Annotated in this window: 49 protein-coding genes (2 of these 49 only partly in view); 38 read left to right on the forward strand and 11 right to left on the reverse strand. The window is 37.1% G+C overall.

Annotated elements, in window-relative coordinates:
• Both LC091_RS10815 and LC091_RS10820 read left to right on the forward strand, forming a co-directional pair.
• On the forward strand, nt 1–466 hold the 3' portion of the coding sequence (locus tag LC091_RS10815; RefSeq protein WP_226682397.1) for a response regulator transcription factor. The gene continues 305 nt to the left of window position 1, outside the view; the window shows 466 of its 771 coding nt (coding positions 306–771); its start codon lies beyond the left edge, outside the window; it ends in the stop codon at nt 464–466.
• Between the two features lie 13 nt (nt 467–479).
• Nucleotides 480–1,517 (forward strand): Gfo/Idh/MocA family protein, encoded by a 1,038-nt coding sequence (locus LC091_RS10820; RefSeq protein WP_226682011.1) that lies wholly within the window; start codon nt 480–482, stop codon nt 1,515–1,517.
• A 138-nt stretch (nt 1,518–1,655) separates the two neighbouring features.
• Here the strand turns inward: LC091_RS10820 and LC091_RS10825 are convergent, their stop codons facing one another.
• Nucleotides 1,656–3,029, reverse strand: coding sequence for a general stress protein (locus LC091_RS10825; RefSeq protein ID WP_226682012.1), 1,374 nt, complete (start codon nt 3,027–3,029; stop codon nt 1,656–1,658).
• 228 nt (nt 3,030–3,257) lie between these two features.
• On the opposite strand from LC091_RS10825, the gene LC091_RS10830 reads away from it, so the two are divergent.
• Nucleotides 3,258–4,331, forward strand: coding sequence for a bifunctional glycosyltransferase family 2/GtrA family protein (locus LC091_RS10830; RefSeq protein ID WP_226682013.1), 1,074 nt, complete (start codon nt 3,258–3,260; stop codon nt 4,329–4,331).
• Between the two features lie 327 nt (nt 4,332–4,658).
• Here the strand turns inward: LC091_RS10830 and LC091_RS10835 are convergent, their stop codons facing one another.
• Together LC091_RS10835 and LC091_RS10840 are read right to left on the reverse strand one after the other, a co-directional pair.
• Nucleotides 4,659–5,189, reverse strand: coding sequence for a hypothetical protein (locus LC091_RS10835; protein WP_226682014.1), 531 nt, complete (start codon nt 5,187–5,189; stop codon nt 4,659–4,661).
• Between the two features lie 141 nt (nt 5,190–5,330).
• Nucleotides 5,331–5,756 (reverse strand): hypothetical protein, encoded by a 426-nt coding sequence (locus tag LC091_RS10840; RefSeq protein WP_226682015.1) that lies wholly within the window; start codon nt 5,754–5,756, stop codon nt 5,331–5,333.
• 221 nt (nt 5,757–5,977) lie between these two features.
• On the opposite strand from LC091_RS10840, the gene LC091_RS10845 reads away from it, so the two are divergent.
• The 4 genes from LC091_RS10845 (at nt 5,978) to LC091_RS10860 (ending at nt 9,103) form a co-directional block, all read left to right on the forward strand.
• Nucleotides 5,978–6,127, forward strand: coding sequence for a hypothetical protein (locus LC091_RS10845; RefSeq protein WP_226682016.1), 150 nt, complete (start codon nt 5,978–5,980; stop codon nt 6,125–6,127).
• Between the two features lie 195 nt (nt 6,128–6,322).
• On the forward strand, nt 6,323–7,378 hold the full coding sequence (locus tag LC091_RS10850; RefSeq protein WP_226682017.1) for a YecA family protein: 1,056 nt from the start codon (nt 6,323–6,325) through the stop codon (nt 7,376–7,378).
• 141 nt (nt 7,379–7,519) lie between these two features.
• Nucleotides 7,520–8,452: a processed acidic surface protein gene (locus LC091_RS10855; protein ID WP_226682018.1), complete on the forward strand. Its 933-nt coding sequence runs from the start codon at nt 7,520–7,522 to the stop codon at nt 8,450–8,452.
• A 3-nt stretch (nt 8,453–8,455) separates the two neighbouring features.
• Nucleotides 8,456–9,103 (forward strand): sortase, encoded by a 648-nt coding sequence (locus LC091_RS10860; protein WP_226682019.1) that lies wholly within the window; start codon nt 8,456–8,458, stop codon nt 9,101–9,103.
• Between the two features lie 46 nt (nt 9,104–9,149).
• Here the strand turns inward: LC091_RS10860 and LC091_RS10865 are convergent, their stop codons facing one another.
• Nucleotides 9,150–9,578: a YwpF-like family protein gene (locus tag LC091_RS10865; RefSeq protein ID WP_226682020.1), complete on the reverse strand. Its 429-nt coding sequence runs from the start codon at nt 9,576–9,578 to the stop codon at nt 9,150–9,152.
• 310 nt (nt 9,579–9,888) lie between these two features.
• On the opposite strand from LC091_RS10865, the gene LC091_RS10870 reads away from it, so the two are divergent.
• Complete coding sequence (locus LC091_RS10870) at nt 9,889–10,446, forward strand: single-stranded DNA-binding protein (protein ID WP_226682021.1); 558 nt, start codon at nt 9,889–9,891, stop codon at nt 10,444–10,446.
• A 274-nt stretch (nt 10,447–10,720) separates the two neighbouring features.
• On the opposite strand, the gene LC091_RS10875 is transcribed toward LC091_RS10870, so the two are convergent.
• Nucleotides 10,721–11,125 (reverse strand): helix-turn-helix domain-containing protein, encoded by a 405-nt coding sequence (locus tag LC091_RS10875; RefSeq protein WP_226682022.1) that lies wholly within the window; start codon nt 11,123–11,125, stop codon nt 10,721–10,723.
• A 231-nt stretch (nt 11,126–11,356) separates the two neighbouring features.
• Here LC091_RS10875 and LC091_RS10880 point away from each other — a divergent pair, with 231 nt between their 5' ends.
• Both LC091_RS10880 and LC091_RS10885 read left to right on the forward strand, forming a co-directional pair.
• Complete coding sequence (locus tag LC091_RS10880) at nt 11,357–11,845, forward strand: hypothetical protein (RefSeq protein WP_226682023.1); 489 nt, start codon at nt 11,357–11,359, stop codon at nt 11,843–11,845.
• 88 nt (nt 11,846–11,933) lie between these two features.
• Complete coding sequence (locus LC091_RS10885; RefSeq protein WP_226682024.1) at nt 11,934–12,464, forward strand: VanZ family protein; 531 nt, start codon at nt 11,934–11,936, stop codon at nt 12,462–12,464.
• A 297-nt stretch (nt 12,465–12,761) separates the two neighbouring features.
• Here the strand turns inward: LC091_RS10885 and LC091_RS10890 are convergent, their stop codons facing one another.
• The 3 genes from LC091_RS10890 to LC091_RS10900 all read right to left on the reverse strand — a co-directional run bounded on the left by LC091_RS10890 (nt 12,762) and on the right by LC091_RS10900 (nt 18,057).
• Nucleotides 12,762–15,581, reverse strand: a complete 2,820-nt coding sequence (locus LC091_RS10890) for a DEAD/DEAH box helicase (RefSeq protein WP_226682025.1) — start codon at nt 15,579–15,581, stop codon at nt 12,762–12,764.
• The gene (locus tag LC091_RS10895; protein WP_226682026.1) at nt 15,574–17,139 is read right to left on the reverse strand and encodes a hypothetical protein; all 1,566 of its coding nucleotides are present in this window, start codon (nt 17,137–17,139) and stop codon (nt 15,574–15,576) included. Before LC091_RS10895 ends, LC091_RS10890 begins: the two co-directional genes overlap by 8 nt.
• 351 nt (nt 17,140–17,490) lie before the next feature.
• Entirely contained in the window at nt 17,491–18,057 is a 567-nt protein-coding gene (locus LC091_RS10900) for a BsuPI-related putative proteinase inhibitor (RefSeq protein ID WP_226682027.1), read from the reverse strand.
• 223 nt (nt 18,058–18,280) lie between these two features.
• Between LC091_RS10900 and LC091_RS10905 the strand changes: the two genes are divergently transcribed.
• The 4 genes from LC091_RS10905 to LC091_RS10920 all read left to right on the forward strand — a co-directional run bounded on the left by LC091_RS10905 (nt 18,281) and on the right by LC091_RS10920 (nt 21,310).
• The gene (locus tag LC091_RS10905) at nt 18,281–19,069 is read left to right on the forward strand and encodes an N-acetylmuramoyl-L-alanine amidase (RefSeq protein WP_226682028.1); all 789 of its coding nucleotides are present in this window, start codon (nt 18,281–18,283) and stop codon (nt 19,067–19,069) included.
• Between the two features lie 136 nt (nt 19,070–19,205).
• Nucleotides 19,206–19,523 carry a hypothetical protein gene (locus LC091_RS10910; protein ID WP_226682029.1) on the forward strand — a complete coding sequence of 106 codons (318 nt, stop codon included), beginning with the start codon at nt 19,206–19,208 and terminating at the stop codon, nt 19,521–19,523.
• A 70-nt stretch (nt 19,524–19,593) separates the two neighbouring features.
• Nucleotides 19,594–20,223, forward strand: a complete 630-nt coding sequence (locus tag LC091_RS10915) for a class D sortase (protein WP_319003656.1) — start codon at nt 19,594–19,596, stop codon at nt 20,221–20,223.
• Between the two features lie 316 nt (nt 20,224–20,539).
• Complete coding sequence (locus tag LC091_RS10920) at nt 20,540–21,310, forward strand: tyrosine-protein phosphatase (protein ID WP_226682030.1); 771 nt, start codon at nt 20,540–20,542, stop codon at nt 21,308–21,310.
• A gap of 44 nt (nt 21,311–21,354) precedes the next feature.
• On the opposite strand, the gene tagU is transcribed toward LC091_RS10920, so the two are convergent.
• Nucleotides 21,355–22,281 (reverse strand): polyisoprenyl-teichoic acid--peptidoglycan teichoic acid transferase TagU, encoded by a 927-nt coding sequence (tagU, locus tag LC091_RS10925; protein ID WP_226682031.1) that lies wholly within the window; start codon nt 22,279–22,281, stop codon nt 21,355–21,357.
• A gap of 191 nt (nt 22,282–22,472) precedes the next feature.
• Here tagU and LC091_RS10930 point away from each other — a divergent pair, with 191 nt between their 5' ends.
• Nucleotides 22,473–23,264: an SGNH/GDSL hydrolase family protein gene (locus LC091_RS10930; RefSeq protein ID WP_226682032.1), complete on the forward strand. Its 792-nt coding sequence runs from the start codon at nt 22,473–22,475 to the stop codon at nt 23,262–23,264.
• 38 nt (nt 23,265–23,302) lie between these two features.
• Here the strand turns inward: LC091_RS10930 and LC091_RS10935 are convergent, their stop codons facing one another.
• Together LC091_RS10935 and LC091_RS10940 are read right to left on the reverse strand one after the other, a co-directional pair.
• Nucleotides 23,303–23,677, reverse strand: coding sequence for a hypothetical protein (locus LC091_RS10935; RefSeq protein WP_226682033.1), 375 nt, complete (start codon nt 23,675–23,677; stop codon nt 23,303–23,305).
• A gap of 186 nt (nt 23,678–23,863) precedes the next feature.
• Nucleotides 23,864–24,931 (reverse strand): acyltransferase, encoded by a 1,068-nt coding sequence (locus LC091_RS10940; RefSeq protein WP_226682034.1) that lies wholly within the window; start codon nt 24,929–24,931, stop codon nt 23,864–23,866.
• A gap of 304 nt (nt 24,932–25,235) precedes the next feature.
• On the opposite strand from LC091_RS10940, the gene tuaB reads away from it, so the two are divergent.
• The 23 genes from tuaB to tuaD (LC091_RS11055) all read left to right on the forward strand — a co-directional run.
• Nucleotides 25,236–26,708 carry a teichuronic acid biosynthesis protein TuaB gene (tuaB, locus tag LC091_RS10945; protein WP_226682035.1) on the forward strand — a complete coding sequence of 491 codons (1,473 nt, stop codon included), beginning with the start codon at nt 25,236–25,238 and terminating at the stop codon, nt 26,706–26,708.
• On the forward strand, nt 26,705–27,883 hold the full coding sequence (locus LC091_RS20505) for a glycosyltransferase (protein WP_226682036.1): 1,179 nt from the start codon (nt 26,705–26,707) through the stop codon (nt 27,881–27,883). The genes tuaB and LC091_RS20505 overlap by 4 nt, the downstream gene beginning before the upstream one ends.
• Before the next feature lie 23 nt (nt 27,884–27,906).
• A complete protein-coding gene (gene galU / locus LC091_RS10955) occupies nt 27,907–28,797 on the forward strand; it encodes a UTP--glucose-1-phosphate uridylyltransferase GalU (RefSeq protein ID WP_264179284.1) in 891 nt (296 codons plus the stop codon).
• A 5-nt stretch (nt 28,798–28,802) separates the two neighbouring features.
• Nucleotides 28,803–30,119: a UDP-glucose 6-dehydrogenase TuaD gene (gene tuaD / locus LC091_RS10960; protein ID WP_226682037.1), complete on the forward strand. Its 1,317-nt coding sequence runs from the start codon at nt 28,803–28,805 to the stop codon at nt 30,117–30,119.
• A gap of 105 nt (nt 30,120–30,224) precedes the next feature.
• Nucleotides 30,225–31,709, forward strand: a complete 1,485-nt coding sequence (tuaE, locus tag LC091_RS10965; protein WP_226682038.1) for a teichuronic acid biosynthesis protein TuaE — start codon at nt 30,225–30,227, stop codon at nt 31,707–31,709.
• 10 nt (nt 31,710–31,719) lie between these two features.
• A complete protein-coding gene (locus LC091_RS10970; RefSeq protein WP_226682039.1) occupies nt 31,720–32,403 on the forward strand; it encodes a GumC domain-containing protein in 684 nt (227 codons plus the stop codon).
• A gap of 15 nt (nt 32,404–32,418) precedes the next feature.
• Nucleotides 32,419–33,177: a teichuronic acid biosynthesis protein TuaG gene (gene tuaG, locus LC091_RS10975; RefSeq protein ID WP_226682040.1), complete on the forward strand. Its 759-nt coding sequence runs from the start codon at nt 32,419–32,421 to the stop codon at nt 33,175–33,177.
• A gap of 11 nt (nt 33,178–33,188) precedes the next feature.
• Nucleotides 33,189–34,349, forward strand: coding sequence for a glycosyltransferase (locus LC091_RS10980; RefSeq protein WP_226682041.1), 1,161 nt, complete (start codon nt 33,189–33,191; stop codon nt 34,347–34,349).
• Nucleotides 34,350–34,632: 283 nt separating this feature from the next.
• Nucleotides 34,633–35,694, forward strand: a complete 1,062-nt coding sequence (locus tag LC091_RS10985) for a glycosyltransferase family 4 protein (RefSeq protein WP_226682042.1) — start codon at nt 34,633–34,635, stop codon at nt 35,692–35,694.
• Nucleotides 35,695–35,849: 155 nt separating this feature from the next.
• The gene (locus tag LC091_RS10990) at nt 35,850–37,085 is read left to right on the forward strand and encodes a glycosyltransferase (protein ID WP_319003657.1); all 1,236 of its coding nucleotides are present in this window, start codon (nt 35,850–35,852) and stop codon (nt 37,083–37,085) included.
• 16 nt (nt 37,086–37,101) lie between these two features.
• On the forward strand, nt 37,102–37,980 hold the full coding sequence (gene rfbA / locus LC091_RS10995; RefSeq protein WP_226682043.1) for a glucose-1-phosphate thymidylyltransferase RfbA: 879 nt from the start codon (nt 37,102–37,104) through the stop codon (nt 37,978–37,980).
• Between the two features lie 17 nt (nt 37,981–37,997).
• On the forward strand, nt 37,998–38,564 hold the full coding sequence (gene rfbC, locus LC091_RS11000) for a dTDP-4-dehydrorhamnose 3,5-epimerase (protein WP_226682044.1): 567 nt from the start codon (nt 37,998–38,000) through the stop codon (nt 38,562–38,564).
• Entirely contained in the window at nt 38,561–39,427 is an 867-nt protein-coding gene (gene rfbD / locus LC091_RS11005; protein WP_226682045.1) for a dTDP-4-dehydrorhamnose reductase, read from the forward strand. The genes rfbC and rfbD overlap by 4 nt, the downstream gene beginning before the upstream one ends.
• The gene (gene rfbB / locus LC091_RS11010) at nt 39,420–40,445 is read left to right on the forward strand and encodes a dTDP-glucose 4,6-dehydratase (RefSeq protein ID WP_226682046.1); all 1,026 of its coding nucleotides are present in this window, start codon (nt 39,420–39,422) and stop codon (nt 40,443–40,445) included. The genes rfbD and rfbB overlap by 8 nt, the downstream gene beginning before the upstream one ends.
• Nucleotides 40,396–43,485 (forward strand): M14 family zinc carboxypeptidase, encoded by a 3,090-nt coding sequence (locus tag LC091_RS20510; RefSeq protein WP_226682047.1) that lies wholly within the window; start codon nt 40,396–40,398, stop codon nt 43,483–43,485. Before rfbB ends, LC091_RS20510 begins: the two co-directional genes overlap by 50 nt.
• Before the next feature lie 598 nt (nt 43,486–44,083).
• Nucleotides 44,084–47,509: an N-acetylglucosaminidase gene (locus tag LC091_RS11020; protein ID WP_226682048.1), complete on the forward strand. Its 3,426-nt coding sequence runs from the start codon at nt 44,084–44,086 to the stop codon at nt 47,507–47,509.
• 287 nt (nt 47,510–47,796) lie between these two features.
• A complete protein-coding gene (locus tag LC091_RS11025) occupies nt 47,797–48,573 on the forward strand; it encodes an ABC transporter permease (protein WP_226682049.1) in 777 nt (258 codons plus the stop codon).
• A gap of 15 nt (nt 48,574–48,588) precedes the next feature.
• Nucleotides 48,589–50,109: an ABC transporter ATP-binding protein gene (locus tag LC091_RS11030; protein WP_226682050.1), complete on the forward strand. Its 1,521-nt coding sequence runs from the start codon at nt 48,589–48,591 to the stop codon at nt 50,107–50,109.
• A 44-nt stretch (nt 50,110–50,153) separates the two neighbouring features.
• Nucleotides 50,154–53,609, forward strand: a complete 3,456-nt coding sequence (locus LC091_RS11035; RefSeq protein ID WP_226682051.1) for a glycosyltransferase — start codon at nt 50,154–50,156, stop codon at nt 53,607–53,609.
• Nucleotides 53,606–54,508: a CgeB family protein gene (locus LC091_RS11040; protein ID WP_226682052.1), complete on the forward strand. Its 903-nt coding sequence runs from the start codon at nt 53,606–53,608 to the stop codon at nt 54,506–54,508. Before LC091_RS11035 ends, LC091_RS11040 begins: the two co-directional genes overlap by 4 nt.
• Before the next feature lie 108 nt (nt 54,509–54,616).
• Nucleotides 54,617–56,587, forward strand: coding sequence for a glycosyltransferase family 2 protein (locus LC091_RS11045; RefSeq protein WP_226682053.1), 1,971 nt, complete (start codon nt 54,617–54,619; stop codon nt 56,585–56,587).
• Between the two features lie 107 nt (nt 56,588–56,694).
• Nucleotides 56,695–57,588 carry a UTP--glucose-1-phosphate uridylyltransferase GalU gene (gene galU / locus LC091_RS11050; protein WP_264179285.1) on the forward strand — a complete coding sequence of 298 codons (894 nt, stop codon included), beginning with the start codon at nt 56,695–56,697 and terminating at the stop codon, nt 57,586–57,588.
• 14 nt (nt 57,589–57,602) lie between these two features.
• Nucleotides 57,603–57,671 carry the 5' portion of a UDP-glucose 6-dehydrogenase TuaD gene (tuaD, locus tag LC091_RS11055; protein WP_226682054.1) on the forward strand. 1,242 nt of this gene lie beyond the right edge of the window, so 69 of the gene's 1,311 nt are visible here — the first part of the coding sequence; its start codon is at nt 57,603–57,605; its stop codon lies beyond the right edge, outside the window.

Consider the following 57,671-nt stretch of genomic DNA (forward strand, 5'->3'; position numbering starts at 1 on the left):
ATTGAAGCCCATTGATCCGGAACTGCTGAATGAGACGTTAGAGCGGGCAGTGAAAAAGTGGAAGGAAGAAGCCTTGGTAAAAAGGACGATGGGGTCTGTGAGCAATGTGGAAACGATTCCTGTTCGTTCCACCGAGCCGGTTTCCGTTTCTAGTATGGAAAAGATTGAGGAGTACCTTCGGGCCAACTACCAACAGGATATTACACTTCAGGAGATTGCCGACCGTTTTTACTTGAGCCGTGAGCATATTTCCCGTAAGTTCAAGCAAGAATATCATGAAACCATTACCGATTATGTGACGCGGATCCGGATGGAGAAGGCGAAGGAGCTTTTAGCAAATCCGACTTTAAAAATTTATGAGATAGCGTATCATATTGGTTATCAGAATGAGAAGTATTTTAGTAAGGTGTATAAGAAGTTTTTTGGTGTGACGCCAAATGAGTATAGAGGTAGTTTAATAAAATAAATGAGGTGCAGATATGAGTCAGTTAAGAATGGGGATTATCGGGGTTGGAGGGATTGCGCAGAATCGTCACATCCCGACTTTTTTTAAGATGCAAGAGAAAGTGACAATCACGGCGATCAGTGATGTTAATGAAGAGACAGCAAGGATGGTAGGGGAGAAATTTGGGATTGACCAGGTGTATGCTCATTATGCGGATATGTTTGAGCATGTGGATGCGGTGACGATTTGTACGCCAAACAAGTTCCATGCGGAGATTACAATTGCTGCGCTAGAAGCAGGCTTGCATGTGTTTTGTGAAAAGCCGATGGCAATGCGACCGGATGAATGTGAAGCAATGATTGCTGCGGCGGAAAAATCAGGCAAACAACTTGCGATTGCTTACCATTACCGATTTATGAAGGAATCGGTTGCAGCCAAGCGTTTGGTGGATGCGGATGAAATCGGTCGTCCTATTGTGGCAAGAGCTAAGGGGATGCGCCGCCGGAAGGTTCCTGGTTGGGGAGTATTTACGAACAAGGGGCTGCAGGGCGGAGGAAGCTTGATTGATTATGGCTGCCATCTGTTGGATTTATCGTTGTGGTTGCTTGGAAATCCAAAGCCTGTGGAAGTGATGGGAACTACTTATAATGAGCTAAGTAAAATCCCGGGGCAGGTGAACCAATGGGGTAGCTTTGATCATGAAACGTTTGAAGTGGATGACCATGTGACAGCTTATATCAAATTTGAAGGCGGAGCTTCGTTGCTGTTTGAGACTTCTTGGTCTGCCAATGTAAAAGGAGACGAGGAGAGTGTTAGTATCTCCGGAATTAGCGGCGGGGTGGACCTGTTTCCTTTCCACGTGAATCAGATGAAGCACGGCATGCTGTTGAATACAGAAGCGGACTGGGTACCAGGCGAAGACGACCCAAGTCTTCCGCAAGCTGAAAACTTCGTAAACAGCTGCCTCGGACACGAAGAACTTATCGTCAAACCACAACAAGCCATGCAAGTCTCCCTCATCATCGACGCCATCTACCGCAGCAGCGAGACAGGAAAAAGTGTGAGTTTATAGGTTTATACTTGGTGGAAAGAGGGTTTCGACGTCGAAGGCAAAAATCCTTTGGGGGTCTGACCCCTTTTCTATAAAAAAGCAGAGCAGGAATTCTACCGAATCCCCGCTCTGCTTTTTCTTGTTATTCTCATAAACATTTTATCTTCTAAAAAGGTCGTCGTCTTGGTCGTTGAATAGGTTGTTGCGTTTTTGGGTCATTCTTTCTTTTTTGCGGTCTGAGAAGGGGCCTTCTGAGTGGTCCTCTTCAAATAATGAGTCATCGCGCTCCTCTGTATGTCGGACATTTTCCTCTTGCATGTATGTTTCCTCGTCTATGTGCACGGACGTCTCCTCTTCTGGAGCATATATGTCACCAGGTTGCTCTGTTTCATAAGATGTAGGTTCATAGCTATCCACTAACGGCTCGTCTCTTTCAATTTCCTGTAATGTATCTTCAAAGAGAATGGGGCCTTTGTCTTCAGTTTCAGTTAATCGCTCGTCTCTATTTACTGCAGAGGGCGTATAGTCTACAGTTCTAGTTCTAGTAGAGGCGTCTCGTGTTTCGGTGGAGCTGAAAAGCGGTTTTTCTTCTTGACTGCGGCTCATATCCCCGGCTGTTTCCTCCAACTCCACACCTAGTGGGCCATCTGAAACCACACGCTGGTCATAAACATCTTCCTCATATGGTTTTTCCATCGGGAACGGTTGTCCATGCTCGTAAAGTAACGCTTTGTCCACATCTTCCTCCGAACTATTTTCTGCATAACGTTTTCCGTTATTAGTTGAAGTATGCTGCTCTCTCGCCAATTTCTCCTCTAATTCTAAATCAGGGTTTCTCGTGTGTCTCAACGTAGTAGCTTCAGTCGTCACACTTGCCTGGTCATGGAGAGCTGTAACCTCTTCACGAGCGTAATCTTTCTCTGTTTCCCCAGGGTCCCCGCTCAAAAGTTGTTCATCCAACGGAATGCTTCCATCTATATTCGTATCAGGCATTGGACGATTAATGGAGGTGCTGGATTCTGTAACTCGCTCGTCATTTGAAACTACAGGTTTCTCCGTATTTAAGGCCTCGGTACTATCCTCTAAATGTAATGCAGGCTCTTCCGTCGCATACCTTTCCATACGGGTCTCCGTCAAAGCTTCTTGACGCAATTTCACGTTTGAAATTGTCTCTGCCAGTACAAGCACTTTCCCAACTTTTACGTCGAACTCGTACCGGTATGCTTCCTCTTTTGCTATGCCCATCTCCATCAACGTAACAGCAACGCTTTTATTTTCAGGTGTGAAAAGGCTCTTTGGTGTAACGATGGAACTGCTTGGATTGATGCTTGAGTACTCATTCAGCTGGGCTTCCCTTTCATCATGAGCACGCGAAAATCCACCTCTGCCAAATTGCTCTACAATTCCTCTATTATCACGTATAATCCAGATTTCTTCTGGTTGATAGCCTTCCGATTGAAGCCAATCAATCTTAGCAAGTGCCTCTTCTTCCATTAAATAAGAACCAATAACCTCTTTACGTTGCTCGTTCATGCAACTTCCTCCTTAGAGTGCTGTAATAAGAATTACATACCCAGAAGTGTAAAAAGGGTAAACCAACCTAGAAAAGAATTCAAAAAACTCTCCCTTTTAAGTTAGAAAAACGTCTTAATAGGGAAAATAATTACAAATGATTTACTACTTTAGACATATAACACATATATTTGTACCTAGAGAAAAAGGAATTACATATTTAAAAATTGCGAGGAACTGGGGGATAATATGACAAATCCAAATGGAGTTACCGTCCTGATTCCAGCCTATAACCCTGATGAACAACTCATAAACCTGATTCGTGACATTGTAAAAGAAGGATTCAAACAGATCCTGGTCGTTAATGATGGAAGCAAACCAGAGTGTACGTCTATTTTCAAAAAGATAAAAGAATGGGAAGAATGTACCATACTCGAGCATCAGGTGAACAAAGGAAAGGGGCAGGCGTTAAAGACGGCTTTTTCCCATTTCTTAAGCACCAGTCCTCATTCTGTGGGACTTGTTACGTTGGATGCAGATGGCCAGCATGCGGTTGAAGACATGAAAAAGGTGGCCATCAGGCTTTGCGAGCGCCCCGAGAGCCTTGTGCTTGGAGTGCGTAACTTTTCAGCAGATAACATTCCCTTCCGGAGCAAGTTCGGAAACGTCTTGACGAAAAACATCGCCCGCCTTGCTTGTGGCATGAAAATTTCTGATACCCAAACAGGGCTCAGGGGAATACCAGCCCACTTTATCCGGAAACTGATTCATGTTACCGGCCAACGTTATGAATTCGAAATGAACATGCTAATGGAATGCAAACCGAATAATATTGAGATAGAAGAAGTGAATATCCAAACTATCTATCTAGAAGACAATAAATCTTCCCACTTTAAGCCGATAAGGGACTCCATAAAAATCTACGCGACCTTTCTGAAATTCGCCTTATCTTCTGTACTTTCATTTGGCTTGGATATCCTATTATTTGCCCTCTTTATCATGATGTTAAATGGTGTTTTCTTCGAATCTTACATTATTCTGGCAACTGTGCTATCAAGGGTTCTGTCTTCCTTATTCAATTTTACTGTAAACAGGAAGGTGGTATTCAAATCTACCAGCTCTTATGCTATTGTAAAATACTTTTCCCTCAGCATCGCACAAATGCTGGCATCTGCTGGTGGGGTGTATCTTATCTTTGAAGTGGTCGGTTTTGGAGAAGTTGGCATAAAAATAGTAGTCGATGGACTGCTCTTTTTGGCAAGTTACGTAATCCAGCGAGAATGGGTGTTTAAAAAGAAATATCAAATGCGGACAGGACAATAAACTGAGATAGACAAAAAGACCTGGGATTGTATCCTAGGTCTTTTATGTTTTCTGGAAATAGCTTTTTCAAAAGTTAATCCCAAATACAACCGCTGTACCCTTTGGGAATTCTGCATTTCATTACTGCTTAAACCAACGTTTGTTTAAAAAAAGCTATTCAAAATAAGTGCTTTCACAGTAAAACAACAAAAACATTCCCTTTTCGACACTGTTAATAAAATTCCTTTGATATAGCTTTTTCAAAAGTTAATCTCAAACACAACCGCTATACCCCTTGAGAATTCTACATTTCCATTTTTGGTTAAACCAACGTTTGTTTAAAAAATATTATTCTCTTTTTTCTGCTTTTTGTTTAGTAGAAGGAAACGCAATCGCTGTAAGTGAACGGTCCTGGACTTCCACGCTTGCAATATTTTGGTTCGGAAGGGTGATATGGTTCACTTCTAAGTAATACGTATAAGTGCCGGGAAGTGGAATAATATCCGTCCAAATAATCTTTGTCGTGTTAATTATTGTTTTTTCACAATCATTTTGTCCAAATTGATTTATCAGGGCAAAACTCTCACTTGTTAACGGAGTCGTCTCTCGTAGTAACGAAAACTCCACAATAAAGCTATAGGCAGGATTGTTTTCCGTCAGGATAAAGGCTTCGATCATCGCATCCAACTTTACTACTTCATTTGGAAAATGCGTCTTCACTTTCAATTCTATGGCTTGCGTTGGCGTATCCACTTCTATCCCCACCATCTCATCGCTCTGATTAAAATAATACCGCGGCTCCATGCCTCTAGGTTGCACGTCACAATTACACGGCACCCTGCAGCCGCAACTCTTTCTCCATTCAAAATATAAGGACATTGAATAATGCCTCCTTTAGACATACTATCCATTCCATAACATATGCTTGTCATCGGTGTTTGGCGAGGGTAGTAGCCTTGAAGAAGTAAAATAAAAAGACCATAAACCTTTTTTGTTATGGTTTCATGGCCTCATTTAGTATCATTCATACAATTCCCTATACACAATTGCCTTTAATGCCAGCAATTCCTCATCCGTCAACTTCGCTTCGAATTTTCCCATTAACTCTAACACTTCCTGTTCGGTCATTCCATTTGCTGCCTTTGACTGGATTTGCTGCATTTCCTGGAAACTGAGTTTTTGCATGACCATCCTAGTTGCTTCTTCACGTGTTTGAACTGGCAATTCCTCAAGGTTCGCTTCTGCCCCTTCAGAAATATAACTTTTCAAGGCAGGAGACCTGTCCACATAATCCCTGGCCATAGCCACATCGTTGTTTTCGACCAGATCTTTTTCCACATACTCGACAGCCTTATCTTCCATGAATTTATTGACAAAATAATACCCTGCATACCCAAGTAACACTAGGATAATTGCTGTAATAAATAATCCTTTGAGAAATTTCAATTAGGACACCTTCTTTCTCTCTTACTATATAAAATTGCTACATCATAAAGCAAATATTGAAAAAAAGAGTTTAGGAATTGGATGAAACGGCTAAAGAATAGAAACAAATAACGACGAAAATCTATCTGGAAATAGAAAATATTTCAAATTAGTATTGTAATATTAATGAAAAATAGTAGAATTGTAGTATATTTTGTAATTAATTAGGCGGTGAAATTTAGTTGACTAACGACTATAAAAGTATTAATAGTAAGGAAGAGATTATCAAAGTACTTCAATATGCCTATCAACAAGGGACAGAGAGAGAAAATATCTCCATGATGGAACTAATAGATGAAATGAAAGAAAAGCTGCAGTTGCTTATAAAATAAATATGATAGATTACTAGACAACACCTTCCCATACACTTTTGGAGGTGTTTTTTGTATTAAAAAGGTTGATTGGCTATGATATCCAGCCGGTGCTTTGCTCCATCAAAGAGAGAAATATGTTAGAATTAAACACGTTGTGTGTAAATCTCTCAAATGAGAACAGCTTAGAATAAACAAAAGGTTTAAGGTGATAGTATGATTGGAAGAAATGAACCATGTCCTTGTGGCAGTGGAAAGAAATATAAGAAGTGTTGTGAGAAGAAGCAAGATGGCTTAGATAAAGTGCTTGAATCAGAAGTGATGGGGCTTCAGGTTGAGATGATGCGCTTTGCATATGAAAAGTTTGCTGGTGAGCTTGAAACAGTCAGCTCCAAGTATCTACATAAATTTTCATTAGATGAGATGAAAGAAGAGGCATTTAACGAGCTACTTCATCTTTGGTATATGTTCACGGTTAAGCGAGATAATGGTTTAACGATCGTTCAAGAATTTGCATCAGTTCAAGAGGGCAAGTTCTCTCGTCCTCAAGTAAAAGAATGGGCGGAAAGCTGGCAAAAAGCATATCCATCTGTCTATAAGGTGGCGAATGTGCGCGGTGAGACTTACACGATGGAAGACTTTTTCACAAAAGAAAAAGAAAAAGTTACGTACATCGGCAGAGAAGACAGCTTAAGCAAAAATGAGCTGGTAATTGGAATGTTCGTTCCTTTCAAGCAGGCAAAGGTTGTGTTCATGTCCACTTTTGAACGCGGGGTACTGGAAGCTATCCGTTTGGAAGAAAAGCTAGCCGAAGAGTTTGCCAAAGTGGAAATTGATTCTGCCTATATTCGTGCACACTTCCCAGACCTTGCAGGTAAAATGGTTGAGTTTGAATTAAGCGAAGAAGATGTTCAGCAGCTACCAGTCCAAGATGAGGCGCAGGGGCGTGTATTGGGGTTGTTTACAGAAGGAGCTAAAAAGCGGGATTACCCTGAGAGGTTCTCTGAATTTGCTACGATGCTCTGGTCCATCTATTGCATGAAAGAGAGCCCAATTATCCGCAATGAACAGAATTACGCTGCGGCATTGATTTATTTTTTAGACACGCATTTTATGAAAGAACAGCAAGAAACACAAAAATCACTGGCGGAAGAGTTCGGCATATCAGCAGGAAGCGTATCATCAACGTTCCGAAAGCTGGATGAGGTTTTACAGCCTGTTATCCAAACGTTTGAAGATGATATTGAAGCAGCCTTAGAGGGCGCTTCTTAATGGAATAAGCATCCGATTTAACCTTTTTATGAAGGGGAGATCGGGTGTTTTTTTAGTTTGATAAGTACCCAAATTACTGCATAAATTTTCCGCTTATGCGCATGCTACTAAAAAAGTGTAACGAAATAGGAGGCATGAAAGATGCAGCGGTTTATGTTGGTTATTTGTGCGGTTTTAATAGGGTCGACACTATTCTTTTCTCCGCTTGATGCAACAGCAGCGCCAAAAGAGGAAGAGGTAGATTCTTATTTGAAGGAGATTGGTTGGACTAGGAAGGATCTTGATGAGTATTTGAAATTTTATGAGGTGAGTTTGGAGGATTTCAAAGATATTGATCATCTGCGGGATGAGCTGGGGACTCCAATCAATGAGGAAAATCTTCTTGTTATGTTAGAAACTTATGAACTGACGAAAGAAGAATTGGAAGTCCTTTTGTCTCGTTTTGGAGAAAAGGTACAAGATTATACGTTCATTGAAGACTTAGAAATCGCGGTTGATTTTTATATGACTCATGAGGAAGAAGTGGCACGTGCGGAGGATTTTCTTGTATCCATGGGATTTGAGGCGGAAGAAGCACGCCAGATTTTTCAACATATTTTGAGTCTCCCCAAGGATGTATTGGCCGAAGAGCTGGAAAGATTGCAAGGGATGTTACATGAAGAACCAAATTCTGTTGATAAAGTGTTTTCCCTTTGGACAGAGTTCATGGAAGTGTTTCAGGTGGAGGCTGATCTACATGTAGAGGATGGCAGCAAAGTAAAGGTGTCACAGGAATCACTGATGCAGCCTGGATGGTTGGAAGGGAAGGAAGTACATTTAGATATTTTTGATGAAGAGGGTTCTCTTCTTGCTTCGGCAGTGATGGATGAGCAAATTGTATCGCCAACTTACGTGCAGTCTACGGGAAAAGAGCTCATTCACTTGGGGCAGGTTGGTGTGAAGATGAGTGATGAGCTTTATAATAACAGGATGCCTAATACCGCCTCTGTTTACGGGTTGGGGATGCTGGCTGGACTGTGCTTGATTGGTTTTGCTGGTTTGATGATTGGTGCCAGAAGGGTCCGCAGGGGGTAGGGAATGCGGGAACGTTTTTGGACAATTGTTCTTTGGATTGTAATGGTGACGGGGGCTGCTTTGTTTCTTGGAAGCGGCCTTTTGTATTGGCAGGGAATTTCGGCGGTGGAAGATAGGTCGGAATTTGGGAGTAAGGTAGAGGAGAGAGGCGGGCAGGAGTCCGGTGGGGAGGATGAGTTGGCAGAGCCTATGGCGGTGAGTCTGGAGGCAGGAGAGGAAATCGGAGCAGTCTATTTTCCTGATTTAGAAATAAGTATTCCAGTTTTTGAGGGTGTGTCTGAGGAGGAGCTTGCACGAGGAGTAGGGCATGTCCCAGGTACACTTTTACCAGGGGACGGAGGAAATATAGTGCTTTCCGGGCATAGAGATACGGTATTTCGCCGGCTTGAAGAGCTTGAGGTGGGAGATAAGGTGATGGTTGGGCTTAGAGGAGGTGACGGGTTATCCGTTTATAAGATAAATAGGATAAGGATTGTTGATAAAAACGATACTTCTGTGGTCGTTCCGCGAGCACGGGAGGTATTGACGATTACAACGTGTTATCCTTTTACGTTTATTGGGAGAGCACCTGAGCGGTATGTGGTGGAGACGGAGTTTATTGGGATGGAAGATGAAAAGCAAAAAGGGTCAGACGACGCTTTAGTGCATTAACGCACAGCGGGTCAGACCCCTCTTTAGTACTTTATCAAACTAAACTCTATTTGCTCTTTTCAAGCACTGGTTTTTCTTTTACCTTATTTTTGAATGCCTCCACTAGTTCGTCGCCATTGTAGCCTTCGTTCACTAGGCGTTCTAGCAGTTTTTCGTGGTAGTTGGTGTTTTTTCGGAAGAGTTCACCTTCGAACAGGATGCTCATTTTGTCTTCCATCACTGCCACTTGGCGGACAACGGCCTCAAAGGATGCTGGAGCATTCGTCGGTTTAGATATAGTGGCTTGAACATGAAGCATTTCTTCGTTATCACGGAACTCTTCGTACATTTCCGGCTTGTCTTTAGGCAGCAATGCTTCAATGAGCCAATTCTCTTTTCCGTACTCTCTATTGATAATCAAACCGTCTTGTAAATCCAGCTGTTCAACTTCTTCACCATGTACGAGGGATATTGCAACAAGTCTGAACGTTTTCATGATTTGCCTCCAACGGGTATATTTTCGATTCTTTGCAAGAACATGTACCAATATTTTGTCTTATTATAACATAAGCACAACGAAAGATACCTTCCCCATTAAGAACGGTAAGAAAAAAATCCCCAATATCTCTAATTTCATTTTTCGCCAACTCCCCGCCACACTAAAACAGGATTTTCCCTTTAGCGCAAAATCCAATTTTACACCTATTAACCACTACAAAACCCGAAAACCCTCATTTTACCTACAATAAGCAAGCAGTTATGATAACAAAGCAACACGAATTTTGTAGAAAAAAGGAGGGAGAAACGTGATTAATGAAGTGGTGCTGATTGGTCGGATGGTGAAAGATCCGGATTTGCGATATACAGGTGAAGGGACTCCTGTCGCAAGCTTCAGACTTGCTGTTAATCGTAATTTTAAAAACCAGGAAGGTATCTATGAGGCGGACTTTGTCTCTTGCACGGCGTGGAGAGGGATGGCGGAAACGACGGCAAATTATTGTCGAAAAGGTGCACTTGTGGCCGTCACAGGTAGGATACAGACAAGTCGATATGAATCGAAGGATGGGACGACAGTCTTTGTTACCGATGTGGTGGTGGACAATGTGCGCTTTCTTGAAAAGAAGAAGGAGGAAAAACCTTCTTTACCGCCAGTTCCACCTCCACCGTATCCAGAAAAACAGGAGACAACAAACCAAGCCCGTCATGAGGTGCAGAATTGGGAGAGATCCCAACCTCCGCAGCAGGAATACAGGCAAACGGAACATCACCAAAGTCCGCCGCCTGCTACCCACACATCACAAAGAACTTCAGAATTCACAGACTTTCCAACACAACCGAAGACGCCTGAAAAGGTGGGAGTGTAGCTAAAAGCTAGAAGTCATGTCATGCAAGGTCATCCCTATTATCAAGTATCAAGTAACCTGATTTTACCGATAAAGCAAAGGGCTCCCCTCCCATATTTGCTTTCGCCTTTCATTAAAAAAGGCAACTTGCGGAAACAAGCTGCCTTTCTTTTTTTGCTTATCAGCATGATGCAGAGGATAAGCCCTCTTGGTTCCTCTAGAGAGATGATTTGCCTCTTTGATCTCCATTCCTTGGTGCCAGCCTTTAATGAGGGTTGGCTCTTTTTGAAAAGTCTCATTTATTCACATAGAGACTCATCATGTCTTCCATCAATTTTCGATCTGAAATGCTTTGGTTAATGTACTTATGTAGGATGTTTTTAAAGTTTGGATGTTGTTTTAGGTAGTCCACAATTTGCATTAGTTCCCCGTCAGCTTGCTTTATTTGATAAAGTTGGTTGAATTCTTTTACATAATGTTCTTCTTCGTAGTGGTTTCCGACCAGATAATCAATGGAAACTTGAAATAGTCTGCTCAGTTCAATGAGCGTTTCTATAGGTGGGACTTCCTTTTCTGTCTCCCATTTGCTGATGGTACCGTGAACCCTGTTCAGGCGATCAGCAAGATCTTGTTGTGACCAGTCTTTTTGAGTACGAAGGTATTTAATGTTTCTAGCTAAAAAGGACGTGTTGTTCATCATATCTCCTGCCTCTTTTCCGCATTTCTTTTAACGTAATGGAAAAGCGAGGGAGTGGTTGTTCTCATGCAGAACAACTTTGGTATATGTTCTTAAATGGAACAGTGTCGAATTTTGCAAAATATGGAGGATGAGAGAGTATAGGACAGAATACCCAGAAAAACTCAACGAAACATCTAATTACCTATATTTTCTATAAAAAGTAAATTTATCTATACTAAGGAGGAGTTAAGTATGAAAGAGGGAGTGATGGATGTGGCTGATTTTAAGTTAACTACGGTAAGCTTTCTTCCAGGTACGGAAGATTTGAATCAAGATGGACAAGATTATTTTATTTATGTAAAAGAACCAATGGATGACTATTCATCACCACCGAGATCCTCTTTCTTTGATGCATTGGAACTATCTAAGGAAGAATTAACGAAGAGTGGAAACTGGCGTTGTATTTCGACAAGATCTAATCAATCCGTTGAATTACATTTTCGCTCTTATGAAGATAAAAGGATTATTTCGGTAACCATCAACCTCCCAAGCTATCAACTTGATATCTCTTCCTATGCCTGGTACAGGCAACGTAAAGCATTTCTTAAGTTAGAATGCCCTGAACAAGTCTGTCAGAATTTAGTAGAAGGGTTATTACAAAGGATTTTTGTCAAATACAAAGGAAAAACGGCCTATCTCAGTTTAAGGCAATCAAAACAGGGAGTGACCAGTAAGAATTGAAGGGGAAAGGTATAAGGCATGCCTAGATAGGACACACCGTAATTAAGTGGATTTTTTTGCTTCTAACTTAATTACGGTGGTGGCTCATATGAGAAATAAGAGGATTCTATATTATCTGTTTCTGGCCTTTGGCTGGACCGTCATATTGTTCTATTTGTCTTCCATGTCCTATGCTGAACAGGATATAAGGCCATATTTGAAAATGTTTGTGGCAGAGGAACATATTGCTGCTGTGTTAGCGGGAGTGGAGATCCCGTATGGGAATAACAAAATGAGTGTGGATAATATGGGAGCGTATCAGTTCGTAGATTTCCTTTTTCGAAAAGGAGCACACCTATTCTTTTATAGTGTTCTTGGTTATTTGCTTGTCCGGTACTTTTCCAGTTCTTTAGGGGAAAAGTATTGGAGGGTGTTTATATTCAGCTTTTCCATCCTCCTTGTCATTGCGATGCTTGACGAATTTTTACAATTTCACCATCCGGACAGGAGCGGGCATTGGGCGGATGTGGGGTTGGATGCGATGGGCGGATTGAAGGGGATTATTACCGGGTTATTGTCCACTTATATTAAGAAGGATAAGAAAGAAGGAAAGCAAAAAAGCGCAGACTCATCTATATAGATGGTGGCTGCGCTTTTTATGTATGAGTAGTACTAAGTAGTACTAAGTTGTACTATTAGTAAAATGTGTCGCCTTAGCCTTGATGGGTTAGTGAGTAAATGTAAATGAAGACAATTTCATCGTCAGAATTCGGTTGAGATTGCCTTCATCAGGCTAATGAAGACAATTCCACTCCTAAAATCTCGTTGAAATTGTCTTCATCCCGCCAATGAAGACAATCCTAGGCCTAAAAATCCTGTGAGATTGTCTTCATCCTCAACTTGTATCACTACAAAGAAAATTTCACATTCTCACACCTTACCTCAAAGTCAACAAATCCCTCAATTCCTCATTATCAAGCTCGGTAATCCAACCCTCGCTCGTAATGATCTGATTGTTCAGTGCTTGCTTGGATTCGATCATTGCATCAATTTTCTCTTCCAGGGTGCCGGTAGCAATAAACTTATGAACATGGACAAAACGGCTCTGACCAATTCGATACGCCCTGTCGGTTGCCTGATTCTCAACGGCCGGGTTCCACCAACGGTCATAATGGATAACATGGTTGGCTGCTGTAAGATTCAATCCGGTGCCGCCGGCCTTCAAAGAAAGCACCAACACATGAAACTCGCCGTCCTGGAAATCTTGAATCAGCTTATCTCGGTCTTTTTTGACGACACTGCCGTTTAGAAATCTTCCTTTTTCTCCGAGTGAGGATTCCAACGCGTCAATAATCATATTCCCCATGGATATATACTGAGTGAAGATAAGGCAGCTTTCTCCGCGCAGACGAATCTGCTCCACCAGTTCCACCAGTTTTTCCATTTTACTCGAGCGCATCAAGAGATTTTCTGGAGCCTCTTCCTTCAAATAAAGGGCAGGGTGATCGCACACTTGCTTCAACTGCCCAAGCATTTTCAACACAAGACCGCGGCGTTGGATACCGCCTAACTCTTCCACCTTATCCAAGGTTTCTTTTACTAGCTGTTCATAAATAGAAGCTTGCTCAATGGTTAGAGGACAATATTCCTTCTGCTCTTGTTTCGCAGGGAGATTCAACGCAACCTGTTCGTCTTGCTTTGTGCGGCGCAATAGGAACGGTTGGATGAGCATTTGCAGTTGTTGAATCTTCTTTTTGTCCTGGTCCTTTTCAATCGCCAACACAAATTGCTTATGGAAGGAACCTAGTGAACCTAAGTATCCAGGATTGATAAAATCAAAGATCGCCCAAAGCTCTGACAAACGGTTTTCCATTGGGGTACCAGTCAGGGCGATGTGATGACCACCACTTAAATTCCGCACTGCTTGAGATTGCTTCGTGTCAGCATTCTTGATGTTTTGCGCTTCATCTAAGCAGATGGTGCGCCAGCCCACGCTTGCCAGTTCCTCTTCATCCAGATGTGAAATGGCGTAGGAGGTCAACACAACATCTGAATCCAATACTGCTTCTCTAAAAATAGAACCTTTTCCACGGTTAGGTCCGTAATGCAACATAACATCCAGGCTCGGGGCGAATTTCTCGAGTTCTTTTTGCCAATTTCCAAGTACAGAAGTCGGACAAATGATGAGAACTGGTGGACCTTCCGGCTCTTTTTCTTTGCATGAGAGAAAATAAGCAATCAGCTGAATGGTCTTTCCAAGTCCCATGTCATCGGCAAGACAAGCCCCGAAGCCATGCTCCCTTAAAAAGGTCAGCCAAGCTGCACCTTGTTCCTGGTAAGGTCGGAGCTCACCTTTAAATGTTTCAGGGACATCAAATGGTGGAATATCCTTACCTTGATAAAGCTGTTCAATCAAGCGCTCAGCAGATCCGGTCAACTCATAAGAGATATCCTGTATAGAATAGCTTGCCCCCGCATCCGCCGAGGCATCTTCAGGGATTTCCCCGCCCATGCCAGCTGCGTTGCTTTTCAACAGGTCTTCCATACGGATGCCGTTTTCTTCGGCATGCTTCATCATCCGCTTTATCTCTTCGATAAACCCTGGATCCAACACGACCCATTCGCCTTTTATTTGTACAAGGCGGCGGTTCTCTTCCACTAGTGCGAGGAACTCCTCTTCGGAAAGCTCCGTATTGCGGGTGGAAAAACGCCATTCAAAGTTAACTAGCGACTGCAGGCCTACAAAAGATTGAGCGTGGTTGCCGCCTTTTTTAGAGCCATTCACTCTTGCTTTTACTTTGATTCGGGAATCCTTGATGGCTTGCCACCATGGGGGAAGGAAGATGAAACTTCCAATTGCCAACAGTCTCTCGCTGCCTTCTACAAGGAACCGCCAAGCATCTTCTTCCGTCAAATAGGACCGAATCTGGCCATTTGAAAAGAGGGAAGGAGTGAGCTGTTGCCACTTTTTAAAGCCGCGGTTCACTTCTTTTTTGTATTTTTTATAAGAAGGTGGGAGGCTATCCTGTTCCCACACATATAGCTCTTCTGTTTTCTTATCTTTCAGCAACGTTTCGAGCTTCCAGTCTTGCTCCCCTTTTTCAGGTTCCAAAAGACGAAGCCCAAGCTTGAATGGAGTGGTATCTTTCGTCCAACCGATGTCTCGAAGCCAGTCTTCTTCATCTAAATATTCTACAAGTGAACCTTCCGCAGCTAATTGACGGGGATCCTTTGTGTAATCCATCCAATATGTCTGAAGATATCCATCCTCCTTGCGTTCCATCCAATCCTTCATGATGGCGTCCAACCATTCTTCCATTTTACCGGCGTAAGAAGGGAGGAGGGGGTTTTGTGCGATCATCTCCTGGCCTTCTTTTGTTAACGAAAAAGAAAGACGGCCTTCCTGCCATGCGGTAAAGCTTGGTTGAAAGGCTCTTTCGTTCAACAGGTCTGCCACAGTTGGGGCAATAAGACGATATTGTTCCGATTGATCACACCATTCCAGCTCAATAAAAGAATTCTCGGTATTGTTGGCATACAATTCAAGTGCGTCACTAGGATTTAAAAATATTCCGGAAATCCCATCATGAGTAGACTCCTCTAAGACAGAGCCGAAAAATGACCCCTCATGCCAGGTGAAAAGCAGTGGGGTAAATCGTGATGGCGGCAGAACGGAGGAGCGGATTTTCACATACAGAAAAAACTGATTCCGTTCCTCGATATAGTTTGACTTGGCAAATAACGCCTCATTAATCATAACTGAATCTTCCCTTTTTTAATTCTTCTTGGAAGGAGCGGAGTCGCTTTGTTCCTTCTTTTAGTTGCAGTAAATACTGAAGCCAGATGTCTTCCAGTTTTTCTTTTTTATAGAGACTATGTAATGTTTTCAACAGCGATATTGCTTCTTTATAAGCAGTTTTATTGCGTTGCTCCAATGCCTTGTTTATCGCCACATGGTAGAGTGGAAAAAGCGCATAAGCATCTGTTTTCTTTATTTCTTTTAGCTTATAAGTCTCCAACCCGCTTAGTTCAAACCCCATCCAAAGCTGCAATTCCACCCATTGACGGTATTTCTTCGTTTCAAACAGATACCATTCATATTCTCCGTAACTATATGGCATCAGCTGGCGCATTGCATCCTTATAAAGTTTGTCTTGCCTTGTTTCCATTGCATAATCTGTTAACAACTTGAGCAGATGTTTCGTCAGCTGCCTTTTGCGGTCATAGGTCGGTTCCGAATGAATATAGGACGTCACAATCGGCAGTGCTACAGCAAGCCAACTTTCCAAACGGTCCTTCGCTTTAGTGGAAACTAACGATTGTAACCAGTGGAAAAGATATGGCGCATACTGATAACCGTTTTTCTTGACCAGCTTCAATGCATCCTCGTCTTTTTTCTGCAAAAATAACAAATGGGTCTTAGCCAACTCAGCCTGCAGGGATGTCTCGCCTTCCAACTCTTTCAGCTCTGATGACATCCAATTACGACGTTGGAACACATCATTCCATGTAAATTGATACACATAAAACATTTCTCTTATAAAAGGTTCTTCTTGTTGCAATAGTTTTTCTCGGATCAGTTGTCTGCTTTCTTTAAGCAGAGAGTCGAGTTGAAAAGCGATGGCACTGTGAAACAGGCCTTTGGATTCCTCTTCCACCGTATCTACAAAACGATGCAGGATATCGGCAATGTATTGATAAGGCTGTGAGCTATCATAGCTGTCTATTACCTGCTCCATGCAATAGAGGGAGGCATGTAATAAAAACAATGGACGAATTTCCGCTTTCTTAGGTGCCTGGGTTCGTAATTTAGGGAAAAACGCATGTGTCAGTCCGGTCAGATAGGTTCTTTTACTAGGGATGGAGCTTTTATATTGCTGATGCTGATAGTCGACGAATTCGAGCCAGCTTGAAAGGGAGCTGTCCTCATAGGAGGTTGCTTTGTTTTTAATCGTTGCCGTTGCAAGGGTTGGAAGGATGTTGTCCGTACTTTGTTCCTTCCAGCCGTCAATAAGGGAAGCAATTGTTTTGGATTGTGACCATACGGATAGAAAGGTGGCTAGCTGATGGGGGCATAGTGTCGTTGCGCCGCAAGAGCATCTGCTTAGGTCACCGATTTCTTCGTCAAGCAGGACGTGTTTTTGGCCGTTGTCTTGTACTTTTCCGGTCATGCTGGATCCTTCTTGGTAGGCGTGAATGACGTTGCCTTGACGGAACAGCTTTAGGCCTTCTTTTAGGATGTTTCTGTTGTTGTCGTTAGTGAGTGGGTATGTATTTATCAGCCATGCTGCGAACTGCTCCATTTTTGTCACCATCCATTATTGTTTAAAAAAAGTGTTGCTTGTATAACTCCCTGCAACCTTCCGTTCCAGGTGTTCGCTTTCCTAGGGGCGGTGCTTGAGCCTCCTCGCAACGCTTGAGGGGTCTCAACCTACCGCTATCTCCCTCAGGAGTCTCACACCTTGCACTACAGGTAGCTGGGCAAACTGGTTTGTAAAAGTGTGGTTGTTATAACTCCCTGCGTTCTTCCTTTCCAGGCTTCAGGGGGGACTGGTTGCAAAAAACGAAAAGGTCTACTTCATCGCGTAGACCTTTGCCGGTAAAATCTTCTTATTCTATTATAGGTTTTTTGGAGGGCAGTTACAACCTCATGACATAGGTCCTTCTTATTCGACAGTGAAGGTTTCTTTTGCTGTGGCGTGATGGTTGGAGTCCGCAAAAATAAATTGGATGGTGTACTCTCCTGGAGATAAATCTGCTGTTACGTCCTTGTAGGTTGTTGGGTATTCAAGACTTTCACCAGGAGCCAAGACAAGCTCTTTTATTGCTTGGGTGTACATCATGCCGGTGGAGAGCCTTTTGACTGTTTTACCTGAGGCATCCTGTACGACATAGTCATACTCTTTACCGGAAGAAAAATGAATATCAACATCTTGGTTCTTCGTATTCGTCACAATAAAAAGGAAATCTTGGTTTTGGCGATCGATCTGGCCTGCAAGTTCCCCTTCTTTTGCTCCTTCCTGTTCCAAGTCCTTTTTCAATTTTTCTTTTGATTCTTCTGTATCTGTATCATCCGTATCATCAGGACGGTCGGAATCATCTTGTCCGCCATCCGTTACCTCACTTCCTGAAGAGGTATCATTTGTCTCTGGGCTTCCTTCATTAGAGTTCCCGCCTGTCCCACATGCAGTCAGCATCGTGAAAACTATTAGTAATAGCATCATTTTATACATAGTTCCGCCTCCGTTTTTATGGTATGAACTTACCGAATGACTTATTTCTCCCTTATCTACCACTATATATGACCCATACCCTTCTTTGTATAGATAGACGTTAAATTATATAAAAGGTTACAAGGAGGTGAATAGGTCATTTGCCTGTTTTTGTAAATCGTTTGCCAATAGGACATATGATAATAGTACAAATGGTCTAAATTTGTAGAAAGAGGTGGAATGTATGAGAATAGTATTAGACGCCGGCCATGGATACAGTACTCCTGGAAAGCGTACACCCGATGGGATGAGAGAATATGAGTTCAATAGGGTGGTTGCTGAATATACAAGAGAGGAATTGTTACGCCATCAAGATGTGGAGGTGCTGTTCACCCATTCCGATGATAGGGATGTTCCTTTAAAAGAACGAACAGATAATGCAAATGCCTGGGGTGCACAAGCGTTTGTCTCCATCCATGCAAATGCATTTGGTAATGGAGGATGGAACACAGCTCAAGGAATAGAAACATATACGCCAATTGTTCAGTCCCCAAATTCCGATCGCCTCGCAAATATGGTCCACCGCAGACTCATCCAATCAACCGGCAGAATAGATAGAGGCATCAAATCAGCAAATTTCCATGTGCTGCGCGAAACAACGATGGCATCTATTCTTTGTGAATGTGGCTTTATGACTTACTACCCAGAAGCACAGCTGTTGAAAACAGATAGCTATCGTAGAACCTGTGCCCTGGCAATCGCCGGTGGATTGGTAGAGTATTTCGATTTAAAACTTAACTCTACACCCCCCCCGTTATCAAGGGTATACAAGGTACAGGTAGGCGCATTCCATGCAAAGGAAAACGCAGACAGCCTGGCAACAGAACTTAATAGAAAAGGCTTTAACACATTCGTGTTCAGAGAAGATAACCTATACAAAGTACAGGCGGGAGCGTTCTCGCAAGAAGAAAACGCGCATCGCTTTTCTTCGACATTAAGATCCCAAGGCTATACTACCTTTATCAGCATCTAAAGAGGCCCTTTAAGGGGTCTTTTTTATATTCGACAATAATTTCATCAAAATTAGGAAAAAAACAGGGAAAATGTACTTATATATCGAAATAAAGACATAGACAAAAGAATGGTGTTTTATAGGGGGATATAGAACGATGAAAAATATCAATTGGAAATCAATTTTTAAGAGTACTGCTAATTTTATATGCTTCGCACTTTCACTAATTTTCTTAATCTACAATATTAGTATCGTGGGGTTCTTTTACTTACTTGTTACCTACGGAGAAACACAAGGTACCATGATCTATTCCCTAATTAGCGTAGCGGGAATTCTTCTGGTAATTATTCCGCTTGTATTTAGGCTGGCTAAGTTTAAGTTTTATTACTTTGCATTAATTGGGCTCCATTTTATTGCCGCATTCCTACCTATCTTTATGAAGAATATGTCTGGGGTGTTTGATAAAGTCCTATAATTTGTCGAAGAATTGGTGGTTGATGTCTTTCGTATAACAGGTAGAATAAATATTAACAGAGAAAAAATGTATGAGAAGGAGACAGGACAAGTTGAAAAAAGGAATGATTATTGCCATCCTGTTTATAGTTACCGGTATTTCCTTTATTGGCTACGGTCTATTTGAAAAAGTCAGTATGGATAGAAAAACAGAGGCGGCGCTAAAAGATGCTGTTTCTATAACCAAGGGTATGGTTGGCGAAAAGGACACCCCGGATAAAGAAGAACGCCCTAAAAAACCCGATGATTTTGCACCAGAAACAGGGGAAGTAGTCGGACTGCTGAAAATTCCTAGACTTGAAGCCGAGCTGCCGATAGTGGAAGGAACAGACCCTGCTGAGTTGGAAAAGGGAGTAGGGCACTTTAAAGGTGCATCTTTCCCCGGTGAAGAGGGGCAAATTGTTTTTTCAGGCCACAGGGATACTGTTTTCCTTCGCTTAGGTGAACTGGAAATCGGTGATAAATTCTATGTGAATATGCCATATGGGGAATATATGTATGAAATCTATGACTCTAAGATAGTGGATGAAGATGATAGAACAGTTATCACTCTTCAAAAGGAAAAGGAAGATCTGCTTCTTACCACATGTTATCCTTTTACTCTGACCGGTGCGGCGCCTGAGAGATATATTTTATATGCAAAACCTGTTGATTCAAGATAATGACACCTTTTGAGGTGTTTTTTATTTTTCCCTTTATCGACAAAGTTTATGAATTTTTAATAGTTAGAAAGTAGTTATTTATAAAAAGCTATTATTAAGCAAAATATGCGTAATATAGAATGAATTAAAGGTATTTTTTTATATCAATATAATTTTTATCACACTCTGTTGTTTGGGGAAAGACGAGAGTAGTGCTGTATTTACTTAATTCGACAAAATACACCCATTCTCAATGATTCTCTACTATGATAATATAAAGGAAGACTATATAAAGAACGATAGATAGTACAAAAGAACTATATTTGGAGGGGAAATAATGATAGATGTTCATTGCCATATACTTCCAGCTGCCGATGATGGAGCAAGACATATGACGGAGAGCTTGGAAATGGCCAAAGCTGCTGCGAAAGAGGGGATAACGAAAATTGTGGCTACTCCCCATCATAATAATGGTCAATATATGAATTCTAAAGAAGATATATTAGAAAAGGTCAAACAACTAAATAATCGCTTGGAAAAGGAAGGCATTGACATAACCATCCTGCCTGGCCAAGAGTGCCGTATTTCAGGAGAACTATTGGAGCAGTACGAGAGAAATGAACTACTTACTATAAATGATAATGATAGATACGTATTCATCGAGCTACCTTCTAGCCAAGTTCCTCTGTATACTGAAAAAATCATCTATGATGTTCAGCTAAAAGGTTTGACCCCTGTTATTGTTCATCCAGAGCGGAATGCAGAATTGATAGAGAACCCGGAAAAGCTATACCAACTAGTAAAAAAAGGTGCATGCACGCAAGTGACGGCATCAAGTATAGCCGGGAAGTTCGGTAAAAAAATTAAGAAATTTTCATTGGACCTTATTGAAGCAAATCTAACACATCTTGTTGCGTCTGATGCGCATAATCTTAAGAGTAGAAGCTTTCAGATGGCTGAGGCTTATAAAGTTATTGAAAGAGAATGTGGTACAGAAGCAATGTACCTTTTAATGGAAAATGCAGAGCTTTTAGTGGAAGGTTCCATGATGATGAAGGAAATTCCTGAGAGAATTAAAAAGAAGAAATTGTTTGGGCTTTTAGGATAATAGATAAAGAGGGGCTACCGATTATGGTGGCCCCTCTTTATCTATTAATTTGTTCTCGCGACCTCTTCATCAAGATCTAAATGCTCTCTTAAGAGATTGGATAAATTCAAGCGATCTTCTTCTGCAACGATTAGATAGTAGATATTATCAATTCTGGTGCCCGACCCCGTTAATTGATGTTGAGACAAATTGTGACGCGCTTCCTTATAGTTGCTTTGAATCTCCACCATTTCATCAAAGGTCAAGTTTGTTCTTACATTATTTCCAAGAATATCTAATATGTCATCAATTTTCGTTACAGAAGAAATATTTGCTCCCTGATTAATGACACCTTGTATAACATCTCGTTGCCTTTGCTGTCGTCCAAAATCACTATCTATAGAACGCATACGTGAAAAACTTAATGCTTCTTCCCCATTTAATTCAATTTCTCCTAAAGGGAAGTGATGTCCATTCTGACTGAATTCCAGTTTATTATCAACTGTCACTCCCCCGACAGCATCCACGATATCTTTAAAGCTCTCCATGTTCACTTGCACAAAGTAATCGATAGGAATATCTAAGAAATTTTCAACCGTTGCGATGGACATTTCGGGTCCCCCGAATGCATATGCATGATTGATTTTATCTTCAAAACCTTTTCCGATGATCTCTGTTCTAGTATCACGTGGAATACTGACCATCTGCATAGATTTGTCGTTTGGGTTGACAGTCAATACAATCATGGAATCTGAACGCCCTTTGTCACCAGGTCGCTCATCCACACCTAATATTAAAAACGATAAAGGATCCTGTTGATTAAAATCTACTTGTTTCGTTCTTTTGTCGGAATTAACGCGATCAATGGGAGTATGCATGGAACTCGCAGCATTTTCCAAAGATTTATATACACTAAAAGCAAAAATTCCAACACCGATTGTAGATAGGGCGAGTATACTAATTAACACTTTGAACCATTTCTTTTTAAACATGTAACCCTCTTCTTCCTTTTTGTTGTTATTCTTTAAATTATATGGTCTGCGGGCTAACAATACAATATATGAATAGACAAAAAACGTTAGATTATGTAAAAAAATGTTTGATGAGTCACCACTTGTTCATAAATTACATAACTATTGAAAATTATTTAAAAAATAGTATATTTGGTATGAGGTGGTAATAAATGAGAGCGTTAATGACATTGGTTTTATTATTATGTATAGGTACAATTGTTTATGGGAACTATCATTGGAATAGTAAATTAGGAGCGGCGGTAGAAGGAAAAGTAGAAGCTGTTCATAAAAATTCGACAGCAACCGCTACCGAGGTAGTAGATAAAGAGGAATCTAATCAAAGTGATTTTCGTAATCTTCCGATATCCTTGGTAGAAAAATTGCAGGAGAAGATCAAAAACGGGGAAGTCGTCAATTTGGCTATAATAGGATCAGAAGTGAACGCGTTAAATGATGATAGTTGGTCTACTATTTTCATAGAGGAAATGGAACGTACATATGATGGTTTATTTAATATAACTGTAACTGCAGTACAGGGTGAGGTAACGACAAGAGATGTGGTGCAAGGGAACCTTCATTTAGAGAATCTTAAAACTAAACCTGATGTTGTCATATTGGAGCCGTTCTTATTGGAAAGTAACGGGCTAATCTTAATCGAACATTCCTTGCAGAACATCTCAGCTATAATTGAAGATTTAAAAGCTCAAAATCCTGATGTATTCCTCTTCTTACAACCTGCCCAGCCTATCTACAATGCTATATATTATCCGGATGATGTTGAAGCACTGAAGAGTTGGACAGAAGAAAATGGTTATACCTACATTGATCATTGGACAAGCTGGCCAGGCTATCAAACTGATGAACTGAAAGAATATATAAAACCTGAAAGCATCACCCCAAATGAAAAGGGTCATGAGAAATGGGCTGAATTTATGGTCAATTACTTTACAGGAAAAGAATAATACAAAAATCGCACTGTTAATGTTGCGCTTTTTGTATTTTAGAACTTGATTATCGTAATCCAAAGTAAGAAGGTTAAAAAAATAACGCCTGAATAAACATATGAGGCTATTTTCCCGAATCGGGAGTGTGATGTGATGTGTTGGATAAATAATGTCGGAACAACAAGCCAAGGGACGAGCAGCAAGATGGCAAGAAGATAACCAATGACAGAAGATGTATCAAGAGCAAGTTTAAAAGCAAGGGCTGGGAGTATAGTGAGAAATGGACTTATGCAAGTTAGGATGATTAACTTAATTCCAAAAGCCGACATGACCTTATGTAATTCAGACCAGTTCCAATCAGGTCGCCAGTTTTTTACACCGGTGAAGGTGTTTTTCATAAATGGTACAAATTTGTTGGTGATTGCAGTCATATATGGACCCCCCTTGTGCTTCAAATGATCAACTTAGTTTATTCTATGAATTACATTTCACTTCTATGAATGATTTTACTAGATATGTAGGTCAATAGATTAATACCCAATTCGGAAATGGTATTAAACCTAATATTAATGAAAAAGCTGCTTCCAATTTTAAGAAGCAGCTTTTTCCTGTAGATTTTATGCAGATGGTTTAGAACCTCGTGATTTTGGTACAGTGATGATAAGATGGTTCCAAGGCAAAAGTTGTATGATTTTTATCATAGCGATGGATCCGATAAGAATAGCTAAGAATACAAATGGGAAATTCACGGTAGTCCATACGGTTTCTGGTGCAGTGCGAACAAACACATAGATGACGAACATATGAACCAGATAAATTCCCATCGAGAGCTGGCCTATCAGGTTTAGAGTCTTCAACAAGATTTTTGATTTGCTTACATAATCATATAGCCCAATAATAGCAAAAATGATAATTGGTATGTTTAAGAAGTTCCAAGCCCTGTTTGACGAAACAGACCCTTTTGTCTGATATTCGTACATCGTAAAAAATACAACCATAATTAAGGCAACTACTGACACAAGCTTTAACTTTTTTGCGTAGTAGAGGAATGTTCCCCAATTGTAAGCTAGAAACCCACCTAAAACAAAAAAGTATATCCAGTTCAAAAGAAACGCCCGTTGGTCCATAATATAGGCCACCGTGTCCATTTCTGCCGGTGAGGAGTAATATTGAACGGCATAAAAATTTAATCCTAGCGCTATGATTAAAAGGACCGACCAGCTTTTTTTCGAACGGAAAAACTGTAATAAGGGAAATAACAGATAAAACTGAAATACAATGGACATAAAATATAAATGAACGTATGAGTTGCCGAGTAAAAAGTTCACCGTGAACATTTTCTTTCCATCGTTCAAAGGGTTTTTCCCTTCGAAGATGAACATTAATAACAGGTAGAAAATACTCCAAAAAACGAAGGGTGCTCCAATCTTCACCGTTCTGGAAGTCAGGAATCTTTTAAAATCAAATCCTTTTTTTCTTACCTGATAAAAAAGTAAAAAACCACTAATTACTGCAAATAGAGGTGTACCGAATCTGCCTATTTGATTGAAGAAAAATGTCAGGTCGTTATAGCCATCCTGCATATAATAGTAGGTTGCTGAAACGTGTACTAAAAGGACAAGCAGACAGCCAATTGCTCTGATTGATTGTATTTCAAATAGATAATTATTATTGAGATTCTTCAATTTTTAATCACTCCTTTTCAAGGAACGTACACATTGTAACGGAATTATATTAGTATAACAATGGATATATATTGAAAAGATGGAAGGTTGTTATTAGCTTAATAGGATAGTGAAATCAAGTGTAAAATACACCATAGGTTTGTCATCAAAATTTAATTTTGGTAGTGATTTTTTAAAGAAATAACGATGTTTTTGTATGCTATAGTTAAAAAATATTTACTTAGGTGCTAAAAAAAGTTTTAGTTTGTGTGAAATAGTAAATAACTATATAGATGGCCAGTTTACATAAAAGTAGGGGAAATACATGTCAACTATAACAAAGCAGATTCTGACAGGTGCCAAATGGACAGGGATATCCACGGTAATTATTACAGTCATTCAAGTTGTCCAATTCGCCCTGCTTGGAAATCTACTATCTAAAGAGCAATTCGGGATAGTGGGGATGATTACCACGGTCGTCATATTCACACAGATCCTTTTAGATATGGGATTCAGTGCAGCTATCATACAGAAGGAAAAAGTGACAAATGAACAATTATCTACTCTGTATTGGCTCAATATAATAGTAGGTATTGTTTTATTTGTGCTTTTGTATTTTACAAGCCCATTTATTGCTGGTTTCTATAATCAGGATGAACTAATCCCACTTATTAAGGTGCTTGGAATTATGTTCTTAATTGCGCCTATTGGGCAGCAGTTTCAATATCTTCTTCAAAAAGATTTGAATTTTAATTTATTAAGCAAGATAGAAGTACTTGCCAATGTTGCATCATTCTTCAGTCTAGTAGCGCTTGTATTTTTTATACAGGAACTTTATGCATATGTCATATCGCAAGTTTTCTTGCATTCCTTAAAAGGGATATTATTCTTTGTAGTTTATTCAAAGAAATGGAAACCTTCTTTCATATTCAATTTCGCATCGATAAAAGAGTTGATGTCTTTTGGAATTTTTCAACTCATGTCTCGACTAGTCAACAGAATTGGGGCCAATATCGACTATATCTTGATAGGACGTTTTCTAGGAGCAGAGGCTTTGGGAATCTACTCACTTGCTTATCAGGTAGTAACCATACCTGTCCAGAAAATCAACCCAATCATAACGAGAGTAGCATTTCCCGTCTTTTCACGAAGTCAGTCTGATAATGCTCTGTTGTCAGAAGGATTCCTTAATGTCACAAAGATATTGGCGCTTGTCAGCTTGCCACTTCTTCTAGGTTTGATAGCGATCTCCGATGTATTTATCGAAGTGTTTTTCGGAGAGAGATGGTTAGTTGCCGCACCTATCTTAAGCATCCTGGCTATTGTCGGAATTCTTCGTGTCTTAATGAATCCTAACGGATCTGTCATACTTGCAAAAGGAAAAGCAAATATCGCCTTTTACTGGGATTTTGGGGTGATGCTACTCTATGGGTTTACGATGTATTACGCCACCAAATACGATATTTATGTTGTAGCCTGGACCTATGTAATTACAAGTTTTATTAATTTCTTCATCGGAAGATGGTTATTGAAGAGACTGATTGACCTCCACTTAGGAGAATATATAAAAACACTAATGAAGCCATTATTTGTTACTGGTCTAATGGCAGGAATTGTTTATTTCTTAAAAATATGGCTTTATGCTACGGATTGGCTAACCACACCATTCATTATGGTAATTACAGTGACAGTAGGTGGACTCATTTACTTTGCTGCAGTTTTTTTCGCCTATCCTGAAATAAAAAAATGGAATATAACACAAAAACTATTAAAGCGTAATAGGAGGGAATCGGTGTGAGAGTCTTATTTATAACAAGTATCTACCCTTCTGAACATAAACCGGCTGCGGGCGTCTTTCATCAAACACAAGCAGATTCATTGCAAGAATTAGGGGTGAAGGTTGATGTTGTATGTCCAGTTCCTTATACCCCGAAATTTCTCGGTGTCATTAATAAAAGGTACCAAGAATACCTAAATCAGCCATTACACTATAAACGGGCTGGAATCGATATCTATCGCCCCCGGTTCCTTGCCTATCCTGGACAACTAAAATGGTCTCAGCCTCATAAGCGATTTGCTGCAGCGGTCGATAGGGCAATTAAAGAGAACGACTTGGAATTTGATGTGATTCATGCTCATCTTGCCATGCCAGCTGGAGGTGCAGCAGCTATTATTGCCAAGAAGTACAACAAGCCATATGTACTTACATTGCACGGAAGTGATGTGAATGTGTATCCACATTACAGCAAGGGTGCAATGGAGGCTTTCCGATTTGCTGTAAGAAATGCGGAAGAAGTGATTGCTGTAAGTGGAGCTCTTGCAGGGGAGACCGAGCGGCTGACTGGAGTGAAACCCCGAGTCCTTGCGATTGGGATTGATATGGAGAGGTTTAAGGGGGAAGCTTTGGAGAAAGAGAACAAAAGGGAATTAAGACAGCAATTAAACTTACCACCAGATAAAAAGTTACTGTTATATATAGGAAGGTTAGTGGAAGAGAAAGGAATGAGAGAGTTATCTCAGACTATGGATGAGCTTGACGATCGCTTCCGATTGGTGTTAGTAGGAGATGGCCCGTTATCGGAAATGCTGACATCCAATAATAAAATTATCCAAGTTGGTGTTGTACCCAATGAACTGGTGAAAGAATATCTACAGGCTTCTGATATATTTGTCCTTCCTTCTTACAATGAAGGGATGCCTACTGTGATAATTGAAGCGATGGCATTACGAGTACCTGTGTTATCATCTAATGTAGGAGGTATTCCTGAGTTATTTGATGAGTTTAAAAATTTGCTAATAGAGCCTAAATCTGATAAACAAATAAGAGAAAGCGTGCTAGATTACATTGATAAGGGAAAATACTCTCCTTCTACGATTGAATTTTTTTATGAAAAAGTCACACGCTTGTATGACGTCACATTCAATTCGAGTAAATTGATTGATTTGTACAAAAGCCTGAACAATTTAAAGTAACTCTATATGATGAGGTGGATATTATGACGATAAAAAAAGTTATCATTCCTGCTGCAGGTTTGGGAACCCGCTTCCTTCCAGCAACAAAAGCGCAACCCAAAGAAATGTTGCCGATAGTCGATAAACCTACGATCCAGTATATTGTTGAAGAAGCAGTCCAATCAGGTATTGAAGACATCATTATTGTAAGTGGTAGAGGAAAGAGAGCAATTGAAGACCATTTTGATAAATCATACGAATTAGAAGAAACGTTAGTGAAAAAAGAGAAATTTAAAATGCTTGATGAGATTCAATCTATCGCAAATTTGGCAAACATTCACTATATACGTCAAAAAGAACCGCTAGGGTTAGGGCATGCTATCTGGTGTGCGAGAAAGTTCATTGGAAATGACCCATTTGGAGTAATGCTTGGTGACGATATTGTAAAAGGAGATACTCCTTGTTTACAGCAACTAATAGATGTGTATGATAAATATGAATCTTCTGTTGTTGGTGTTCAAAGTGTTCCGGATGAGGATGTTTCAAAATACGGAATTATTTCTCCTGCTAACGGTGAATTGGAAGGTAACGTTGTAAATGTAGCAGGATTTGTAGAAAAACCTTCTTTAGAAAATGCGCCTTCTAATTTTGCTATTATGGGTAGATATATTTTAACTCCAGAGATTTTTGAAATCTTAGAAAACACCCCAAAAGGATCCGGTGGTGAAATTCAATTAACAGATGCTATTAACACCTTAAACGAACAACGACGTGTATTAGCTTACCAATTTGGCGGTGTTCGTTATGATGTTGGAGATAAGTTTGGATTTATTAAAGCAACTGTTGATTTTGCTTTGGACCGCGAAGATTTAAAAGATGATGTGAAGGCATACTTAAACAAACTCTATCAGGCGAATTACATCACGAAAGGATAATTAATATGAAAAAAATAGCTGTTATTGGTACTGGATACGTAGGGTTAGTATCAGGTACTTGTTTCTCGGAAATAGGTAACAAAGTCACATGTTGTGATATTAATGAAGATAAAATTAATAGTCTCCAGAATGGTGTCATTCCAATTTATGAACCAGGATTGGAAGAGATGGTAAAGAGAAATGTCGAAGAAGGACGTTTATCTTTTACACATGAAATTCCTAAGGCTATGCAAGAAGCTGATGTTATTTATATCGCTGTAGGAACCCCTATGGCGGAAACAGGTGAAGCGGACCTTCGCTATGTTGATGCGGTTGCAAGTACCATTGGAGAAAATCTAAATGGCTATAAAGTAGTAGTTAATAAAAGTACTGTCCCAGTTGGTACAGGGAAAAGAGTCTACAATATTATTAAAGAAGTATCAGGAGGAAGTCAGGAATTTGATGTTGTATCCAACCCTGAATTTCTTCGTGAAGGTACAGCAATTGACGACACGATGAACATGGAGCGGGCAGTTATCGGTGCAACAAGTGACAAAGCTGCTAATATTATTGAGGAATTACATGCACCTTTTAATACAGTCATCATTAAATCTGATGTAGAAAGTGCAGAGATGATTAAATATGCTTCTAACTCTTTCCTAGCAACGAAAATCTCTTTCATAAATGATATTGCTAATATCTGTGAAAAAGTTGGAGCGGACGTTACGAAAGTTGCAGAAGGAATGGGTTTTGACAGTCGTATTGGGAGAAAATTTTTAAACGCCGGGATTGGTTATGGAGGCTCTTGCTTCCCAAAAGATACAAGTGCACTCCTGCATATAGCTCAATCAGTAGGGTATGATTTTAAACTTATTAGAGCAGTTATTGAAACGAATGAGCATCAAAAGAACCTCCTCACTAAAAAGGTAGAGGATGTAGTTGGAGATATAGCAGGGAAAACCATCGCTGTATTAGGTCTGGCTTTTAAACCCAATACCGATGATATGCGTGATGCACCATCCCTTGAAATTGTACCTGAATTAGTCAAGAAAAACGCTCGTGTCAAAGCGTTTGAACCAATAGCATATCATGAAGCGTATAAGCACTTTGGAGACTCTATCGAATATTATGAAGATGTTTACGAGACGTTAGAAGAAGCTGATTTATGTGTGATTGTTACAGATAACCCACAGGTAAAGCAACTGGATTTGAAGAAGGTAAGAGATATTCTTAAAACACCGGTTATTATTGATGGCCGAAACTGCTTCACACTTGAGGAAATGAAGAGGCATTCCTTTATCTACCACTCAATAGGAAGACCAGTATTAGAAGGTGAAGAATAAGAAAAACTAAATAGAACAGAATAGATTATGGGATTTCTTTAAATGAAAATTTGGAGAAATCCCTCTTACCTATGAAATCACTCTTGGTATATAAGGAGGGACAAGATGAACCCAGGCACAGTAAAAAATGCCCCCTTTTGGACAGGAGCTGTGTTGCTCTTTCTAGGAATAATAGTCACACTTGCTGCGATTAAGCTCGAAATGAGTAGCTACGTTCCTTTTGTCCTATTGAATTTTGGCGTTATCATGTTGCTTTTATTTAAAAAATATATTTTTAATATGGATTTTATCTTAGTGACAATTTATGTTTTGCTTGCATCTACCTTTTTAAATAATGCATTCTTTTCGGTGAATTTGGGTTTTTTCAGTTTGTTTCCCTATAGAATATTATTAATTATCGTAGGGGCTTTAATTGTCTTAAACCTTTACAGGAGTAATTTCAGAGAAAACCTCTGGTCAGACTGGAAGAATGTAAAAGTTAAAGGAAGCCTGCTATTTTTTGTGTTTTGGTTATATTATGCTTTGTTCACGTTACTTTGGGCAAAGTCTGTAAACGATGGAATTAAGTACATATCTATTTTGGTTATGGGGATATTCTTGCTCTTTGTTGTTACTCTTTTTATTAATAATGTTAATAGATTAACCGTATTCTTCTACATATGGGTGTCTATGTCGATTTTTCTAATGCTGATAGGGTACGTAAACAATTTGTTTGAGTTTCAATTGCCAAGTTCTACTCTTTACGATGGGCCAGAATACAAGGCTCATTACCCAACGGCTGTCTTTTTCAATCAAAATGATTTTGCGACCTTCTTATCTATTACTTTGTTTTTCTTCTTATCCTTAATTAGGAATGGCAAAAGCTTGTCTGTAAAAATTGTTGGGATTGTACTTTCATTAGGGGCGCTTCATCTCATTATGCTAACAGACTCTAGGGCAAGCCAGTTGGCTGCAGTAGCGGGAGTAGGATTATATCTATTTTTATTGAGTAGTACCTACATTAAAAAATGGTTACTGATTATGGGATCCGTTGGAACAGCTTTATTCATTGCAATTTTTTACAGTAAGTTGTGGGAGAAAATTAGCTCTTTGTTCTTCAGTCCAACAATCCGAGATTTTTCAGCTGCTCTACCATCTAATGAGGGAAGGGCAAATTTAATGAGAAATGCATTGTATTTTACATTTGATTCCTTTGGCTTGGGGATTGGTGCGGGAAATGCTGAGTATTATATGGAGAACTACTCCATATTCGACACAGATGAAGTAGTGAATATTCATTTTTGGTTCTTAGAGATTTTAACTAATTTTGGGATAATTGTGTTTCTTGGGTATATCACCTTATATGCATATTTAATGTACAAGCTATATCAATATTATCAAAGAGGTTTAACTAATAATTATAAGTTGTTTGTAGAAGCATTATTAGTTAGCCTAGGTGCCTTTGTATTCTCAAGTATAAGCCCTAGTTCTGTAGCGAACCTCTATTTCCATTGGGTATTGTTTGCATTTGCTTTAGCAACGTTAAATGTTCTAAGGAACCAATCAGCATCCAACAGTTTACCGAAAATATCCCAGCCGCCTGGTTACTAAGGAGGAAATTATGGAAAATTTAATTCATGCAATAGTGAAAAGAGTAAAAAGAAGTCTCCCCTTTATCATTATCATTCCCTTGCTACTAGCGGGGCTTGGGTACTTTTTTGAAACGAACTCAAAGAGTGTTATTACCTATCGTGGGGAGGCTGTCGTTTCCTTAGGTTATTATGATGATATGAATCTGAATGAGTCTGAAACAGCTAAACCAATTCTTTTGAATTATTCTTTTTTGAATGATTTATTCAAAAGCTATACTAGAGAAGAAATAGAGGAAATTAAATCAACTGTCAAAGTGGATACTCCCTCTTCCTCTCGCATGTCTATAAGTTATGAAGGAGAATCTGAGGAAAAGGTAAGAGAAGTTCTGACAACCCTTGTCGAAGGCTTTTTAGCGTATGATTCCGAAAACTTTGAAGAAAAACAATCTGTGTTAGAAACCAATTTCCGAGAATTGGAAAAAGAGACAGTCAGTCAAGCAGCAAAAGTAGAAAAGCAAAGATTTATATATGAGTTGCAGACAGACTTGCTAGCTATATATCCTGCAGAATTAGCTGAGCCCATTAAAGTAAATGAATTTAAAATGGAAGACTTTTCAGCGAAAAAACGAGCTGTTTTGGGCGGATTAATTGGCGTGAGCATTGCATTTGCTTATGTAGCAATTCCGATATTATTTAGAGAAGAAACTTTGTAAGGTGGTGTATAGTTTATGTCTTCGCCTTCAGTGTCCGTCATCACTCCATCTTATAATGCAGAGAAGTTTATACAGGAGACAATAAATTCTGTAAAAGGACAAACCATGACAGATTGGGAAATGATAATTGTTGATGATTGCTCCAGCGATCGTACAAGAGACATCCTTAAGGAAAATGCAGCTATTGACTCTAGAATAAAGGTAATTCTACTTGAAAAAAATAGTGGTGCTGCAGTAGCAAGAAATACAGCATTAAAAAATGCACGAGGAAATTTCATTGCTTTTTTAGATAGTGATGACCTATGGAAACCCGAAAAGCTTGAAAAACAAATCCAGTATATGAAGAAGAATGACTTTGCTTTTACTTTTTCTGCCTATGAATTAATGGATGAAGAAAGTCAGATGCTTCAAAAAGTAATAAAAGCACCAGAAAGCATTGATTATAAAGGGCTGTTGAAAAATACAATTATCGGTTGTCTTACTGTAATGCTTGATCGAAGCAAAGTTGGTGATGTACAGATGCCAGATATTAGAACACGACAGGATTTTGCCCTTTGGTTGTCAATTTTACGTAAAGGCCATATTGCACACGGTATACAGGAGCCTTTGTCCATCTACAGGCTTGTTGAAGGGTCGATATCAAGTAACAAACTTAAGACTGCAAAAAGAAACTGGTATGTATATAGGGAAATTGAAAAATTGAGTCTTCCTTATGCAAGTTGGTGCTTTGTCAACTATGCCTTCTATGCACTTAAAAAACGATTAGAAGCTTAAAGGGTGATTTTATGAATAATAAAAAAAATATACATGTCATTGTGGCCACAGGTGAATGGGATCAGGACAATCTAAGGTATAGGCGGCATAGGCTAGCTGAGTATCTTGAGTCTCATCCTGATACAGAGGAAGTAATCTGGGTATGTCCTTCCATAACAAAACATGCAGACTCTTTCAGGTTACTTGAGAATGGCATTAAACAGTATACTGCCAATGATATTCACTCTCACAAGCTCTCACGGTTCGGCCGATATTTTGACATTTTTTATAAAGGGAAGCTGCAACGTTTAAAAAGGTATTTGGATGGAAAAAGCACTCAATCGTCTTTATACCTCTGGTGCACATTTCCTGGTTTTCCGGGAATGGTGGACCTTTGTGCATGGAAAGAAACTATTTATGATTGCAGTGACTATTGGGCATCTTCTATAACAGGAAATAAAAATATAGTATTAATGATGAGAGAGAAAAGTATTTTGCAGGCGGAAAAAAGAATCGCGGAAAATGTTGACAAGATCTTCTGCACATCCGATTTTCTTTATGAGAATCTGAAACAGGAATATAACATCAAGGCTGATCAGTTCGTAATGGAAAATGGTGTAGAATATGATTTGTTTCAAACATCTGAAAAACCTACGGGAATGGAAAGGAAATCTGATTTGGTTTTAGGTTTTATTGGAGGAATTAAACCAAAGTTGGATTTTGACATGCTTTATCGCCTAATGAGTCTGAAGTCAAATTGGGAGCTATTGCTTGTTGGGCCTGATGGAACAGATGGTCATCCAGACTTCAAAAAGTTACAGTCCCTAAACAATGTAAAATGGGTAGGTAAAGTTCCGCCAATGGAAGTGCCACATTATATGAATGCTTTAGATATTGGTATCCTACCATATATAAAATCACCATATAATAATGCAGTATTTCCACTTAAGCTCTTTGAATTTCTTGGTGCTGGGAAGCCGGTAGTGGGAATGAACCTTCCTTCTACACAGAAATTTTCTGAGCAAAATGTGTATGAGTATCTTATAAACGATACAGCAGATAATGTCATTGCAACTTGCGAAACACTTACTTCCACAAGCAATGCCTCTATTGTGAAAAGGAGAAAAGAGTTGGCAGCATCAAAGGACTGGAAAAATATTTTTGAAAAGATGTATCAAATAGTAATGAAATAACAGAAAAACCCCTGACGAACTTTTCTTGTCAGGGGTTTTTCTATGTATGAGCTTTATCCTCCTAGCAGATGTAACTTTTTAACAGGTTTTTCGTCTATTGATATGGGTATTGTATAAAGTACAGCTTGTAAAATTTCTTAAAGTCTTTGTTACATTCTTAACTCAATTATAATGTGGAATTCCTTATGAGCTTTGCTAAAATTAGAACGTAATCAGGTGAAAACAAGTCCGATAATTGGATTCCGATATACTATATGAAAAATAATACTAGGTGGTTATCAAAATGGACATAAATTTACTTATCACATTTATTGCATCCTTTGTTACGGTTCTTTTTGTTACACCGTTAATAATAAAACTTGCCCATAAAATCGGGGCAACGGATAAGCCGAACAAACGTAAAGTTCATCAAAAGATAATGCCGAGACTTGGTGGACTTGCAATTTTTATTGGAGTCATTGTTGGTTATATGGTCTCAGGACTATATGATGAGAGAATATACGGTATTATTGTAGGTGCAATTATTATTGTCATAATTGGTGTCCTCGATGATATGTATGAATTGAAAGCAAGAACGAAACTATTGGGTCAGTTCCTTGTTGCAGGGGTAGTTGTATACACAGGACTAAAAATTGAGTTTCTAACCATTCCATTTGTAGTGGAGCGCTTTGATCTTGGTTGGATGGCAATTCCAATTACAATAATCTGGATTATAGGAATCACAAATGCAATAAACTTAATTGATGGCCTAGATGGCTTGGCAGCAGGGATATCTTCTATCGCAATCGCAACATTGGCTGTCATGGCTGGGATAGCTGGAAAAGAGCTAATTTTAACATTGTGTCTTGTCATTTTGGCAAGTACCATAGGGTTTCTGTTTTTCAACTTTCATCCGGCAAAAATCTTTATGGGCGATACCGGGGCGCTCTTTCTAGGATATTGTATAGCAGTACTTTCCTTATTAGGGTTATATAAAAGCGTTACCTTGTTCAGTTTTTTAATCCCCATAATTATTCTTGGGGTACCAGTGTTCGATACTGCATTCGCCATTATCAGGAGAATACTAAACAAGCAGCCAATTTCAGCCCCTGATAAAAGTCACTTACACCATAGGCTATTGGCGAAGGGGATTTCTCATCGAAATACAGTTTTGCTAATTTACGCATTCGGTATATTCTTTAGTATCTGTGCGGTGTTGCTAACCACAGCGACATTTTTTGGAGCAATTCTCATTTTTGCTGCACTAATTGTAATTACTCAATTCATTGCAGAGCTTGTTGGAATCATTAACGCAAAGTACAAACCGGTGATGGATTTTTATAAAAAGGTAACAGGGAAAAATTAAATTAACAATTAAGTCACTTGCAATCAGTAATTGTATTTATACAGGTTGCAAGTTTTTTTGTGTCTATTTTTAACACAAATTATATTAATAATACAAAGGATGGAAACTCTACCTGATAAAGAAAGGGTTTTATTATATTACTTTTTTTGCTATGATTGAAAGCGACAAATTTCCCTAAAACTTTAAAAAAATTGTTAATAAATATTTTTCAAGAAAGGTTTATATTAATGAAAAAAATTAAAGTCTTGTTTTTTATTTATCAGATGGGTGGAGGAGGAGCTGCACGCACTTTATTAAATATTATTAACAACTTAGACCGTGCAAAATTTCAACCTGTTTTAGTGACATTAGACTACAACGGTACTTACGAAGAACAACTAAAGAACGATGTTTTATTTATAAAATTAAAATCTAAAAGGCTAAGTAGGTCAGTCTTTGAATTAGCTAAGATAATAAGAATTAATAAAATTGATTTAATATTTAGTACTATTCCCCGAGTAAATACTATAGCTATATTAGCTAAATTAATCTCCTTTACTAATGTGAAATGTGTGATAAGGGAAGCGGACAATTTAGGCGGGGATTTTAAAACTGATATTTTATTAAGATTCTTCGGTTTTATGTATAAATTTTCAAATCAGGTTATTTCTCTTTCTAATGGGGTAAAACGGAACCTAATAGAACGTTACAAAGTTAAAGCAAAAGATATAGAAGTAATCTACAACCCTGTCGATATATCTGCGATTAAAAGAAGTCTTCACTACGGTGAAATTGATGAAGAAGACAAATCATTGTTCAATACTAACAAAAAGATTGTTCTAACTGCGGGTAGATTAGTTTCACAAAAAGACCATAGGACTCTATTGAAAGCTTTTGCTAAAATGAATGCTAAAATACCTAGTGAATTGTTGATACTTGGTACCGGCCCTCTTAAAAATCAATTGAAAGAGTTATGTGATGAGCTGGGAATAAGAAATGCAGTGCATTTTTTAGGTTTTAAGAAAAACCCATATGTTTATATAATGCATGCAGATCTATTTGTTCTTTCTTCTAAGCATGAAGGGTTTAGTCATGTTATTGCAGAGGCTTTAGCTTCTGAAACTCCTGTTGTATCAACTAATTGCAAATCTGGTCCAGAAGAGGTATTACAAAAAGGGGAATATGGAAAGCTCTGTGCAGTAGGTGACTACGAAGCATTAGCAGCCAGGATGTATGAAATTTTGACCTTGGAAAAATATGAATTGGAATCTATGATAGCTAAAGGTAAAAAGCGTGCAAATGATTTTGATGCATCAACAATTGTTAAACAATATGAAGAAGTATTTTTGAAAACTCTAAATAAGCATAATTATAATGGCACGCAGAAAAATACAAAGATGATTGAAGCATAAAAAGGAGACACGAGATATGAAAGGAATTATTCTGGCAGGGGGAAGTGGAACTCGTCTTTATCCCTTGACAATGGTTACAAGCAAACAGTTACTACCGGTTTATGATAAACCGATGATTTATTATCCTCTTTCCACTTTAATGTTAGCAGGGATAAAAGATATTCTAATTATTTCTACACCTGAAGACACACCAAGGTTTGAGGCTTTATTGAAAGATGGTTCCCAATTTGGAATCAACCTTCAATATAAGGTTCAAGAAAGTCCTGATGGATTGGCACAAGCTTTCATTATTGGTGAAGAGTTTATTGGTAATGACTCAGTAGCGATGATATTAGGGGATAATATTTATTATGGTAGTGGAATGAGGAAGATGCTTCAAAGGGCTGCTAATAAAGATGCAGGGGCTACTGTTTTTGGATATCATGTACAGGATCCAGAGCGCTTTGGAGTCGTAGAATTTGATGAGGCTGGAAAGGTTTTAAGTGTTGAAGAAAAACCAGAACAGCCAAAATCGAATTACGCAATAACAGGTCTTTATTTCTATGATAATCGGGTGTTAGACATTGCCAAAAATGTAAAGCCTTCTAAAAGAGGAGAACTTGAAATCACCTCTATCAACGAAGCATACTTGGAGTTGGGTGAGTTAACTGTAGAGCTTTTAGGCCGCGGTTTCACATGGCTTGATACTGGTACTCACCAAAGTTTGGTCGAAGCTACAAATTTTGTACGAACAGTAGAAGAGCATCAAGGAATAAAAATTGCAGCTCCTGAAGAAATTGCCTATATTAATGGCTGGATTCCCAAGGATGCCCTTTGGGAAGCAGGAGAAGGACTTAACAAAACAGGTTATGGTCAATACTTAATGAAAGTCGCTAATGGCGAGATTAAATATTAGATATAGGGAGATTAGCAATGAAATTCATTCAAACAGACTTAGAAGGTGTAATAGTGGTAGAACCGGCAGTCTTTGGAGATTACAGAGGTTGGTTCACAGAAACGTATAATGCAGAAAAAGCACGTGAAGCAGGAATAGATTCCATTTTTGTTCAAGATAACCACTCTTTTTCTTCTAAGAAGGGCACATTACGCGGACTGCACTATCAACTAAATCCTAATGCTCAGGCAAAGTTGGTAAGGTGTACAAAAGGATCCATCTTTGATGTGGCAGTAGATATACGCCAAGGTAGCCCTACTTTTGGAAAATGGTTTGGTATAGAACTGAACGAAGAAAACAAAAAACAGCTATTTGTCCCAAGAGGTTTTGCTCATGGTTTTGTGACTTTAACAGAAAATGTTGAAGTGAATTATAAAGTTGACGGGCTCTATGCGCCAGAGAGTGATAGAGGTGTTTTATGGAATGATCCTGAGATTGCAATCGATTGGCCGATCGATATCATGCCTACGCTTTCAGAAAAAGATGGAAAAGCGCCATTATTAAAAGATGCAGAAATTAACTTTGAATTTGGGTTAACAAAGTGAAGATATTAGTTACTGGATATACAGGTCAATTAGGCCATGATGTTGTTAAGCAAGGGGAAAATATCGGTTTAACAATGATCGGAGTTGGTTCCACTCACTTTGATATTGCACAAAAAGAACAAGTACTATCTTATGTTGAAAATTTACAACCGGATGCGATTATTCACTGTGCGGCTTATACGGCTGTGGATAATGCAGAAGATGAGATAGAAAAGTGTAACAAAGTCAACATCAACGGCACAGAATATTTAGCTCTTGCAGCAGCAAAATCCGATGCTAAATTTATATATATTAGTACAGACTATGTATTTGACGGAAAAGGACAAGAGCCTTTTAAAGAAAACCATATCCCGAACCCGATTGGAACTTATGGAAAATCGAAATTTGCAGGCGAACTACTTGTACAAAACATTTTACATAAGTGGTTTATTGTCCGCATTTCATGGGTGTTTGGACAAAATGGTAATAATTTCATTAAAACGATGCTTCGTTTATCTGAGACAAAACAACAATTAAACGTGGTAGGAGATCAGTTTGGTTCTCCAACTTATACGGAAGACTTGGCAAAGTTATTAATAAATATGGTTCAGACTGAAAAGTACGGCATTTATCATGCATCCAATGAGGGTTTTTGTAATTGGGCAGAGTTTGCAGAAGAAGTGTTTCGAATTACGGGAAAAGATGTTAAAGTCACTGCCATTGCAAGTGAAGAGTATCCTACAAGAGCAGTGCGCCCTAAGAACTCAAAAATGTCTAAGCAATCTCTAGACGATAACGGCTTTGAACGGTTACCTCATTGGAAAGATGCGGTAAAGCGCTATGTAACAGATTTAACTAAAAATGAGGTGCAATCAAATGAGTAACAAGAAAATATTAGTTACTGGTGGGGCAGGGTTTATTGGTGGAAACTTTGTTCAATATATGGTGAATAAATACCCCAATTATGACATCTATAACCTTGACCTATTAACGTATGCAGGGGATTTATCAAAACATAAATCAATTGAACAAGAAAAAAATTACCATTTTATCAAAGCTGACATAACAGATAGAAATGAAGTTTTCGCTATTTTTGAAAGAGAGAAATTTGATTATGTGGCTCATTTCGCAGCCGAAAGCCATGTGGATCGATCTATCACCGAACCGGAAATATTTATAAAAACAAATGTTTTAGGCACTCAAGTCTTATTGGACGCATCTAAAGAATTCAATATAAAGAAATTTGTACATGTTTCCACAGATGAAGTATACGGAGAATTAGACTTTGATCCAGAAACCTTCTTTACAGAAGAAACCCCTTTACAACCTAATAGTCCATATAGTGCTAGTAAGGCTTCATCTGACTTATTGGTTCGTGCTTATCATGAAACCTTTAACTTGCCAATGAATATTACAAGATGTTCTAATAACTATGGTCCTTTTCACTTTCCAGAAAAGTTAATTCCTTTGACCATTTCAAGAGTTTTAAACGACCAAAAAATCCCAGTTTATGGTGATGGGAAAAACATTCGTGACTGGTTACATGTAACTGACCACTGTGCGGCAATTGATTTAGTAATGCATGAAGGGGCGAACGGGGAGGTATATAATGTTGGAGGTCACAACGAACGAACAAACTTAGAAGTAGTTAAAACAATTATTAATACACTAGAAAAATCTGTCGACTTAATTGAGTTTGTAACAGACAGATTAGGTCATGATAAAAGATATGCAATTGATCCCACCAAGCTGGAGAAACTTGGTTGGGAACCTACCTATAATTTTGAAACAGGTATTGCCCAAACTATTCAATGGTATATGGATAATAAGGAATGGTGGGAACAGATACTTAGTGGAGATTATAAAAAATATTTTGAGAAGCAATATACTTTTGAGAAATAATGAAATAGCCCTCAATTTGATGAGGGCTATTTATCATATAAAATACCAGGGGAGAAGTACATTGAAAAAAACTATCATACTGTTAAGTGTTCTTGTTTTAATGTTTCCAAGTTTCTCGCAAGCTATATCTGGCAATAAATATAATGAAAGTATAGAAGAGAGTATTAAAGTGAACGAGGAACATTCAGAGAAGTTAAATGAAACAGATGTTTCTGAAGAATCTAATGAAGTAGACGTATCCATAGAAAATCAAGATTTAGGGAATGAAGAATTAAATCAAGAATTTAAAAAGACTAACGAAGATTCGACACCTGAAACTCAGGAAGAACACCAAGAAAAAGAAATGATAACGACACACGAGGTCAAACTTACATCTTTAACAGCTGACGAATATTATCAACTTGCTATTAACCAATCGTCCTATTCTGCTACTCTAGAAGCCTTCATTAAGGGATTCAAAATGTATCCAGATGATGAAAGGTTTACTCAAGGAATTAACGAAAGTGCTCGTTCCTTATTAGATTGGGCATCTGTCAAACAACAGGTTCAGTCTAGTGTGCAAACTGCACGTGTGAGATATGAGTTCATTTTAACCGCTCCAGTATTAAATGAGACTATTACAAAAGAAACAAAATATAAATTGAATTACGCTAGACTCGGGGAAACTATCTATTCCCCAAATAGGTTGTATGACATGGCAAAAAATGAAAAAAATGTATCCCCTCGTTTTTCTTATTTTGTAGAAGGATATAATCTATATCCTTTGGATCAAAGGTTTAGTGAGGGAATTGAATCGAGTTCAAAAGATTTGGTAGACTGGGCAACTATCCAGCACTCATTAGGAAATATAGATTCAGCTATAGTTAGATATGATTTATTACTATCCTCGCCGTTTCTTGATAAAAAACTTAAAGAGGAAGTTGAATTAAAATTCGAAATGGCAATGCAAGGGAAAAGAATGGATTCTTCAGATAAATATGTTCAGATTGCAGATAATGAGCAGAACTCTTCTGCTAAGCTCAATGCATATATTGAGGGATACAAGTTCTATCCCAGAGATCAACATATTATTAATGGAATTTATTTAAGTTCCGAGTCTTTATTTAATTGGGCAAGTAGCCAGCATGAATTGGGTAATATAGATACAGCCAGAGTAAGATATGAATTAATCCTGACAGCACCATTGCTCTCACAAGATGTGAGACAAGATTCTGAAAAAAATTTAAAACTAGCACGGGAAGGAATCATCATTGTAAATCCAGATACACTTTTTTTAAAAGCGAAAAATGAACAAAATTCTTCAGCAAAACTAAAAGCGTTTATTAAAGGGTATAACTCTTTTCCGGATGATCAACGTTTTATTGATGGGATTAATTCTAGTGCAAGAAGTTTATTGGACTGGGCTACTAAGAAACATGCTGAAGGAAATATCGATTCTGCTAGAGTAAGATACGAACTGATAATATCTGCGCCAATGTTAAAAAACGCTACCAAGAATGAAACAGAAATTAAATTGGAGTATGTAATGCAAAATAAAGCATTACCTTCCATTAATAAAATTATAAAAGATGCAGATTCGGAAGTTAATTCTTCAGCGAAACTAAATACTTACATAACCGGATTATTACTTTATCCAAATAATGAAAGCTTAAAAGTTGGCTTAAATTCAAGTGCCAGAGAACTGTTGAACTGGGCAACAATAAAACACTCAGAAGGAAATTTAATTACTGCGAAATTACGATATGAATTAATACTTACTTCAAAGGGTTTAAATAGCTTTATAGAGTCAGAAACAGAGACTAGACTTCAACTTGCTGATAAAGGAGTTTTATTACCGACTGCTAACAAGCTTTTTGAGATAGCCACTAATGAAACAACATCTTCTGGAAAATTAATGAAATTTGAGGAAGGGTTAAAGTTTTATCCTACTGATAAAAGATTAATAGATGGGATAAACGAGACAGCACTATCTTTATTTAATTGGACTGTTAAACAGCATCAAGTTGGTGATTTTGACACGGCTATTCATAGGTATAATTTGATAATTAGCAGACAGGGCATTAAAAGTAGCATTTTAAGAAGTGTAAAAAGTAATCTAGCATTGGCCAACAAAGGTTTGAAACCTATAACAATTGAGAGAATAGTGAATGCGAAGGTTCAGAATTATACCCATGCTCAAATGCAAAATGATATTAATAAGTTAGAATTAATGTACCCTGGATTAATTAGTCAAGAAGTAATAGGTAAATCGTTAGATGGTAAAAATATTATTGCCGTTAAATTAGGTAATGGAAAAACAGAAGTTCTTTTTAACGGGTCAGCTCATGCCAGAGAACATATGACAACAAATTTATTAATGAAAATGATAGATGAATACGCATATGCTTTTAGCAAAAATCTGTATTTTGATGGTTTTAATGTTAGAGAGGTTTTAAATCGGACAACAATATGGTTTATTCCTATGACGAATCCTGACGGAGTAACACTAGTGCAATTAGGTCCAGATTCACTCGGAAGTAATGTATCAAAAAAAGCTATTGAAATAAATGGTGGAAGTAAAAACTTTACTAGTTGGAAAGCGAATGCAAGAGGTGTAGATCTTAATCGAAACTACCCAACAATGTGGAGAACGGTTTCAAATAATCCAGGGCGACCGAGTGAAAGTCATTATAAAGGCCCTGTACCGTTAAGTGAACCAGAATCTCAAACTATATATAAATTCATCCTATCCAAAAACTTTAAAACCTTAGTAGACTATCATTCTTCAGGTGAAGTTTTGTATGCAAGATTGCCAGGTCACATAGAAAATCTTGTCTCGAGGAAAACAGGATATTCAATTATTGATGAAACAAACTTTACAAGTGGGGGGGATTTGCCAACATGGTTCACGCTTGAACTTGGAATGCCGGGACTCACCCCTGAAATATCTCACTATGTAGGCTCAAGACCTGTACCTTTATCAAATTGGGACTCAATTTGGAAGAAAAATAATTCAGTTGGTTTAATTGTTGCTGACGAAGCTTACAGAAATCGAAGATGAAATTAATTGATTAAAATAGTTTTACCACCTTTGTTCTAAAGCATCTCCTTATAAGATTAGACCTTTAGGGTGAAGAGAATCTATCTTCACCCTAATTAGGTTTATGTTATGAAAATTGAAAATATGAGCCAGCTATATCTTCTCCTTTCCAAGATAATACACATATTCCGATTATCCGTGAATTCCTCATTCATCAAATCCCCATTTAAATTGCAAAATATTAGTAACAAAAATCGAAATGATAATATATATCACTAAAATTTTTTTAGGTAATACATATTATCATGTCAAAAAATGAAAATTCATGATTTTTTTCGGCTTAAATGTGCTAATATGACTATTGAATTAAAAAGGAGGATATATAATGAAAAGAACAAAATATACAAAATATATCAGTGATTATTCATATGGACGGAATAATGTTTAAAGATGAAAAAAACCTTATATGGGGTATTTTTAACTATTTACTACACATGTAAGTTATTCTATTATTATAGATGATATTGTAATTTTATAGGTGAATCTAACGAAATTTGTTAAAAAATAAGATTGATATACATAGAGAAATCTTATTCAAAAATTTTAGGGGGAAAAATTCTTGAGAAAATTTTTAGCGTGTTTGTTAGTTTTTAGTGTCATGCCTTATCCTGTTCATATTTCTGCAAATGAGGAAATACAGGGATTAAGTGGTGATAGAATCACTAACCAACAGACGCAAGTAGATGATGCCAAACTATTGCATTTTCCCGGCGAAATGATAGAAAAAAAGGGGTCATATATATCAGAACAGTCATATATGAATAATTTGGGCTCTAAATACCCCGATAGTGCCGACGGATGGTTGTCATATGCAAACAGTCAAACTACATCATCTGCTATGCTTACTGCCTATATTGAAGGATATAATAAATTCCCTTCGGATAATAGATTTGTCGAAGGTATTAACACTAGTGCGAGATCCCTGCTAAATTGGGCAAGTGATAGACATCGGGAAGGGAAATTTGATACTGCAAGAGTTCGTTATGAATTTATTTTAACAGCACCAAACTTGAATTCTCATATAAGTGATGAAGCAGCAGTGAAACTGGAGTTCGCACGAAATGAAAAAATCCTCCTATTAGCAAATGACTTATATAAAATAGCTACTTCTACACTTTCTTTAACACCTCGACTTGAATACTTCATTGATGGATACCGATTATATTCACAAGATGCTAGATTCGAAGAGGGAATTAATCAAACTGCTAGAGAACTCTTAGAGTGGGCCAGTACACGTCATAAAGAAGGGAATCTAGGTTCTGCAAAAATCAGGTATGATTTAATTTTATCTTCTCCAAAACTTGATCCCTTAATATTTGAAGAAACAAGTACAAAACGCGAATTTGTTATTGAAGGTAAGGTGTTAAAATCTGCTGATGAATATTATAATCTAGCATTAAATGAAAGTAATTTATCTCCTAGGTTAGAGACATTTATAGATGGCCACAAACTTTATCCTGATGATAAAAGGTTCGAAAATGGAATTAATGAAACTTCGCGCTTATTATTAGACTGGGCTACAGTTAGGCATATTGATGGTAATTTTGGATCAGCGATACTAAGATACGATCTAATCTTATCCTCTCCAATACTTTCAACTATTATTAAGTCTGAAACTGAAAATAAAAGAGAATATGCAGTACTTGAAAAAAGGTTAAAAACAGCAGATGAAATGTATGAGGATGCAAACAAGGAAACGAATGTTTCTCCAAGATTTGAAGCATTTGTTGAAGGATATAAATTTTATCAAAACGACACCAGATTTGAACAGGGGATTAATTCAAGTGCACGGTTGTTGTTAGATTGGGCTTCTGGAAAACACCGAGAAGGTAACATAGGTACAGCAATCCAAAGGTATGAATTAATATTAAGTGGCCCGACTTTAAAAGACTCTATAAGAATAGAGACCGAAAATAAATTAGGATTGGCCCAAAAAGGAGAAATTCTAAAAACCGCAAATCAACTTTATAGCGATGCAAGTAAGCAACAAAATTTAACTCCCAAATTAGAGGGTTATATAGAAGGATCTAAATTATATCCTTCAGATAACCGCTTTGAAGAGGGGATTAACAATGCAGCAGCTGAATTATTGATTTGGGCAGAAAATAGACATAATGAAGAGGAATATGGTTCGGCAATTTTGCGATATAACTTGATCCTTTCAGCACCAAAGTTAAACGCCTCTGTAAAGAGCAAAACTTTGGAGTATATTGGATATGCTCAAAAGGGTAATCGAACTCCTAATTATTATTATATTGCTGCAATAAATGAAGAAAACCTAACACCTAAACTAGAAATCTACATAGAAGGTGTTACTATCTATCCAAATGAAAATAGCTTGGTAGAAGGTATTAACTCAACTGCTTCATCTTTACTAAGCTGGGCAGAAATGCGTCATAACGCTGAAAATTTTGGTTCAGCTATCATTAGATATGAGTTGATTTTATCGTCTCCAAAATTAAATTTGTCACTATTGAATAAAACACAAACTAATTTAGATTATGCTAGAAATAACAACTTATTACCGAATCATTTTTATGAAATAGCGGTTTCCACTCAAGGAGTTACACCTCGTTTTGAGAAATTTACAGAAGGATTTGCTTTATATCCTGGAGATAAGAAAATTGGTGAGGGACTAATAAAAAGTAGTCAAGAGCTCTTTGAATGGGCAAAAAACGAACATAAAAAAGGAAATTTTGCAACATCAATACACAGATATTCCTTAATAATTAATGCAAATGGAGTGCAAACAAGTTTAAAAGATGAAGTAGTTATTTTATTAACTTTAGCACAGAAAAATTTAATTCCAGGTAGTGAACTAATAGAAAGAACGGAATATAACGTTACTATTAATGATGCCATTAATACACAAATGGGGTTAAGTACTCCTCCACAAACAGATAAGTATCGTAATGATCCTGGGTATGTGCATAGCTCTTTAGTTACAATAACAGAGCAGGGAGTAATTACAGGTAGTGTTGCTAACCTGCGAACTTCGCCGAACTTAGAGAACAGCTCAATTGCTATGGAAGTAAAGAATGGCACTGTTTTTAATATTATCAAGGAAGTAACAGGTGCAACATTTGACGGAAGTAATAAATGGTTCGAAATAAAATATGATAATAAAACGTTGTATGTTCATACTAAATTATCTAAAAAAGAAAAGTTAGCTACATTGAATAATAATTCAAATATTCGACAACATGCAGATGAAAAAAGTCATAGTTTTGGAATTGAAAAAAGCAATTCAGGTTTAACGATTATTGAGGAAGTAAATGGGACAACTGTTAGTGGAAGTAATAAATGGTACAAGATAAGTTATAATGCATGGCGTAATGCAACTATAAATGACGTGCTTTCTTATATTGACCCAGAAAAGAATGATAAATTTCAGCATCTGGTATTATCTAGTAGTGTTGGTGTGAATGAAAAACAAATTAACCATATATTAGCTAATAAAGGTATTTTAAATGGACATGGACAATCCTTTATTGATGCAAGCAAAGAAAATGCAGTAAATGAAATATATTTAATTGCTCATGCATTACTTGAAACGGGACATGGTACCTCTCCGTTGGCAACTGGGGTAAGGGTTGGGGTCAATAGTAGCGGGAACCTTGAATTAGTAAATAGTAATAATGAAAGAAATTTAACAAATATTAAAACCACTTACAACATGTTTGGAATCTATGCTTATGATCATGATGCATTAAGACAAGGTGCTTTTGGTGCTTATAGAGAAAAATGGTTCACGCCAGAAGCGGCGATAGTTGGTGGTGCTAAATTTATTGGTGAAGATTTTATTCATAATAGGTATCAGCAAAACACTCTTTATAAAATGAGATGGAACCCTGAGAGTCCAGGTAATAAACAATACGCAACAGATATAGGTTGGGCTGTTAAACAGATATCGACAATAAAGAACCTTTATAACCAACTAGAAAACCCGCAATTACATTTTGACATACCTAATTACAAAAAATAAATAGAAGAGGCTGTTTTATACTGTTATTGGTTTATCTATCATTAAGCACTTTGATAGATAAACCAATTACAATTTAGCAGCCTCTATTCCTTTTTAGTTTACATTTTTTTCTTGTTTGGAAATTGTATAAAAAGCTTGCTAGTTAATGCAATGAGTTATATTGTAATTAAGGTTGGATTTATTATATTATAAAAGGTATGTTGATTATTTTAACTATCTGAGAACAACGATATTAATAGTAAATTATGCTAAATTTAATTTTTGAGTAGGCGGTGTAGGAAAGTCTTATGATGAAGTACTTGAAAGAAATACTTAAAAGAAAAGATTTGATAACATATCTTATTCGCTCAGGTCTGAAGGCTGAGCATAGAAATAGTTTCCTAGGTTATTTTTGGTGGTTACTAGACCCATTATTAAATGTGATGGTTTACTATTTTGTAGTAGCAATTGTTTTGGGGCAAGGTGGAGAGAATTACGGTGTTTATCTAGTTATAGGTTTAGTTACATGGAGATGGATGAGTTCTAACATAAATGGTTCTTCTAAGGCCATTACGAGATACTCCTCAATTATTAACCAAGTGTATTTACCGAAGTCTATTTTTCCTTTGACTGTCTCAGGAACACAGCTTATTAATTTTTCGTTTGGGTTAATAGTAATAGCTTTATTCCTTCTATTTTTTGGGGTTGTACCTGGATGGCAAATTGTATTCCTACCAATAATAATCTTGATTCAATTTATGTTCCTTTTGGCGTTAAGCTTACTTATTTCATTCGTATGTGTTTTTGTAAGGGATATAGATAATATTATCACACATATCGTGCGAATAATGTTCTATGCTTCCCCAATTATCTGGGAAGGAAGCAGGATTCCTGAAAAATATGAATGGGCGGTTACTTTAAATCCAGTAGCACATATTGTGAATGCATACCGAGATATACTTATGTATCAAACCGTTCCTAACTTTTTTGCATTATTTGTAATTGCATTAGTATCGATTGTTTCCATCATCATGTTGCTTAGTTACTATAGTAGGAATGAACATAAGATTATAAAGGCTTTATAAAAATGAGGTAATTTTATGCTAAAACAAATAATAAAAGATGAATCAGCTATTTCAAAGGAAGTTGTATTAAGTATTAAAAAATTAGGTGTTACCTATAATTCTGGCTATAAAAAGGATGATTTTAAATCTCATCTATTCGGAATTGGACGTAAAAAGAAAAAGAATACTAATAAAATTATTTGGCCATTGAAAGAAATTAGTTTTGAGGGATATAAAGGAGAAATTCTTGGAATAATTGGATCAAATGGTGCTGGGAAAACAACTCTTTGTAAAATAATATCTGGAATACTAAAACCAGATAAAGGTGAATTGTATGTAGATGGTACTGTATCGGCACTATTTTCCTTAGGTATGGGATTTAACAAAGAACTAACTGGTCGTGAAAACGTTTATTTAAATGGTATGATGCTTGGAATATCAAAAGAGAAAATTCATGGCTTTATAGATGAAATACATGAATTCTCTGGAATTGGAGATTTTATAGACCAACCAATAAAAAAATACTCAAGTGGTATGAAAGCAAGATTAGGTTTCAGTGTTGCTGCGTTTTTAGAGCCGGAGATCTTAATATTAGATGAAGCACTTAATACAGGTGACCTGGCATTTAGTGAAAGAGCCTCAGTAAAAATGAAGGAATTAGTTAGTAAGGCGAAAATGGTGATTCTAGTAACTCATAGTTTGAATTTTGCTAAAGAGAACTGTGATAGATTAATTTGGCTGGAACAAGGCGGAATAAGGGATATAGGTGAACCGGAATCAATAATAGCTGATTATGAAGCTACTGTTCCAAAACCGAAAAGGAAAGTAAAAAAGGGCTTAAATTTACAAAAAACAGAGGCTAATATCAAGGAAAAAACGGTTGTGAAAGCCGATAATATAAATGTTACTTATAACATGAATGGGAAGACTTTTTCTGCTTTAAATGATGTGAGCTTCACTATAAATGAGGGAGAGATTGTTGGCATTATTGGCCATAATGGTGCGGGAAAAAGCACTTTATGTAAAGTATTGACCAATATTCTTACTCCAGAGCAAGGGGATCTTAAGCTTAATGGAAGTACTACAGCCCTTTTAGGATATGGAACAGGATTTAATGCTCAATTAACTGGAAAAGACAACATCTATTTAAATGGGATGCTGTTGGGGATTCCAAAGAAAAAGGTAGAAAGGGAATATCAAAACATAGTTAACTTTTCTGAGTTAGGGAAAAATATCCATAGACCGGTTAAGCAATATTCAAGCGGAATGAGAGCAAGATTAGGGTTTAGTATTGCTGCTATTTTGCAACCGGATATCTTTATTATAGATGAAGCACTCTCTACGGGAGATATGGAGTTTAACCAAAAAGCGAGTGAAAAGATTCAAGAAATGATAGAACAGGCAAAAGCAGTTATAATCGTTTCTCATAGCATGAGCTTTGTGGAAAAAGTATGTACCAGAGCCATATGGGTAGAAAAAGGAAAGATTATACTTGATGGTGATTCAAAAGAGGTAGTTAATCAATATAAAGAAACAGTAAGTAAAAAGAAGAAATAAAATAACTTAAAGAGATTATCATCAGGATATTGGAGGTAATAAGAGTGAATCGCTTTTGGGATAATGTTATCATGCCTGTTTTAAAATTAACCAATGCTAAAAACATAGTCGAAATTGGTGCACAACAAGGAAAGAACACGGTAAAGATTTTGCCCTATGTTAAAGAAAATGAGGGGAAACTATTTTGTATTGACCCATTTCCTGCATTTGATGAAGTTAACCTTAAAGAAAACTTTAAAGAACACTTTGAATTGTTTAAGGAACTAAGTCTCAGTGCACTACCAAAAATAAATAATTACGATGCCATTTTTATCGATGGGGACCATAACTGGTATACTGTAATAAACGAACTTAAAATTGTGCAGAAAACATTTAAAGGTTCGGAAAAATTCCCAATCGTTTTTGCCCATGATATTAGTTGGCCTTATGGTAGAAGAGATTTGTATTATAATCCAGAAAATATTCCTGCATATTTCCTTCAACCTTATAAACAAATGGGAATTTTACCAGAATCTACTCAATTAGTTAAAAACGGTGGTCTAAACGCACATTTGTATAATTCTATTTATGAAAACAATCCTTCAAACGGTGTTCTAACTGCCATTGAGGACTTTATAGAAGAGTCCAACCGTGATCTAATTTTTGAACCTATATTAGGGTTTCATGGCTTAGGCATTATCTACGAAAATACTGAAGAAAATAAAAAAATCAAAGAATTTATTTCTTCTTTACACCAAAATCAAGTAATTCAAAAATTGCTTGAGGAGGATAGAATACAGTCACTATTAAGAATAAACAAACTAAGAGAAGATCTGCATGAAAAGAAAGAACAAATCGAAAAGCTAGAAAAAGAAGAAGAACTACTAAAGAAAGAACTAGTAAAAGAAGATCAAACTCAATCTTATAATGAAACTAGAGAAAAAGAATTGAGGGACCTAATTGAAAAAATAAATGAATTAAGCGCTGTTACAGATATATTAAATAAAGAAAAACAACAATTATTTGAACAAGTTACTCACATGGAGAACTTGAACATGCAAATGCAGCAAGAAATAGAAGGCTATAATAATGTTGAAGTTGAATATAAGAGAAATCGGCAACTGACTAGTAAACAAATAAGAGATATCAAGTATAAATTAGAAAAAGAAAGCAAGAAAAAACAAGAAGTATATAATTCTATTAAGTATCGTTTGGGTGATATTGTCATTTCGGCGTTTAAGTCACCTAAAAAGTTTATTTTAATGCCTTATAGATTAGTAAAGTTACTTAGATACGCATTGAAAAAGAAGGCAAAAAAAAAGAAAAGTCCAATTAAAATTAGCGAGAAGAAAAAATCAAGTAAGAAGTTTATTATTACTGATTATAAAAATGATTTATTTTATCAATCTGTAAAAGATATTGTAAAACAGGGGAAAAACGCCAACTTTGAGCACCAATTTCAAAAAAGTGAAGATGAAGTTCAAACAAAATCAAGAAATTTTAACAATAATAAAAAAACACCTTTAGTTAGCATTATTATGCCAACTTATAATCGGGCTAAAATCATGGGTCAAGCTATCCAAAGTATATTTGAACAAGAATACAAAAACTGGGAATTGATTATTTGCGATGATGGAAGCACTGATAATACAGAAAAGTTAATCAAACAATATAAAGACAGTCGTATAAAATATTTTAAACTTAAAAAGGGTGGAGCTGCTAAAGCACGAAATAATGGCTTAGAGCAAGCTAAGGGAGAATATGTTGCTTATCTAGATACAGATAATTTATGGCATCCACAGTATCTTGCTATGAGCATTGGAACACTACAGAATAAACCAGGTTATTATTCCGTATTCTCCAGATATATAGATGTAGTTATCCAAAATGATATATATAAATTGAAAACTTCTCGTTCTCTTTCTTTTGATTATGAAGCATTGACTCAAAAGAATTTTATTGATTTAAATTCATTTGTTCATAGACGTGAGTTATATGACAATCTAGGTGGATTTAGCGAAGAGTTAGTTAGACAACAAGATTGGGATCTAGTTCTTAAGTATACGTTTTTAAGAGACCCGCTTTATCTAAATCAGTTTCTAGTTGTTTACAGAAGAAATAAAGATTGGGATCAAATCACCCATCTTCACAATAAAAACACTTTAACCGTGGATATTGTTCAAAAAAATGTACAGTCTTACTATAAAAATGGCTTGCCATTTGTAAAGTCAAAGGAAAATTTACCTAAAATTACAATAATATCATGGGATGTTTGTAGGAATCATTTCTCAAAAGCTTATAATATCGCAGAATCACTTTCTTCAACATATTCTGTTCAACTATTAGGATTTAGATTTTTTGAAGAGGAAATTTTCCCTCCATATAAAGACGAGGTTCCCAATTTTGAAATGACAATTATTGAAGGTAAAAACTTTCCTGATCTATTTCCATTACTTTCAGAAGCAATCACAAAAATAAAAGGAGATATTATCTACGCAGTGAAGCCAAGAACAACAAGTTTAGGCGTTGCATTGTTAGCTAACTACCATTTAGGAAAACCGATTGTTTTGGAACATAACGATTTGGAGTCTGTTGTTTCCAACCCTAGTAAGGAACAGTTAAATAAAAATTTTGATTTGAGTAAAGTGGACTTAACAGCAGAAGAGCTGAATACGCCTTATAGTTCTATATGGTCAAATATTATGGAAGAATTTGCTCATAAGATACCAATCTCTACAACCCACAATATAAATTTAGATAATTACTTTGGTGGAAATAGTTTCTATATTCGCAACCTGAAGGATGAAACCTACTATAATCCTGATAATTACGACCGAGATGCAATCCGAAGAGAATTAGGTTTTGCTAAGGATGATCGAATAATACTTTTCGGTGGTTTATTAAGAAAACATAAAGGAATTTTCGATTTAGTAAATCTGCTAGAAAAATTAAACGACGACCGTTATAAATTGTTATTTGTTGGTTCTAGAGAAACACCGGATCAGAAGAAACTAATTCAAAAATATGGGGATAAAATTAAAGTACTTCCACCTCAAGGTCGCAATGATATGTCTAAAATTAACTATGCTTCTGATCTCGTTATTTTATGGTTAAATCCTGATGTGCCGGCAAGCCATTATCAAATGCCATATAAATTTACTGATGCTATTGCAATGAAAGTGCCAGTTATTGCTAGTGATATTTCAGATTTAGAAGTACTAGCTAAAGATAATTACTTGAGATTGTCCCGATATGGTGACTTTGATGGACTTCTGAATGAAATTAAATCTGTGTTTGAAAATAAAGAAGAGACGTCTGTCATGGTAGAAAGGGCACGTAACCTATATATTAGACAGTTTTCTTACAAGGCTGTAAAAAGTAACCTAGACATTATTTTTGATGTTGCAAAAAAACATGAAGATACTTTGGATGCATCCAAAAGCTTTTCTGAGTTTTTTAGTGATTTTTATCAACAGTCAACTAAGAAGGAGAACATAAGTAGAATGGAGATAAATAAATGAAATGGATAATAAAGAATCCCGCACCCACTGATTGGAGGCAAGACAAGTGGGGGGATTTTCACTTTGGACGCTCCTTAACAAAATATCTTGAAAGACTTGGACAAAAAGTAGAAACAGATTACCATACAGAATGGAACAACGAAAAAAAACCGGATGTAGTTCTTGTTTTGAGAGGGAAGTATCCTTACGAAACGAAAAATAATGATTTTAACATCATGTGGAATATTAGTCATCCCCAATCCGTCTCTCTAGAAGAGTATGAAATGTATGATATTGTTTTTGTAGCATCAAAGACATATGCAGATTTTTTATCGAGAGAAATTTCTACTCCTGTTTATCCATTATTGCAATGTACAGATACGGAAGAATTCTTTGAACAAAAAACTGCAAGCTATCATGACAGGAAAGATTTTATTTTTGTAGGAAATACACGTGAAGTAGAACGCCCTTGTGTTATATGGTCTGCTGAACTTGGATTGCCCCTCAAAGTTTGGGGCAGAGGTTGGTCTAAGTGGATTGATAAAGAATTAGTTGTCGATAATTACATTGAAAATCAAAAATTAGGGGAACTATATTCGAAATCTAAATTGGTTTTAAATGACCACTGGGAAGACATGAAAGAGTATGGTTATATAAACAACCGTATTTTTGATGCTTTAGCATGTGGGCTTCCAATTATCACTGACTATCATAAAGAGCTGTATGACTTGTTTGGAGATAAACTTTTATATTACAAGAACAAAAGTGAGTTTGAAAAGTGTATAGAAGAGGTTATTTTATCTTACCCTAGTGTTAAGGCCAAAACTGATTCTTTAAAAAATATAGTGATAGACCACTTCTCTTTTGAAAACAGAGCACAAGAACTCATTGATACTGTGAAAAAGCACAAAGACAAATAGTATAAAGAATATTGATAATCAATTTTTAAAAGGCCTGATTGAATTGACTTAGAATGTTTTGGTCAAATTGTCAATCAGCCTTTTTTAAATAAGTTTGGGTGTGAATAAATGAAAAAAGGCATAATAAAATTACTAAGCAATATATTGGATTTTAGCATATATAAATTACTTAATCAGAACCAAAGAGAATATTTTTCGAAGTTTGTATCAGACCAAAATAAGAAAAACATTAAAAAATATCTCAGGTTAGGTAAAAGTCGACTTCAAATAAATGAAGTAGAGACTATTAAATACTATATGAATAATTTAGGTTTTACTGAACGAGGTTTACAAAGCCTAAAAAAGATATTAGTTTCCGAAAAGAAAAGCATGAAAACAATATATGCAGCTAAAGAACTCTCTTTATGGTATGCCAATCAATATGATAAAGATTCTGCTTCTATGTCTCTTTCTATAATAGAAAAACATTTATCAGAAGTAAAAGCTACTATCTTGGAACGTCAGATTACAATTATGAAATCTGAGGCATATCTTACCATTGGCGACTCAGAACAAGCAAAAAAAATAATTAATAGTTTATTAAGCTTAAATCAAAAACCTCACCCAGATGTATTATTAGCTGCAGCCAACCTTGAAAATAGCTTACCTAAAAAAATTAAAATTATTAATCAAATGCTAGATTCATATGGATTATCAAACATCACTTTAAATTCGTTAGAGGTTGAAAACGTATATGATAGACTCCTAGGAATAGTTAAGGGGAAGGCGGACCTCCAAACCATGCCTAAAGTGTCTATAATTGTTCCAATGTATAACTCGGAAAACGTAATAGAAACAGCACTACAGGCATTAATGTCTCAGACGTGGACAAACATAGAAATTATTGCAGTAGACGACTGCAGTACAGACGGTACTGTAGATAAAGTATTAGAGCTATCGAGGCTTGATTCAAGGATAAAATTAATTCAAACAAAAGAAAATGGAGGAGCCTATATTGCAAGGAACACTGCTCTTCAAGAAGCTACAGGTGAATTTATTACAATCAATGATGCAGATGATTGGTCTCACCCGGAAAAAATAGAAAAGCAAGTAACACATCTGATTAAAACCCCAAGGATAATTGGTAATATTTCACAACAAGCAAGAGCAACAAATGAATTACAGTTTTATAGAAGAGGGAAATTTGGGATATACATTTTTGGCAATATGTCATCTTTCATGTTTAGGCGAGAACGTGTAATACAAGAAATTGGATATTGGGATAGTGTGAGATTTGGTGCGGATTCAGAGTACATCAAAAGAATAAAAAAAGTGTTCGGCGAAAACTCCATAGTCCAATTGAATACAGGACCGCTTTCTTTCCAACGTCAGACCGAAACTTCATTAACAGGAAATTCCGCATTTGGGTTTCCAGGCTTTTTTATGGGTGCTAGAAGGGAATACGTGGAAAGTCACGAGTTCTTTCATTCAAATCATAGTAATCTCTATTTTCCTTTCCGACAAAAAGTACGTTCATTCCCTGTACCAGAGCCAATGTTACCAAATAGGAAAGTTAACGGTACTAAGCGAGAACTAGATTCAATTATAGTTTCTGACTTTCGCCAACAAAGCTCTACCTTAAAACATGATTTAGAGATAATAAAACTGCTCATTAAAAATAATAAACGAATAGGTTTAATTCAAATGTATAAGTTTGATTTAAATACTCATAACATTATTAGTTCCCAAGTCAGATCACTTATTAATGGTGAAAATATTCAGATGCTGGTTTATGGAGAAGAAGTTACATGTAAAGAATTGTTAATATTAAACCCTTCTGTTTTCACTGACTTCCAGAAATATGTTCCAAATGTTATACCAGATAATATTAAGGTGCTCATTAATGAAATCCCCCAAAAAGGGTCAAAAACCTTAGACGAATTTGAAATTTTCAAGGAGAATATAAACAAAAATTTTGGTGATATGGGGGTATGGTATCCTAAATCAACTGAAATAAGAAAGAAACTTGAGATATATTCTATCAATCAATTAGATATAACACTTTCAGAACAGAATGGAATTTTTCAAAGCAAAAGATGAGTTAGATGTTTAGTAGCAATAAATTGGCAATAGTATTATAATGTACTATAGAAATACAAGATTTTTATCGAATTTTGTCAGACGAACTAGAAGGGAGAATAGATATAATGCAAGTAAAAAAAGCAATAATTCCCGCAGCTGGTTTAGGTACTAGGTTTTTACCTGCCACAAAAGCCCAACCAAAGGAAATGCTTCCGATTGTAGACAAGCCAACTATTCAATATATTATAGAAGAAGCGATTGCTTCAGGGATTGAAGATATCATTGTAGTTACTGGAAGAGGTAAAAGAGCAATTGAGGATCATTTTGATATCTCTTTTGAGCTTGAAGAAACGTTAGAAAAGAAAAACAAAACCAAATTACTTAAAGAAGTACAAGATATTTCAAGCATGACCAATATTCATTACATTCGTCAAAAAGAAGCGAATGGACTGGGTCATGCTATATGGTGTGCCCGTAAGTTTATCGGTGATGAACCTTTTGCGGTGTTATTGGGTGATGATATTGTGAAATCAGATACACCTTGTTTGAAACAGTTGATTGATGTATACGAAAACTATGAATCTTCTGTTGTAGGAGTCCAAGAGGTTGCAGATGAAGATGTATCTAAGTATGGTGTTGTTGCACCTAAGGGTGATGAAATTGCTCCGAACCTTATCAGAGCTGAAACATTCGTTGAAAAGCCAGCTTTAGAAGATGCACCTTCCAATTATGCAATCATGGGACGTTATGTTTTAACGCCTGAAATCTTTAATATTCTTGAAAATCTTCCTCCAGGTGCTGGGAATGAAATTCAGCTTACCGATGCTATTAAAGTATTGAATCAGTTCCAGTCAGTACTAGCATATAATTTTGCAGGGCAACGTTATGATGTGGGAGATAAATTTGGTTTTATAAAGGCTACTGTTGACTTTGCTCTCCAAAGAGATGACTTATCAAAAGATGTAGCTGCGTATATTAAAGAATTATATGAAAAACAGTTAACTATAGTACAACGTTAGGAGTTTAACAAACAATGAAGAGAATTGCTGTAATGGGTACAGGTTATGTAGGATTGGTTTCTGGGACGTGCTTCGCAGAAGTC

The sequence above is a fragment of the Sutcliffiella horikoshii genome (assembly GCF_020524325.1).
Lineage (GTDB): Bacteria > Bacillota > Bacilli > Bacillales > Bacillaceae_I > Sutcliffiella_A > Sutcliffiella_A horikoshii_D.

What these genes read in the sequence shown, in the direction of transcription:
- LC091_RS10820 (WP_226682011.1), top strand. Translation starts at nt 480, where the DNA reads ATGAGTCAGTTAAGAATGGGGATTATCGGGGTTGGAGGGATTGCGCAG.
- LC091_RS10825 (WP_226682012.1), bottom strand. Translation starts at nt 3,029, where the DNA reads ATGAACGAGCAACGTAAAGAGGTTATTGGTTCTTATTTAATGGAAGAA.
- LC091_RS10830 (WP_226682013.1), top strand. Translation starts at nt 3,258, where the DNA reads ATGACAAATCCAAATGGAGTTACCGTCCTGATTCCAGCCTATAACCCT.
- LC091_RS10835 (WP_226682014.1), bottom strand. Translation starts at nt 5,189, where the DNA reads ATGTCCTTATATTTTGAATGGAGAAAGAGTTGCGGCTGCAGGGTGCCG.
- LC091_RS10850 (WP_226682017.1), top strand. Translation starts at nt 6,323, where the DNA reads ATGATTGGAAGAAATGAACCATGTCCTTGTGGCAGTGGAAAGAAATAT.
- LC091_RS10855 (WP_226682018.1), top strand. Translation starts at nt 7,520, where the DNA reads ATGCAGCGGTTTATGTTGGTTATTTGTGCGGTTTTAATAGGGTCGACA.
- LC091_RS10860 (WP_226682019.1), top strand. Translation starts at nt 8,456, where the DNA reads ATGCGGGAACGTTTTTGGACAATTGTTCTTTGGATTGTAATGGTGACG.
- LC091_RS10865 (WP_226682020.1), bottom strand. Translation starts at nt 9,578, where the DNA reads ATGAAAACGTTCAGACTTGTTGCAATATCCCTCGTACATGGTGAAGAA.
- LC091_RS10875 (WP_226682022.1), bottom strand. Translation starts at nt 11,125, where the DNA reads ATGATGAACAACACGTCCTTTTTAGCTAGAAACATTAAATACCTTCGT.
- LC091_RS10880 (WP_226682023.1), top strand. Translation starts at nt 11,357, where the DNA reads ATGAAAGAGGGAGTGATGGATGTGGCTGATTTTAAGTTAACTACGGTA.
- LC091_RS10885 (WP_226682024.1), top strand. Translation starts at nt 11,934, where the DNA reads ATGAGAAATAAGAGGATTCTATATTATCTGTTTCTGGCCTTTGGCTGG.
- LC091_RS10890 (WP_226682025.1), bottom strand. Translation starts at nt 15,581, where the DNA reads ATGATTAATGAGGCGTTATTTGCCAAGTCAAACTATATCGAGGAACGG.
- LC091_RS10895 (WP_226682026.1), bottom strand. Translation starts at nt 17,139, where the DNA reads ATGGTGACAAAAATGGAGCAGTTCGCAGCATGGCTGATAAATACATAC.
- LC091_RS10900 (WP_226682027.1), bottom strand. Translation starts at nt 18,057, where the DNA reads ATGTATAAAATGATGCTATTACTAATAGTTTTCACGATGCTGACTGCA.
- LC091_RS10905 (WP_226682028.1), top strand. Translation starts at nt 18,281, where the DNA reads ATGAGAATAGTATTAGACGCCGGCCATGGATACAGTACTCCTGGAAAG.
- LC091_RS10910 (WP_226682029.1), top strand. Translation starts at nt 19,206, where the DNA reads ATGAAAAATATCAATTGGAAATCAATTTTTAAGAGTACTGCTAATTTT.
- LC091_RS10915 (WP_319003656.1), top strand. Translation starts at nt 19,594, where the DNA reads ATGAGAAGGAGACAGGACAAGTTGAAAAAAGGAATGATTATTGCCATC.
- LC091_RS10920 (WP_226682030.1), top strand. Translation starts at nt 20,540, where the DNA reads ATGATAGATGTTCATTGCCATATACTTCCAGCTGCCGATGATGGAGCA.
- tagU (WP_226682031.1), bottom strand. Translation starts at nt 22,281, where the DNA reads ATGTTTAAAAAGAAATGGTTCAAAGTGTTAATTAGTATACTCGCCCTA.
- LC091_RS10930 (WP_226682032.1), top strand. Translation starts at nt 22,473, where the DNA reads ATGAGAGCGTTAATGACATTGGTTTTATTATTATGTATAGGTACAATT.
- LC091_RS10935 (WP_226682033.1), bottom strand. Translation starts at nt 23,677, where the DNA reads ATGACTGCAATCACCAACAAATTTGTACCATTTATGAAAAACACCTTC.
- tuaB (WP_226682035.1), top strand. Translation starts at nt 25,236, where the DNA reads ATGTCAACTATAACAAAGCAGATTCTGACAGGTGCCAAATGGACAGGG.
- galU (WP_264179284.1), top strand. Translation starts at nt 27,907, where the DNA reads ATGACGATAAAAAAAGTTATCATTCCTGCTGCAGGTTTGGGAACCCGC.
- tuaD (WP_226682037.1), top strand. Translation starts at nt 28,803, where the DNA reads ATGAAAAAAATAGCTGTTATTGGTACTGGATACGTAGGGTTAGTATCA.
- tuaE (WP_226682038.1), top strand. Translation starts at nt 30,225, where the DNA reads ATGAACCCAGGCACAGTAAAAAATGCCCCCTTTTGGACAGGAGCTGTG.
- LC091_RS10970 (WP_226682039.1), top strand. Translation starts at nt 31,720, where the DNA reads ATGGAAAATTTAATTCATGCAATAGTGAAAAGAGTAAAAAGAAGTCTC.
- tuaG (WP_226682040.1), top strand. Translation starts at nt 32,419, where the DNA reads ATGTCTTCGCCTTCAGTGTCCGTCATCACTCCATCTTATAATGCAGAG.
- LC091_RS10980 (WP_226682041.1), top strand. Translation starts at nt 33,189, where the DNA reads ATGAATAATAAAAAAAATATACATGTCATTGTGGCCACAGGTGAATGG.
- LC091_RS10985 (WP_226682042.1), top strand. Translation starts at nt 34,633, where the DNA reads ATGGACATAAATTTACTTATCACATTTATTGCATCCTTTGTTACGGTT.
- rfbA (WP_226682043.1), top strand. Translation starts at nt 37,102, where the DNA reads ATGAAAGGAATTATTCTGGCAGGGGGAAGTGGAACTCGTCTTTATCCC.
- rfbC (WP_226682044.1), top strand. Translation starts at nt 37,998, where the DNA reads ATGAAATTCATTCAAACAGACTTAGAAGGTGTAATAGTGGTAGAACCG.
- rfbB (WP_226682046.1), top strand. Translation starts at nt 39,420, where the DNA reads ATGAGTAACAAGAAAATATTAGTTACTGGTGGGGCAGGGTTTATTGGT.
- LC091_RS11025 (WP_226682049.1), top strand. Translation starts at nt 47,797, where the DNA reads ATGATGAAGTACTTGAAAGAAATACTTAAAAGAAAAGATTTGATAACA.
- LC091_RS11030 (WP_226682050.1), top strand. Translation starts at nt 48,589, where the DNA reads ATGCTAAAACAAATAATAAAAGATGAATCAGCTATTTCAAAGGAAGTT.
- LC091_RS11040 (WP_226682052.1), top strand. Translation starts at nt 53,606, where the DNA reads ATGAAATGGATAATAAAGAATCCCGCACCCACTGATTGGAGGCAAGAC.
- LC091_RS11045 (WP_226682053.1), top strand. Translation starts at nt 54,617, where the DNA reads ATGAAAAAAGGCATAATAAAATTACTAAGCAATATATTGGATTTTAGC.
- galU (WP_264179285.1), top strand. Translation starts at nt 56,695, where the DNA reads ATGCAAGTAAAAAAAGCAATAATTCCCGCAGCTGGTTTAGGTACTAGG.